37 protein-coding genes (1 of these 37 only partly in view) are annotated in these 41,022 nt (G+C 59.9%); 14 read left to right on the top strand and 23 right to left on the bottom strand.

Annotation, left to right across the window (positions count from 1 at the left end; translation table 11 throughout):
- Positions 1 to 385 precede the first annotated feature (385 nt).
- From R1W00_RS14955 to R1W00_RS14900, 12 genes are all read right to left on the bottom strand, one after another.
- Positions 386 to 1,369, bottom strand: coding sequence for an asparaginase (locus R1W00_RS14955; protein WP_317263569.1), 984 nt, complete (start codon positions 1,367 to 1,369; stop codon positions 386 to 388).
- 52 nt (positions 1,370 to 1,421) lie between these two features.
- A complete protein-coding gene (locus R1W00_RS14950; protein WP_317263568.1) occupies positions 1,422 to 2,615 on the bottom strand; it encodes a signal peptide prediction in 1,194 nt (397 codons plus the stop codon).
- Positions 2,615 to 3,652, bottom strand: a complete 1,038-nt coding sequence (locus R1W00_RS14945; protein ID WP_317263567.1) for a GTP-binding protein — start codon at positions 3,650 to 3,652, stop codon at positions 2,615 to 2,617. Before R1W00_RS14945 ends, R1W00_RS14950 begins: the two co-directional genes overlap by 1 nt.
- Positions 3,649 to 3,981 carry a hypothetical protein gene (locus R1W00_RS14940; RefSeq protein ID WP_317263566.1) on the bottom strand — a complete coding sequence of 111 codons (333 nt, stop codon included), beginning with the start codon at positions 3,979 to 3,981 and terminating at the stop codon, positions 3,649 to 3,651. The genes R1W00_RS14945 and R1W00_RS14940 overlap by 4 nt, the downstream gene beginning before the upstream one ends.
- 71 nt (positions 3,982 to 4,052) lie before the next feature.
- Entirely contained in the window at positions 4,053 to 4,931 is an 879-nt protein-coding gene (locus R1W00_RS14935; RefSeq protein WP_317263565.1) for a polysaccharide deacetylase, read from the bottom strand.
- Positions 4,932 to 4,954: 23 nt separating this feature from the next.
- Positions 4,955 to 6,022 (bottom strand): ABC transporter ATP-binding protein, encoded by a 1,068-nt coding sequence (locus tag R1W00_RS14930; protein WP_317263564.1) that lies wholly within the window; start codon positions 6,020 to 6,022, stop codon positions 4,955 to 4,957.
- A 77-nt stretch (positions 6,023 to 6,099) separates the two neighbouring features.
- Positions 6,100 to 7,323 (bottom strand): PotD/PotF family extracellular solute-binding protein, encoded by a 1,224-nt coding sequence (locus tag R1W00_RS14925; RefSeq protein ID WP_317263563.1) that lies wholly within the window; start codon positions 7,321 to 7,323, stop codon positions 6,100 to 6,102.
- An 80-nt stretch (positions 7,324 to 7,403) separates the two neighbouring features.
- The gene (locus R1W00_RS14920; protein ID WP_317263562.1) at positions 7,404 to 8,156 is read right to left on the bottom strand and encodes an SDR family NAD(P)-dependent oxidoreductase; all 753 of its coding nucleotides are present in this window, start codon (positions 8,154 to 8,156) and stop codon (positions 7,404 to 7,406) included.
- Positions 8,157 to 8,181: 25 nt separating this feature from the next.
- Entirely contained in the window at positions 8,182 to 8,910 is a 729-nt protein-coding gene (locus R1W00_RS14915) for a glucose 1-dehydrogenase (RefSeq protein ID WP_317263561.1), read from the bottom strand.
- Positions 8,910 to 9,752, bottom strand: coding sequence for an ABC transporter permease (locus R1W00_RS14910; protein WP_317263560.1), 843 nt, complete (start codon positions 9,750 to 9,752; stop codon positions 8,910 to 8,912). The genes R1W00_RS14915 and R1W00_RS14910 overlap by 1 nt, the downstream gene beginning before the upstream one ends.
- Positions 9,753 to 9,755: 3 nt before the next feature.
- Complete coding sequence (locus R1W00_RS14905) at positions 9,756 to 10,667, bottom strand: ABC transporter permease (RefSeq protein ID WP_317263559.1); 912 nt, start codon at positions 10,665 to 10,667, stop codon at positions 9,756 to 9,758.
- Positions 10,667 to 11,689, bottom strand: coding sequence for an ABC transporter ATP-binding protein (locus tag R1W00_RS14900; protein WP_317263558.1), 1,023 nt, complete (start codon positions 11,687 to 11,689; stop codon positions 10,667 to 10,669). Before R1W00_RS14900 ends, R1W00_RS14905 begins: the two co-directional genes overlap by 1 nt.
- Before the next feature lie 293 nt (positions 11,690 to 11,982).
- Here R1W00_RS14900 and R1W00_RS14895 point away from each other — a divergent pair, with 293 nt between their 5' ends.
- Positions 11,983 to 12,999 carry a GntR family transcriptional regulator gene (locus tag R1W00_RS14895; RefSeq protein WP_317263557.1) on the top strand — a complete coding sequence of 339 codons (1,017 nt, stop codon included), beginning with the start codon at positions 11,983 to 11,985 and terminating at the stop codon, positions 12,997 to 12,999.
- 970 nt (positions 13,000 to 13,969) lie between these two features.
- Here R1W00_RS14895 and R1W00_RS14890 read toward each other — a convergent pair.
- The 4 genes from R1W00_RS14890 to R1W00_RS14875 all read right to left on the bottom strand — a co-directional run bounded on the left by R1W00_RS14890 (position 13,970) and on the right by R1W00_RS14875 (position 18,304).
- On the bottom strand, positions 13,970 to 14,941 hold the full coding sequence (locus R1W00_RS14890; protein WP_317263556.1) for a D-ribose ABC transporter substrate-binding protein: 972 nt from the start codon (positions 14,939 to 14,941) through the stop codon (positions 13,970 to 13,972).
- A gap of 100 nt (positions 14,942 to 15,041) precedes the next feature.
- Positions 15,042 to 16,079, bottom strand: coding sequence for an ABC transporter permease (locus tag R1W00_RS14885; protein WP_317263555.1), 1,038 nt, complete (start codon positions 16,077 to 16,079; stop codon positions 15,042 to 15,044).
- A gap of 18 nt (positions 16,080 to 16,097) precedes the next feature.
- Positions 16,098 to 17,651 carry a sugar ABC transporter ATP-binding protein gene (locus tag R1W00_RS14880; protein WP_317263554.1) on the bottom strand — a complete coding sequence of 518 codons (1,554 nt, stop codon included), beginning with the start codon at positions 17,649 to 17,651 and terminating at the stop codon, positions 16,098 to 16,100.
- Positions 17,648 to 18,304, bottom strand: a complete 657-nt coding sequence (locus R1W00_RS14875) for a DUF2291 domain-containing protein (RefSeq protein WP_317263553.1) — start codon at positions 18,302 to 18,304, stop codon at positions 17,648 to 17,650. Before R1W00_RS14875 ends, R1W00_RS14880 begins: the two co-directional genes overlap by 4 nt.
- Before the next feature lie 463 nt (positions 18,305 to 18,767).
- On the opposite strand from R1W00_RS14875, the gene R1W00_RS14870 reads away from it, so the two are divergent.
- The 4 genes from R1W00_RS14870 to R1W00_RS14855 all read left to right on the top strand — a co-directional run bounded on the left by R1W00_RS14870 (position 18,768) and on the right by R1W00_RS14855 (position 23,977).
- On the top strand, positions 18,768 to 20,378 hold the full coding sequence (locus R1W00_RS14870) for an FGGY-family carbohydrate kinase (RefSeq protein ID WP_317263552.1): 1,611 nt from the start codon (positions 18,768 to 18,770) through the stop codon (positions 20,376 to 20,378).
- Positions 20,375 to 21,886: a glycerol-3-phosphate dehydrogenase gene (locus R1W00_RS14865; protein ID WP_317263551.1), complete on the top strand. Its 1,512-nt coding sequence runs from the start codon at positions 20,375 to 20,377 to the stop codon at positions 21,884 to 21,886. Before R1W00_RS14870 ends, R1W00_RS14865 begins: the two co-directional genes overlap by 4 nt.
- 1 nt (position 21,887) lies before the next feature.
- Positions 21,888 to 22,820, top strand: coding sequence for a sugar phosphate isomerase/epimerase family protein (locus R1W00_RS14860; RefSeq protein ID WP_317263550.1), 933 nt, complete (start codon positions 21,888 to 21,890; stop codon positions 22,818 to 22,820).
- Positions 22,821 to 23,020: 200 nt separating this feature from the next.
- Entirely contained in the window at positions 23,021 to 23,977 is a 957-nt protein-coding gene (locus R1W00_RS14855; RefSeq protein WP_317263549.1) for a sugar-binding transcriptional regulator, read from the top strand.
- A 2-nt stretch (positions 23,978 to 23,979) separates the two neighbouring features.
- On the opposite strand, the gene fba is transcribed toward R1W00_RS14855, so the two are convergent.
- From fba to tkt, 3 genes are read right to left on the bottom strand one after another with little or no spacing between them, the layout of a single operon-like run.
- A complete protein-coding gene (fba, locus tag R1W00_RS14850; RefSeq protein WP_317263548.1) occupies positions 23,980 to 25,014 on the bottom strand; it encodes a class II fructose-bisphosphate aldolase in 1,035 nt (344 codons plus the stop codon).
- A gap of 9 nt (positions 25,015 to 25,023) precedes the next feature.
- On the bottom strand, positions 25,024 to 26,031 hold the full coding sequence (locus R1W00_RS14845; protein WP_317263547.1) for a class 1 fructose-bisphosphatase: 1,008 nt from the start codon (positions 26,029 to 26,031) through the stop codon (positions 25,024 to 25,026).
- A 3-nt stretch (positions 26,032 to 26,034) separates the two neighbouring features.
- Positions 26,035 to 28,062, bottom strand: a complete 2,028-nt coding sequence (gene tkt / locus R1W00_RS14840; RefSeq protein ID WP_317263546.1) for a transketolase — start codon at positions 28,060 to 28,062, stop codon at positions 26,035 to 26,037.
- 124 nt (positions 28,063 to 28,186) lie between these two features.
- Between tkt and R1W00_RS14835 the strand changes: the two genes are divergently transcribed.
- The 3 genes from R1W00_RS14835 to R1W00_RS14825 are packed head-to-tail and all read left to right on the top strand — an operon-like array spanning position 28,187 to position 30,201.
- The gene (locus R1W00_RS14835) at positions 28,187 to 28,966 is read left to right on the top strand and encodes a DeoR/GlpR family DNA-binding transcription regulator (protein WP_317263545.1); all 780 of its coding nucleotides are present in this window, start codon (positions 28,187 to 28,189) and stop codon (positions 28,964 to 28,966) included.
- On the top strand, positions 28,963 to 29,727 hold the full coding sequence (locus tag R1W00_RS14830) for a triose-phosphate isomerase (RefSeq protein ID WP_317263544.1): 765 nt from the start codon (positions 28,963 to 28,965) through the stop codon (positions 29,725 to 29,727). The genes R1W00_RS14835 and R1W00_RS14830 overlap by 4 nt, the downstream gene beginning before the upstream one ends.
- Before the next feature lie 18 nt (positions 29,728 to 29,745).
- The gene (locus R1W00_RS14825) at positions 29,746 to 30,201 is read left to right on the top strand and encodes an RpiB/LacA/LacB family sugar-phosphate isomerase (RefSeq protein ID WP_317263543.1); all 456 of its coding nucleotides are present in this window, start codon (positions 29,746 to 29,748) and stop codon (positions 30,199 to 30,201) included.
- 551 nt (positions 30,202 to 30,752) lie between these two features.
- Here R1W00_RS14825 and dhaL read toward each other — a convergent pair.
- Together dhaL and R1W00_RS14815 are read right to left on the bottom strand one after the other, a co-directional pair.
- On the bottom strand, positions 30,753 to 32,492 hold the full coding sequence (gene dhaL / locus R1W00_RS14820; RefSeq protein ID WP_317263542.1) for a dihydroxyacetone kinase subunit DhaL: 1,740 nt from the start codon (positions 32,490 to 32,492) through the stop codon (positions 30,753 to 30,755).
- Position 32,493: 1 nt separating this feature from the next.
- Positions 32,494 to 33,312 carry a sugar phosphate isomerase/epimerase family protein gene (locus R1W00_RS14815; RefSeq protein ID WP_317263541.1) on the bottom strand — a complete coding sequence of 273 codons (819 nt, stop codon included), beginning with the start codon at positions 33,310 to 33,312 and terminating at the stop codon, positions 32,494 to 32,496.
- Between the two features lie 216 nt (positions 33,313 to 33,528).
- On the opposite strand from R1W00_RS14815, the gene R1W00_RS14810 reads away from it, so the two are divergent.
- The 6 genes from R1W00_RS14810 to R1W00_RS14785 all read left to right on the top strand — a co-directional run bounded on the left by R1W00_RS14810 (position 33,529) and on the right by R1W00_RS14785 (position 39,122).
- Positions 33,529 to 34,380: a transketolase gene (locus R1W00_RS14810; RefSeq protein WP_317263540.1), complete on the top strand. Its 852-nt coding sequence runs from the start codon at positions 33,529 to 33,531 to the stop codon at positions 34,378 to 34,380.
- Positions 34,377 to 35,405: a transketolase family protein gene (locus R1W00_RS14805; protein ID WP_317263539.1), complete on the top strand. Its 1,029-nt coding sequence runs from the start codon at positions 34,377 to 34,379 to the stop codon at positions 35,403 to 35,405. The genes R1W00_RS14810 and R1W00_RS14805 overlap by 4 nt, the downstream gene beginning before the upstream one ends.
- Before the next feature lie 28 nt (positions 35,406 to 35,433).
- Positions 35,434 to 36,189, top strand: a complete 756-nt coding sequence (locus R1W00_RS14800) for a glucose 1-dehydrogenase (protein ID WP_317263538.1) — start codon at positions 35,434 to 35,436, stop codon at positions 36,187 to 36,189.
- 132 nt (positions 36,190 to 36,321) lie between these two features.
- Complete coding sequence (locus R1W00_RS14795; RefSeq protein WP_317263537.1) at positions 36,322 to 37,293, top strand: TRAP transporter substrate-binding protein; 972 nt, start codon at positions 36,322 to 36,324, stop codon at positions 37,291 to 37,293.
- Positions 37,293 to 37,850, top strand: coding sequence for a TRAP transporter small permease (locus R1W00_RS14790; protein WP_317263536.1), 558 nt, complete (start codon positions 37,293 to 37,295; stop codon positions 37,848 to 37,850). Before R1W00_RS14795 ends, R1W00_RS14790 begins: the two co-directional genes overlap by 1 nt.
- A 15-nt stretch (positions 37,851 to 37,865) precedes the next feature.
- The gene (locus R1W00_RS14785; RefSeq protein WP_317263535.1) at positions 37,866 to 39,122 is read left to right on the top strand and encodes a TRAP transporter large permease; all 1,257 of its coding nucleotides are present in this window, start codon (positions 37,866 to 37,868) and stop codon (positions 39,120 to 39,122) included.
- A gap of 27 nt (positions 39,123 to 39,149) precedes the next feature.
- Here the strand turns inward: R1W00_RS14785 and R1W00_RS14780 are convergent, their stop codons facing one another.
- The gene (locus R1W00_RS14780) at positions 39,150 to 40,148 is read right to left on the bottom strand and encodes a LysR family transcriptional regulator (protein WP_317263534.1); all 999 of its coding nucleotides are present in this window, start codon (positions 40,146 to 40,148) and stop codon (positions 39,150 to 39,152) included.
- Between the two features lie 328 nt (positions 40,149 to 40,476).
- Positions 40,477 to 41,022: the final stretch of an L-serine ammonia-lyase gene (locus R1W00_RS14775; RefSeq protein WP_317263533.1), read on the bottom strand. The gene runs 861 nt beyond the window's last position; the window shows 546 of its 1,407 coding nt (coding positions 862-1,407); the start codon falls outside the window, past its right edge — the gene reads right to left on this strand; its stop codon occupies positions 40,477 to 40,479.

Below are 41,022 nucleotides of genomic sequence, written 5' to 3'. Positions count from 1 at the left end.
TGGAGCAGCCAGGTAGCTCGTCAGGCTCATAACCTGAAGGTCAGAGGTTCAAATCCTCTCCCCGCAACCAATAAAACAAGGCCTCCAAGCGTTAATCCGCTCGAGGCCTTTTTGTTTGTGTCCGGCAAGTGTCCGATAACACCGCGGTCTTCATGCTCTCCGACCCATGCCCGACCGAGCCCGGTACACCTTTTTTGTGGCTCCGCACTTCCAGATTGGACCACCGGACCATTTGCGAAATCTAGGCGTCTCTTTGGTGCCTTCCTCTGGGACGGCGCTCCTTTCGGCCCTTACTAAGCATTCGTCTCGAGCATCGCCGGAGCATGGTTATTAAACGCGAGTGCTGGGATCGTTTTGGCATCGTGCCTGAAGACCTCCCAAACGATTATGTATATGCCACAAATGCCTGAGTTAGCGCGTCTCCTGCCAGCCCTTTGCCCAGAAGTGCGGACAGCAAAAGACGGGCTTTGACTGCTGAAAGATCTCCCGCAAGTACCGCGCCGTTATTCACGAGAGTGACGCCACCGCTGTCATTGCCATAGATCGCATGCGTGCGCCCTTCGTGACACCGTGAGGCCACCACAACGGGACAGCCTGTGTCGATCAAACGCTTGGATGCATCAGCGAACCCTTTGGGGGCATTGCCGCGTCCAAAAGCGGAGAGCACGATCCCTCTCGCGCCCGCTTTGTGGGCCAGTTCCATCACGCGCGGACCTGTGCCAAGTCCAAGCGCGATCAGCTCGACATCGGGGTTCAGAGAAGGCGTTTTAAGCGGCAAGCGCGGGTGTGCAGGACGGGTGTAGACAAAGACCTGCCCGTGATCGACCTCGCCCAACTTGCCCAACCCGACAGAGCGGAAGGTATCGACGCGCGACGTATGTGCCTTTGTGACGTAGCGCGCGCCGTGGATATCGCCCTCAAAGGCGATCACAGCCCCCACACCTGTCAGCGCACCACTGGCCGCAGCACAAATGGCGTCATAAATGTTACGCGGACCATCGGTGTCGGGCTGACCCGCGTGGCGTTGCGCGCCCGTAAAGACCACGGGCCGGTCGCTTTGCACCAAAAGCCACGCGAGGAAGGCGCTCTCTTCCATTGTGTCGGTACCGTGGGTGACAACCACGCCGTCCACATCGCCGCCTGCCAGCACCTCGTCGATCCGGGTGCAGAGCCTGTGGATCGTCGCCAGATCGAGCGCATAGCTGCCTGCCGCTTCGAAATTTTCGACAGTCACTGTGATGCCTTCGAGCGGTTGATGCAGGCTTGCGAGCAAGGTTTCCCCGCTTAGTCCCGCATTGACGGCTCCTGCTGATTTATCTGCTGCGGACGCGATTGTCCCGCCCGTGGCGATCAAAACAACATGTTTCATCGGTGTCTTTCTGTATTTTCAATGTGTGTGAGAGGCCTCGCAGAAGCGGCCCCTAGCTGGCGCGGCTGTGCGCGCGGCCCTTTGCGGCCGCAAGATCGACCAACTCATTCCATCGGCGCACGACGTAATTGTGCTCGTCCATGGTCGAATTCCAGATCGCGATGTGATGCGCACGGTCTTTGCGTGACCCACCCGAGCGTGTTTCGCCCGCGCGGATTGCAGGCCGTCCTGCGACATCACTTAGCTCCTGCGCAGCAGGAAGCCCTTCATACCAGTAATCCCATTCCGCCTGAGACAAGTGCGCTTTGACGCGGTCGGGGACGGACATGTAATAGCCCTGACGGGCGACAACGGCCCCAGCGTATCCGTCGAGATACCAGTTCAGCCATTCATAGGCTTTGTCGAGTTTCTCGCCCTGCAAAAGGCGCGACAGGCACATGCCGCCGTGCCACGCGCGATAGCCCTCGACAGGACGAGCTTGGCAAACGTCAACACCGCGGCGTTTCATATCGACAAGCGTCGGGGACCAGATCGAGGCCAGTTTCAGTTCGCCGCGCAAAAAACGCTCGACCGGTTCATCCGCACGCAGCCAGAAAGCACTCAGATGCCCCGCGTGGATAAGGCTCTTCCCGTGTTCGATCAGCCGGTCGATTTCGGCAACGGACATATTGCCCATATTCTCGAATTCCATCTGACCCGACGCGGATAGCGCCATGGCCAGATCAAACAGGCCGATCGCGGGTTCATCGACCAAAGACACGCGGCCCGCCCATTGCGGATCAAGCAGCGCCGCCCAGCTGCGCACATCACGGTCGACGTCCAGACCCTCGGCCGCGACCGCAAAACTGTCGAAGTTGTAAAAGGTCGGCAGCATCGAAATCTGACCGCTCGGGCTGTCGGATAGCGTCCTGTCATGCTGTACGAACAGGCGCGAGGCAGGCACATCGCCCAAGGCCTGACGCCCTCCCGCACCAGCGGTTCGCGACAGCTCGTCGAGATCGTCCCAATAGGTGATCCGACGGGTGTCGATGGCTTGCACCGCGCGCCAATACCAAACGATGTCGAGGTTGTGGAAACACTGGTCGTAGATGTCATAGCGTGACGGATCGAGCGCCGCCGTGCGCTGTGCACTGTTGAAATCCGTCTCGATGAATTCAAGCGGGAAGCCGAGATCTGCCTCGGCCTGATCCTTGAGAAAGCGCCAAGGCTGAATTTCCGTCGTGAGAATGCGAAGCGGCTCGGTCATCAGGCGGCAGCCCTGACTGCAGAACAGCCTGTGAACGCGGCAAAGCTGCGGCGGATCTGGTCAGGGGAAATCCCTTCGAGAATGAAAACGATACGGGATCGGCGCGGTCCGTTCGGCCAATGGGTCATGTGAGTGGGCGCATGCACGAGGTGCTGAACGCCGTGGATCGCAATGGGTTTGTCTTCGCCCTCTAGCGCCAAAATACCCTTCACCCTAAAAATCCTGTCACCATGCTTATGCAGCAAGAGTGTAAGCCAGGTTCCGAACATAGTCCAATCTATCTCGTCCTCGATGACGAGCGAAAAGCTCGTCACGCCGAGGTCCTCGTCGTGATGACCATGAGTCCCGTGGGAATGCGCGTGGTGATGGTGGTGGCCTTCATGGTCACAGTCGGGTCCACAGTGATGCGCGTCATCGGTCACCAAGGCGGCGGCAAAAGCAGCGGGTTCAAATCCGCTGAGGATGGTCTCGACGGGCTCTTGCGTTGTTAAGATCGTCGCGGCAGGGTTGATCCGCGCCAGACGGGCGCGCAATGCTTGATCCTCACCAGCGTCGGCCAGATCGGTTTTGGTTAGAACGATGCGATCCGCCGCTGCGATCTGGCGCACGGCCTCGGCACGGTGCTCGACCTGAAGCTGTGCATTGACCGCGTCCACAGTCGTCAGCACGCCGCCATTGGTGAAATGCGAGCGCAGGACAGGGTGGGCCGTCAGGGTCTGAAGGACAGGGTAGGGATCGGCGAGTCCCGTCGTCTCGATCACGACGCGATCAAACGCGATCTCGCCCCGCGAGCGCAGGCTGTCGAGGTTCGACAGGGCGTCCGCCACCTCGCCGCGCACAGTACAGCAGATACACCCCGACTTGAGCAGCACAACATTATCGTCGATCCGGTCGAGCAACTGATGGTCCAGGCCGACCTCGCCGAACTCGTTGATCAGCACAGCCGCGCCCGCCATCGACGGGTCTTTGAGCAGCCGTTGCAGCAGCGTGGTTTTACCGGAACCGAGAAATCCTGTGAGCAATACAACAGGGATCATGCGTCACCTCGTGCGGCCATCCAAGAAATCAAATCATCGTCGAGCGGGTCAAAGTCACGCCCGGCAAGCGCCTCTGCCTCGGGCCACAGGTGCGACAGGGCCTCGAATACGCTTGAGGCACCCGTCGGAGAGGCCACGACGTAAGAGCGCCCCTGCCACACATCCAGTTTGACGCGACGATAGGAGAGGATGTCATTCGCGGCCTTCATACGGCGCGCGGCTTCGGCACGGCGCGCAGGCATATCGTGGTTTCGCGTGAAAACACCGGGACGCGCGATGGCGCTGGTCCAATGGTCGTCACATCCAAGAATTCCGCACAGCGAACACATAACCTTCTCCTTTGAATTCAAAAACCGGCGGGCGAACAACGGACACCGCCCGCCGGAGCCACGGCTAGGGATCAGCCGCGGGGGAAGCGTTTGTCGTAATCGTTGGCCATTTCGTCCATGGTCACGAATTTCACGCCTTCATGCGAGGCCATGTGTTTGAACAGGCGTTCAAGCATCAGCAGCACTTGCGGGCGACCCGACACATCAGGGTGAATGGTAATCGGGAAGACCGCGTAGTCCATGTTCTCATAGACCCAGTCGAACTGGTCTTTCCACATCTGCTCGATGTCGCGCGGGTTCACAAAACCGTGGGAGTTGGGGGCCTTCTTGATGAACATCATCGGCGGCAGGTCATCGAGATACCAGTTGGCGGGGATCTCGATCAGATCGGTTTCCTCACCACGCTCCAGCGGCTTCATCCAGTCCTCGGGCTTGGCCGAATAGTCGATCTTGGTCCAGCTATCGCCAACGCGCACGCGGTAGGGCTCAAAGTCCTTATGCATCAGCGAGTGGTCATACTTGATGCCCTTCTTGAGCAGCAGTTCGTTGGACACGGGCGAGAATTCCCACCACGGCGCCACATAGCCCGTCGGACGTTGACCCGACAGTTCGGTGATCAGGTCGATACACTTGTCCAGAACAGCTTCTTCCTGCTCGGGCGTCATGGCGATCGGGTTCTCGTGGCTATAGCCGTGGATACCGATCTCGTGGCCACGTTTGGCGACCTCTTTCATCTGCTCGGGGAAGGTTTCGGCAGAGTGACCGGGAATGAACCACGTGGTCTTGATGCCCAGTTTGTCAAACAGGTCGAGCAGACGGATCGAGCCGACCTCACCTGCGAACATACCGCGGGAGATGTCATCGGGGCTATCTTCGCCGCCGTAAGAGCCGAGCCAGCCGGCAACGGCGTCCACATCAATCCCGAAGCCGACGAGGATTTCTTTTGTCATTGGATAAGTCTCCTGTTGGATGATTAAGCGTGAATGAGAGTGACGGAAGAGGGGTCAATTCCGAGGGTGACGGGCGCCCCAGGTGTCAGGGCGCGCACTTCGGGGCGGTCTGCACTGACCTCGACGGCGACATCGCGCTCGCCGGGCAGGCGAACGGTCAGGTGTCCGACCGCACCGACCAGATGGCGTTCGGCCAGAACACCTTCGATGCGGATCTCGTCAGGCGTATTGAGAGGCGCAATGCGGAAGGCCTCGGCAGGAACAACTGCGAGGGTCTCGTCGCCCTGTCCCACGCCTTGGATCGTGCCATAGGGGGTCTCGATCAGGCCAAAACCCGCGTTGCCCGCACCTTTGGCTGTGCCTTCGAACACCGTGTTCGAGCCGATAAAGTCGGCAACAAACGGCGTTTGCGGGCGGCGATACAACTCGCGCGGGGGGGAGATTTGCTCAACCACACCGTTCGACATCACGACGACACGGTCGGATAGGCCAAGGGCCTCTGATTGCGCGTGGGTCACGAAAATAAAGGTGATCCCCAACTCCCGCTGCAAAAGCTTCAATTCGTTTTGAATGATGCGGCGCAGGTTGGCATCAAGCGCGCCCAGAGGCTCATCGAGGAGGAGAATTTCAGGTTCCACCACAAGCCCGCGCGCCAGAGCGATCCGCTGACGCTGACCACCCGAGAGATTGTCCGCCTTGCGGTCCGCGAATTGCTCAAGATCGAACATATCCAGAATGCGGTCGACTTTGCGGTTGCGCTCGGCCTTCGGCGTGCCTTTGACGTCCAGACCAAAGGCCACGTTCTCGCGCACGGTCATATGCGGGAACAGCGCGTAGTTTTGGAAAATCATCGAGGTCGGACGCTTTTCGGGCGGGACGTGGGTCACGTTGCGCCCCATCATCATGACCTCACCGTTGGTGATATCCTCAAAGCCGGCAATCATCCGCAGCGTGGTGGATTTCCCGCAGCCCGATGGGCCGAGGAAGGCCACGAATTCGCCCTTCTCCACCTTCAGATCGAAGTCGGAAACAGCAACGGTGCCATCGGAATAGGTTTTGCCGACAGAAATCAGCTCGAGATCGTAGATCATGCGATCAGCTTTCGTATTTGAAGTAGAGAACATGGGCGGCCCTGAAGTGGAGGAAAGGGGCCGCCCAATCGCGCTTATCAGGCGTTCAGGAATTCATCCCAACGCATGATCAGGTGGTCATACTCATCGGGCCACTGGTGCCAGTAAGCGACATTGGAGGCGCGCTCTTCGAGCGATCCACCATCGCGCAGATCACCGGGGTTGATGCCGCGCTCGGGCTCACCTTTCCACGGTGCGCCTTCGTACCAGAAGGCATAGGCATCGGGGTCCATCACGTCTTTGATGTTGGTCGAGGGGGAGTAGTATCCCTGCTCGGTGACAGCGATGCCCGGCTCACCCGACAGCCAGAAGTTGGCATAGGCGATGACGGCTTCGCGGTTCGGCGTACCCTTGAGCATCGACGGCCCGATGGCCCAGCCCCGCGTGCCTTCTTTCGGCGTTGCGTATTTGGCGGGCTTGCCTTGCGCTTTGACGGCCATAACGGCGGGCTGCCATGCGTCGCAGACAACCATTTCACCCGATGCCATCAGGTTGACCAGCTCACCGAAGTCACCCCAAAGCGCGCGGAACTGGCCGTCTTTCTTTTTGGAAATCAGGAATTTCGCGGCTTCGTCGATCTCAGCCAGCGTCGGGTTGCCGGGGTTCTTGGCCTCCAGCAGGCCGAGCGAGTTCATGGCGATCACGGCCTGACCAATAGCGATCAGCGGGTCGACGTTGAGGCCGGATTTGCCTTTCCACTTCTCGTCAAAGAGAGCGGTCCAGGTGTTGGCTTCTTCGTCCGAGAGCACGTCCGGGTTATAGCCGATGGAGTCAAAGTTGTAGACGGCCGGCACCATGTAGAGCTGGGTCTGGGCGTCGTCGGCCCAGATCTGGCCGGAAATCTGTGCTTTCGGGTCCCACTTCGGATCGACTTTGGTGAAGGTATCGCGGATACCCGCCCAGTTGCTCAGTTCAGCTGCCGGAATCGTTTCAACGTTGTCGGTGGCGATCAGGGCCGGAAGACGCTCGGCAATGATTTCCCAGACATCGTAATCAGAGGAGCCGGACAGGATTTTGGTCTGCGCGTCCGGATAGGTGGACGGCGTCCCGGAGGTGGAGGTGACGCCGGAGGCGGCTTTGAACATCTCGAGAATGCGGTCCTGTACGGTCACGGACAGACCGGTGGTGCGCAGTTCCTGCTCCGAGAGATTAGCGGCATAGGCCATACGCGACCACGGATGCATACCCGCGCCAAAGGCAGCAGCAGCGCCGGCGGCAGCCCCGTATTTCAAAAAGCTACGACGATTGGTTTTCAAAGTCATGGAATGGTTCCCTGTTTTTGCTGACTTGATGAAAGTTGATGGTGAGAGTTGGGGGCGTTCGCCGCCCCTCGTTGGCGCCCTCAGTAGCGACCGGGGGTCAGCCCCCCGTCCACGGTGATGACTTGACCCGTCAGGTAAGAGGCATCAGAGGAGGCGAGAAACTTGATGACGTTCGCAATCTCGGCAGGCTCGCCCAGACGCTTCATCGGAATGTAGGGTGAGGCGATATCGGCCGCGTCGGGGCCAAGGCTGTGACCCGGATTGAGCAATTGCGCGGTGCGGATGTAGCCGGGGGCAACGCCGTTGACGCGAATGCCTTTGTCGGCAAATTCGACAGCCAGACCGCGAATAAGGCCGATTACACCCGACTTGGCTGTGGAGTAATGGACGTGTTCGTCCCAGCCGTAGTTCGTGCCCATAATCGACGAGAGGCAGATGATCGACGCGCCCTCTTTCATCGCAGGCAGCGCGGGGCGGATCACCCGCAACATGCCATAAAGGTCGACGTCCAATGTTTTGTGCCACGTCTCGTCGGTCATTTCCGACATCGGCACACGCAGGGCGATCCCCGCATTGGCGACGATTACGTCTATGCCGCCAAAGCGGTCATTCAAGTCGGCCACCAGCGCGTCGGCAGCCTCGGTCGAGGTTACGTCGAGCGCGTGGAATTCGGCGGAGCCGCCCGCGGCATTGATTTCGGTGACGACGTCTTGGCCCTTGTCTTCGAGCACATCGGTGACGATCACATGGTCGCCCTGTGCCGCGAATTCCAAGGCCGACGCGCGGCCGATACCGATACCTGCGCCGGTGATAAGAACGATACGCTTATCCATCTGATTTAGTCCCATTTTCTGTTGCTTAGAGCATCACGTCGCCGGAGTTCGGCCCGAGCGTTTGACCCACAAATAGGCCCGCATCGTCGGACACGAGGAAGGAGACAACGCCCCCGACTTCTGCGGGATCGCCGAACCGACCGAGCGGCAACTCCGCCCGTTTCGCGGTTTTCCATTCTTCCGAGAGCGCCTCGACAAGCGGCGTGTTGATCGGTCCAGGTGCCACTGCATTGACGCGCACACCCTTGGCAGAGACCTCGCGGGCCAACGACTTGGTCATGCCGATGATCGCGGCCTTGGCGCCTGCATAGTGGACAAGTTCCACACCGCCGATCTGGCCAAGCTGAGAGGCGATATTGACCACATGCCCTTGCCCTTTTTCGAGCATCGCTGGCAGGCACGCGCGGGTGCACAGGTAATTGCCGCGCACGTGGACCGCGAAAATCTTGTCGAACATCGCAGGCTCGATATCGGTAAAGAGCGCCTGATGGCCAAAGCCCGCATTGTTGACGAGGATCTCGGGCGCGCCGAAATCTTGGGTGATCAATTTGACCATCTCGTTGACGGCAGCCTCATCACTGACATCTGCGGCATAAGCACCAGCAGTGCCACCAGCCGCGTGGATGTCCGCGACCGTTGCTTTGGCCGCCTCTAGCGAGAGATCGTTCACCGCAACCGTATGTCCGTCGGCGGCGAGACGCTGGGCAATGGCGGCGCCGATGCCGCTTCCGGCTCCTGTGACAAGCGCGATCATTATGCGTCCTCCTGACCGGTGTAGCGGGAGGCCTTGGCGGTGAAACGCTTCATCAACAGGCCGTAGATGACGAGCAGCGTGAAGCTGAACAGGGTGGTCAGAACACCGAAGGCAAAGATGTTGGGGTAGATTTCGACCGAGAATGTTCCGTAGATCGCCAACGGCAGGGTCAAATCACGGCCAGCGGTAAACAGCGTGCGCGCGAATTCGTCATAGCTGAGCGTGAAGGAGAACAGCATCGCAGACAGCACACCGGGGAAGATGATCGGGAACGTCACGCGGCGGAATGTCTGCGCTGGGCTGACACCGAGGGAGAGCGAGGCTTCCTCTACCGTGCGATCAAAGCGGTTGAAGATTGCGAGCATGACGAGGAAGGCGAAGGGATAGGTATACACCACGTGCAGCACAAAGGACGTCCCCCACCACGCCCGCGCAATGCCGAGGGTGTTGGACAATAGCGCCATGCCAAGACCGACGAGCACACCGGGCACCATCATCCCGAGAATGATCAGGTAGAAGGCAGGCCCAGACCCCTTGAAACGCGTGCGGAAGGCTTCGGCGCTCATCACACCCAGAGTGGTGGAGACCACAGTGGTCATGAAGGCCAAGACGATGGAACGGACAAGGCTATCCCCGACAGGAAGCTGAGACACGCGGGAGGTCTCGGCCAGTCCGAGCAGGTGCTCATACCAGTAGATCGACCAGTCGCGGATCGGGAATTGGGGGCCTCCGTCTATGCTCTGGAACGACAGGATCGCGAGCACGATCATCGGACCATAGAGAAACAGGAGAAAGATCGCGGTGTAGGCGGCAAGAGTCGGGCGCAGGATACGGGATTCCATGGCTCACATTTCCTTTCGCAGATCGACGAGACGCAGGGCAAGTGCGATCACGGCGGTGATGATGATGGTAAGAACAACGCCTGCCACGGCGGCGAAGGCCCATTTGAGGGATCCGACCTGGCTTACGATGATGTTGCCCAGAAGGTTCGTTTTACGGCCCGACAGGGAGGCGGCTGTGGCAAACTCGCCAAGCACCATGACCGAGACGAAGATCGATCCGACCATGACCCCCGGCAGCGAGAGTGGCAGGATGATACGGCGGAAAATCGTGCCGAAGGACGCCCCGAGATCGCGTGCAGCCTCAAGGACAGAGATGTCGATACGCCCCAGCATGAACGTGATCGGCCCGACCATGAAAACGCAATAGATCTGGGTCATCCCAACGAGGACCGAGAACTCGGAGAACAGCAAGAAGGTCAACGGTTCGGAGATGATCCCCAGCTTCATCAGGATCATGTTGACCGCACCCTCGGTGCCGAGCATCGGACGCCACGCGATCACGCGGATCAGGAACGAGGTCCAGAACGGGATCACACAAGCAACGAGGAGGGCTGTTTGAAGCGTCTTGTTCCGCACAAATAGCCCGATGAACAGGGCCACCGGATAGCCGACGACGATCGTCGCAACGAGAACGATCAGCCAGATCCGCAAGGTCGTCCAGATCGCCCCGAGGTAGGTCGAGGAACTCAGGAACCGTTCCCAGCTTGCCGTGGTTAGCGTCGAGTTCACAGAGAATGTGGTTTGTGTCCAGAAGGACACATAGATGACCATGGCCATCGGCAGGACCATGAACAGCCCCATCCACACCAGACCAGGCGTCAAAAGGGTGATTGCACGGCGGCGATCCTTTTTCTCACGAAGTTCGGCGGGAGAGAGGGACGGGGCGGACGGTGTTTCCGTCGATAGGGCAGTCATCAGGCGGCTCCGTGGAATTGGCGCAGGGCGTCGGCTGCGAAATGGAGGTCATAGGTTTGGCCTTCGACCAGTTCGGGAAGGCGTGGCTGGCTCAGGTGGTCGACCACCTGCAGGAGGGTCCCGTCAGAGGCGCGAAAGAAGGACAAAGCGGTAGGGCCGTTGAATTCACCCGTGAGGTAGGTCGCGCTCAGTGAGGGGCGGTCCGCGGGCACGGTCCCCGTGGGGCTGACGTCAATCTGGTCAAAGCGCACGGCAATCAGCCCGCGCGCGGCATCGCGATCAAAAAGCTCGGCGTCCAGAATGTTCCACGCATTGAGGTGGCGTGCGGACTCGGCATTGACGGGATGGCTGAACAGATTGTCGGGCGTGTCAGACTGCATAATCCGCCCATTCGCGAGGACAGAGACCTTGTCGCCCATAGTAAGGGCCTCTGTCTCCGAGCCTGTGACATGCAAAAAGCTGACGCCGAGCCGTTCGCGGATCGCCTTGAGCTCATCGCACATCCGCGAGCGCAGGTTGGCGTCAAGCGCGCCGAGCGGCTCATCCAGCAAAACGATTTTCGGTTCACAGACCAGCGTTCTTGCGAGGGCGACGCGCTGGCGCTGGCCGCCAGAGATTGCACTAACACCGCGGTGCCCAAAGCCACTCAGGCCAACCAGTTCCAACGCTGCTTCGGTGCGATCCTTGATTTCGGTCTCATTGGTCACAGGCGCGTGCGCACGGTGCCGTAGGCCAAAGGCGACGTTCTCTGACACTGTCAGATGAGGAAACAGAGCAAAGTTCTGAAACACAAACCCGATGTCGCGCAGGTGTGACGGTTGTCCGTCGATCCTCTCACCATTGAAACTGATTGTGCCTTGGTCAGGCTCTTCAAAGCCTGCGATGAGACGCAACAAGGTTGTCTTGCCCGACCCTGAGGCGCCGAGCAGGGACATGTAGGTGTTTTCCGGAACAACGAAATCGACGCCATCCAAGGCGGTCGATCCGCCATATCGGCGACTTACCTGATTGAGTGTGAGCACTGAGCATCCCTCGCGTCATTTTCGATTTTCTTGATACAAACATCATTTTATCCGGCTCGGCAAAGCAAAAAATGACTTTTGCATCACAAAAGTCATTTTTAACAACCGATGCGCGAGCTAAAAGTCCTCAAGCTGCCAAAAATATGGAGAGGGCGTGATGAAACTTGCCTGAAAAGTGGGCGATGTGAGTCGGGCCTGCGGATTTATTGATTTTCTGTATTCAAAAACAAATTGCTTCCAACCGCCCAAGCAGCGACTTATTGTCGACAGAAGTTTTTCGAGATGAGGCCAGAATGACCGTTTCAGAAGCCGCGCCCCGCAGCAGCGACGACAGTGACAAGCGTGCGCCTCTGTTCGAATTGGCCGCAGAGCTTATTCGCGACAACATCGCCAAGGGTTTTCTCTATCCGGGTCTCGTCTTGCAGGAGAGCGCCCTGTCCGAACGGCTCGACATGTCGCGTGCAACCGTCAAGCGTGCCCTAGAAAATATTGAGGAAGAAGGCGGGGTTAAGCGGTTTTCGGGTCGGGGATTTGTGGTTGCTGAACCGACGTCAACAGAGCAAATCCTTCCCAAACGCGAAGACCTTCGCCAGATCGAACTGGACCTGACCACCCTCGATGGCAGCGCAGGAAAGCCAAGCTGGCTACGGGTCTATGATGACGTCGCCTATTACGTTGCGCGCTGTCCCGTGTTCGGTGGCTACCGTATTTTCGAGGCGCAGATGGCCGAGGAATATGGCGTCTCGCGCACAATCGTCCGCGATGTGCTGGGCCGCCTACAGGAACGGGGCCTCATCCAAAAAAGCCGCACGTCGCGTTGGATCGTCGAGCCGCTGACGTCGAAAAAGATCAAAGACAAGTACGAGTTGCGCGGCATCTTAGAGGTCGCCGCCCTATCTTCGGCGAACCTTCCGACCGAAGAGCTGCGCGAACTGGCCGATGAGATTCGTGCCCTGTCGATGCAAAGCGCCCCGACCCCTGCGCAGTGGTCTTCTCTGGACAAGCGGTTCTTCGAAATGGTCGTCCTGACCACGCCGAACGAAGATCTTGCGAATTACGCGAAAAACAACAGGCTGGCGCTAGAGGCCTGTCAGGCCGCGTTCTTTTCCCTTGGTCTGCCCGCCGACACCCAGTCCATCCTCGAATTGGGTCAGGTCATTGAACTGGCGCTCGCAGGGTCTATCACCGCGGCCGAAAGCATGCTGACAATGCATCTGCAAAAGGCCCGCGACAGAACGATCGCACAGCTCAAGATCACCTCTATCCTACCCCCGCCGCAAGATTTCCCGTCCTATCTGCAGTTCACCTGATGCGGCCTTTGGGTCCTCTGATCAATCTTGACACCCACATGTCTCGCGACTGGAGGCCGAGCGCCCGAGAGCACTTTGGAAATAGCCGCTGAGCGAATGGCCGCTCGCCGCCCCTGAGGCTCAGAGTTTCGCATGATCGCCGCGTTGGTTGGGGGCGGTGGCTGTAGTTTTGAGGGGAACCGGTTCTGAGTGCTGCCGGTCCAATCGCATAACATCGGACAGACCTCCCGAAAGACATCCATGCACTGATCTTCGAACCCATAAGCCATCCCGAGCGTGTTGGCGGCCCAGGTCCGAATGGCGCGGTACTGGTAGTAGAGAGGGCGACCTTGGCTCGGACGTAAGTACATAGGCGGATATGGCTTGAGACCTTGATCTCAAGCCCACCGACTGTTCCAACTGCGAGCGCTTCCGTTTCATCCTGAAGAGTGGCAGCAACCATATCGGAAGATACGACAAACTTAGCCATTTCCTCTTTGAGGCCATCAGGCATTGCCGGGCCAATCTCCCGTTATTCCCGCAGGCCCTCCAAAAGCAGGTTGAGACTGCCAGGTTTTAGGCTGCAGGCGTCAGATACCTCTCGCGAGAGTGGTGCTGGAAACACTTACTCTGACTTGCGGGCGATCAACATGTTTGCTGGAGAACTCTCAAACCTCAACGAACTGAAGTTCGGGGAGAATGTATTTAGACCACATGTTGCGTTGATCTGATCGGCCTCTCTCTGAAAGCGTTGGTGAATGGGTGTGCCCGTATTCAGGGCAGAGGTCGGACACAGGGCATACCGTGACTCTATAGGCCAATGTGTGTCGGGTCTGACTGCGACTAGAAGCACCACGCCAAGTGCAAGTCGCGGTACGCCCCCATGGGATGCGTGTCGCGCTTGCAAGCTGCAGCCATGTATTTCCCAAGCCGTCGAGCCAAACAAAAAGAGGCGCCCGATTGGACGCCTCTCTCCGGGAAGGTGTCTTGATTACTCGGACAGAACGAAGGGCGCCGTGTAGTTGGCTGCGTTTTCTGCCGTGATCAGCAAGCAGTCGAAAAGCTGCTTTTCGTCTGCGACCATCGGCGTTCCGTTTTTGATGTAATAGTCGGCTTGGCGCACGGCTGCTTCGGAGAACACCGCCACGGGCTGCAATACGGTGTAGGCCAGTTCGCCTGCTTTGACCGCATCCACCGCATCGGGGGAGCCGTCGAAACCGCCGACGACCACGCCGTCCAGCTTGCCTGCTTCCTTGAGGGCTGCAATTGCGCCTAGAGCCATTTCATCATTGCCTGCGATCACTGCGTCGATGTCGTCGTTGGCTTGGATGATGGACTGCATCTTGGTGTAGCCTTGGGTACGGTCCCAGTTGGCCACTTCTTCGGCCAGCTTGGTCATCTCGGGGTATTGCGAGATCACGGTTTCATAGCCGTTGGAGCGGGTGGCCGCGTTGTTGTCGGAGGGGTTGCCGAAGAATTCGACGTAGTTGGCCGCATCGGAGTCTGCATAGCGGTCCGAGGCGCTCACGTAATCAAGCCACTGGATCGCGCCCATAGCCGCGCCTTGAGCGTTGTTGGATACCAGCTGCGCGATGGCCAATCCGGGTTCGTTGATTTCCGCGTTGACGAGGAAGACGGGGATGCCCGCGTCAATCGCCTTGCGCACTGCACCGATGGAGCCGTCTGCGTTCGCGGGGTCCAGGATGATCGCGGCCGCCTTGTTGGTGATCGCGGTGTCGATCAGGGTGCTTTCGGCGTTGGTGTCACCTTTGTGCGCCGCAACGTTTGCGTCATAGCCCAGTTCCTCGGCGGTCGCTTTTGCCACTTCACCTTCCGTGAACCAATAGGGGTTAGCAGGATCGTTGATGATGATCGAGATCAGACCATCGGCCCAAGCGGTGCTCGCCATGAGCGGAAGGGTTGCAACGCCGGCAAGGAACGCGCGTTTGGTGAATTTCAACATGTGGTAGTCTCCCTTTTGGATTGGTTGCCCGTTTACGGGCGGTTTTTCACCTCCGGGGCCTCCTCTGCCCCGAATGGAAAGTGAATGTCGTGGATGGGGGTCAGCTACGGCGGGTGCCGCCGTATTGGATCGAGTTCAGCAGCACGGCGAGAACGATGACCGCACCGGTAAAGACGGTCTGCCAGTAGGCCGAGACGCCGATGATCACGAGGCCGTCGGACAGAAAGCCGATGACGAATGCGCCAAGGACCGTGCCGAGAACCGTGCCGCGACCACCCGTCAATGCCGCGCCGCCGATGACGACGGCCGCAATGGCGGTCAGCTCATAGGTGGTGCCTGCTGTCGGACCAGCGGAGGTGAGCTGCGAGCTGAGCACGAGACCTGCGACCGAGGCACAGACACCCGACAGCATATAGACGATGACCTGCACGCGTTTCACCGGAACGCCCGACAATTGCGCGGCGCGCTCGTTGCCACCAGAGGCATAGAGCCAGCGGCCGAAGGCAGAGCGGGTGAGCAGCAGCGCGGTGGCCACGGCGATCACGGCAAAGATGATGACCCCGATCGGCACAGAGGCGATGCGGTTGAAGCCGAGCCAGTCAAAGCCGGTGTTCCCGAGCGATGGATCGCCCGACAGGTTGTTGTAGGTCAGGCCGTTGGTCATCAACAGGCCAATGCCACGTGCGACATAGAGCGAGCCGAGGGTGGCAACAAAGGCGGGCACCTTGAATACGGCGACCAGAATGCCGTTCACCGCACCCACAGTCGCCCCCACGCAAAGCGTCAGCACAACCACGGCCCAGACGGGCGGGTAGACGATGACGTTGCCGACCTCGACGCCTTGCATCAACCATCCCGCGAACACGCCAGACAGGCCAAGCACCGAGCCGACCGACAGGTCAATCCCGCCGTTGAGGATGACCAGCAGCATCCCGATGGCCAAAAGGCCAAAGATTGCCACGTGGTTGGCCATAATCAGGAAGTTGCCGACCGAGGCATAGTTCGGCGACATGGACGAGAACGCGAGGATGATAGCGATCAGGGCAAAGAACGCCCGACCCTCGAGAAGGACTTTGATAAGACTGAAGGAGTTCGATTGCTTGGCTTTGACAGTGCCGTTTGTACTGGTGGCCGACATGGTCTCTGTTTCCCTGCGTTAATGGACCAGTGACTCGCCCGAGGCGGCCATGATCGCTTCTTTTGTTGTGTCGTGTGAGAACTCCGCAGAGATCTTTCCGCGCCGCATCACGATGATGCGGTGGGCAATCGACAGACATTCACTGACTTCGGATGTGGTGTAGACGACCGCCAGACCCTCGCGGGCGCGCTCGGCCAGAATGCGGAACACCTCGGCTTTGGCCCCGATGTCGATCCCGCGGGACGGCTCGTCGAGCATGATCACCGAGGGGTCCGTGACCAGCATCTTGCCGATGACGACCTTTTGCTGGTTGCCGCCCGACAGCGAGCCGATCATCGCCCCGGGGCCGTCGGTTTTGACGGTCACATCGCGGATCGAGTCCTCGACGATCACCGCCTCTTCCTTGCGCGAAGTGAACAGCCCGCGGGTAAAGTTCTGGATCGAGGCAAGCGATAGATTGCGTCCCACGGTCATCGTCTGGACCAGACCGTCGCGTTGACGGTCCTCAGGCACCAGTACCAGACCCGACTGGATCCGGTCGGAGATCGAGAGCTTGGACACATCCTGCCCGTGCAGCTCTACCGATCCTGCCATCGGCTTGATCCGTCCCGCAGCGCATTCGAGCAATTCGGTGCGTCCTGCCCCCATCAGCCCGTAGATACAAACGATCTCGCCTGCTTTCACATCGAGGTCCATCGCGTCTACGGCCAACTCGCCGTCTGTGTGCGAGGGCACCGATAGCCCTTTGACCGACAGGGCAGGCGCGCCAAACTCGTAGCCGTCGGGGGGGCTGCCGAGATCGAAATTCTCACCGACCATATTGCGCACGATCCATTCCAGATCGATTTCTGCGCGCGGCGCATAGGCGGTCATCGTGCCATCCCGCAGAACAACCGCATGATCGGTAATCGTCAGCGCCTCTTCGAGGTGGTGCGAAATATAGACGATGGACACGCCTTTCGCCTTGAGGTCGTGAATGACTTTGAACAGGACCTCAACCTCGGCGGCAGAGAGCGCAGAGGTCGGCTCATCCATGATCAGGATGCGGGCATCGACAGACAGAGCGCGAGCGATCTCGACGATCTGTTGCTGACCCAAACGCAGGTCTTCGACCTTGGCGAGCGGGTCGATGTCCTCTTCCAGATCCTCCATCAGCTTGCGGACCTGACGCTCTTCTTCGGCGTAGTCGACGCCAAAGCGCCCACGGATTTCGCGGCCCATAAAGATATTGTCGCGCACCGTCAGGTTCGGGGCCAGAGACAGCTCTTGGTGAATGATGCAGATGCCAAGTTCCTGCGCCTCGGTCGTGCTGCCCAGTTCGACGGGCTGACCGTCGAGAATGATCTCCCCCGTGGTCGGTTTTTGCACGCCCGACAGGATCTTCATCAGCGTGGATTTGCCCGCACCGTTTTCCCCGAACAGGGTCGTCACGTGACCGCGGTGGACGTCAAAGTTCACGCCCTTGAGCGCCCGCACAGGGCCGAAGGATTTGGTCACATGGCGCGCGGCCAGAACGACCTCGGCAATATCCGGGGTCTCGGTCGGCGTTTCTTCGTGGATGGGCGACTTCATTGCGTCACCTCGAATGCCACGGGTGTCACCAGCCAATTGCGCGGGTTGATCAGGGTAAAGGCCCCCGTCACCGTCACCGTTTTGCCCGTCAGGGCGTCGCGGTCGAGACCCGCAAGCACCTCGGCCGACATGGCGCGGTTGATGCCCGAGCCCGCGTCCTGATACTCGATCTGGTTTTTGAATGCGCCGAACGCGATATCGCCTGTCACATCGCGCAGGTCCGTGCCGTTGATCGCGGGGCCAGATTGCAGGCGCACGCGGACGTTGTCGGGCAGGCCGTCGATGCTGACGTTGAAGATACCCCCCTTCGCCTCACCAAGTACTCCAGTGAAAGTAACGGGCATGACGGCACCAATGCCCGCTTTGGTGCCGAATTCGGCAATGGCGGCGTCCTTGTCGGCGACTAGTGCCTCATATAGCGCGGGGGCTTCGGGCGCCTTTCCCACAACATAGTCGCGCACACGTGGAAAGGTTTCGGTCCCGAAACGGTCGGGATTGAATGCTTGCTGGCGAAGATCCTCTTGGGAGCCGATGCGCACGACCTTGGTGTCGAGCGCCATCGCACCGATCACGACTGCCGCACAAAGGGGTAGAATCCATTTTGCCTTGGACCGTGTCTGCTTGACTGCTTTCATCGAACTACCCGTCGTCATTGCGCTTTCCCATTCTCCGCCGTCCCGCCCATGAAGCATCTTCATGGCGCAAAGGACCGGTCGCTCCGCGCGGCAGTGAGCCGCGAGGAACAGTACTGATTTCGCCCCGCGCAAAGCGCTGGAGCGACAAATATGTTGGCAGACATTTCGCAGCACCGCGTAAGCGAGCGTGCAACGTCTCCTCCCCTCATCTGAAAACCCACGCTCCGATTCTCCTCCGAAAATCTGTGCGTTTTCAGTGCGCTGTCCGCAAATCGGGTGTCCCGACTGCCTCAGCGTCTGGAATGACCTTAGGTGAAAAAAATTGCCGTGTCTGTAAAAAAAATCAGACACTGTGATTTTTTTCTGCTAGAACCTTTGAAAGGGCAAGCGAGTGAGGAGACTCACGTGCTGCTTGCAAATACGCCCTTGAGGAGGGGTGCCGCCCGCCACGCGCAGGGCGAAGAATTGGAGGAGGAACGTCGTGGGAGTTTCGCGCGACATTATTGTGGGGATTGATGCGGGGACCTCCGTTATCAAAGCCGTCGCATTCGATTTTTCAGGCCGCCAACTCGCCAGTGCTGCCGTGCGCAATGCCTATACGTCTCATTCCGATGGCGGGGCGACCCAGCCCTTGGGGCGTACATGGGACGATTGCGCAACCGCTCTTCGGGCGCTCGGGGATAAGGTCGATGGGCTGGCCGCGCGTTGTGCCGCGCTGTCCGTGACGGCTCAGGGTGATGGGACGTGGCTGATCGATGGCAAGGGCGATCCGGTCACCGACGCCTGGCTTTGGCTGGACGCGCGTGCTGCGCCCACAGTGGCGCGGCTGTCAGGCACCCCTGACGATCGCGCGCGGTTTGAGCGGACGGGAACGGGGCTCAACACTTGCCAGCAGGGGGCGCAACTGGCGCATATGGATCGGCATCATCCCGAGATTCTGAATGGCGCCGCGACCGCCCTTCATTGCAAGGACTGGCTCTATTTCAAGCTGACCGGAGAACGGGCGACCGACCCGTCAGAAGCGTCCTTTACCTTCGGCGATTTCCGCACACGTCAGTACAGTGAAGCTGTCATTGATGCGCTTGGACTGGCACACCGCCGTTCCCTACTGCCCGACATTGTGGACGGGACCGAGGTCACCCATCCGCTGTCACACGAGGCCGCCGCTCAAACGGGTCTGCTTGCAGGCACGCCGGTCTCACTCGGCTATGTCGATATGGTGATGACGGCCCTCGGCGCAGGCGTCCATACGGGCGATGCGGGCGCGGCATGCTCCACCGTTGGCTCAACCGGTGTTCACATGCGGGCCGTGACCTCGGATCAGGTGGTGTTGAACGACGAAGGCACCGGGTATGTGATCTGCCTGCCCGCGGACAATATGGTGACGCAGGTCCAGACCAACATGGCCGCGACCCTGAACCTCGACTGGGTTTTGGCCATGGCCGCTGATCTGCTTGCAGAGTTCGGTACGACCGTTTCCCACGCCGAGCTTGTGGCGCGGATCGACGGTTGGATGGCCGCCTCTGAGGTCGGGCAACTGATCTATCACCCCTATATCTCGGACGCGGGTGAGCGCGGCCCCTTTGTGGATGCAACGGCCCGCGCGGGCTTCATCGGCATGACGTCACAACACCGCTTTGCCGACATCCTGCGCGCGGTGATCGAAGGCCTCGGGATGGCGGCCCGCGATTGCTATGCCGCTATGGGCGCGATGCCATCGGAGTTGCGTTTGACGGGCGGGGCCGCTCGGTCCTCTGCTCTGCGCTCGGTGCTCGCAGGTGCACTGGATACCCCCGTGCGCGTGTCCTTCCGTGAGGAGGCGGGAGCGGCGGGCGCCGCGATGATGGCCGCCGTCGCCATCGGCGCCTACCGGACCATGGAGGACTGTGTCGCCACATGGGTGACCCCGCTTTTGGGTGAGGCCGAGGTGCCCGACGCAGGCCTCGTGCGCAGCTATGGCTCGCTGTTTCAAACCTATCAGTCTTCGCGCCGCGCCCTTGTGCCTGTCTGGCACGAGTTGGCCGCCCACCGAAGTGGCCCAGATGCAAACAGCCGCGACAGCGGCTCCGCGTTCAAGGAAGTAAAGAAATGAATACACCCGAACACGTCGACCTTTTTGTTATCGGCGGCGGCATCAACGGGGCGGGCTTTGCGCGTGATGCGGCGGGGCGCGGACTGTCTGTTGCCCTGTGTGAAAAGGACGATCTGGCCGAAGGCACCTCGTCGCGCTCGGGAAAGCTGGTCCATGGCGGGCTGCGCTATCTCGAATATTACGAATTCCGTCTGGTGCGGGAGGCGCTGATCGAGCGCGAGGTGCTGATGAACGCCGCGCCGCATATCATCTGGCCGCTGCGCTTTGTGCTGCCGCACAGCCCGCAGGACCGCCCCGCGTGGCTCGTCCGTCTCGGCTTGTTCCTCTATGACCACCTCGGCGGGCGCAAGAAACTGCCTGGTACGCGCACGCTTAACCTGCGCCGCGATCCAGAGGGTGCGCCGATCATGGATCAATACAAACGCGGGTTCGAGTATTCGGACTGTTGGGTTGATGACGCCCGCCTTGTGGTGCTCAACGCCGTGGATGCCGCACAAAAGGGCGCACTCGTTCTAACCCGCTCACCCGCCGTCTCGGCGCGCCGCCAAGACGGACAGTGGCATGTAACGACCAAGAATACGCTGACGGACGAGACGCGGGAGTTTACCGCCAAGGTGCTTGTGAATGCCGCAGGCCCGTGGGTGACGGATGTGCTGACCCGTGTGGCGGGTGCCAATTCCGCCCGCAACGTGCGTTTGGTCAAAGGCTCGCACATTATCACCAAGAAATTCTGGGACGGTCCGCACAGCTATCTGGTGCAAAACGACGACAAACGCGTGATCTTCATCAACGCCTACGAGGGCGACAAGGCGCTGATCGGCACCACGGATATCTCCTATGACGGGCGCGCCGAGGATGTGACCTGCGACGACAGCGAGGTCGATTATTTACTCGGCGCCGTGAACCGCTACTTCAAGGAAAAGCTGCGCCGCGAGGACGTGCTGGAGACGTTTTCGGGCGTGCGGCCCCTCTTTGACGACGGTCAGGGAAACCCCTCGGCGGTAACCCGCGACTATGTGTTCGATCTAGATGAAACGGGTGGCGCGCCGCTGCTCAATATCTTCGGCGGCAAAATTACCACCTACCGCGAATTGGCCGAGCGTGGCATCCACCGCCTAGACAAATTCTTCCCGCAGATGGGTGGCGATTGGACGGAGCAAGCCCCGCTCCCCGGTGGGGATATGGCGAATGCCGACTATGATCAGTTCCGCGATACGCTCAAGGCGCAGCTTCCGTGGATGGGCCGCGAATTGCGGGAATATTACGGTCGGCGCTATGGCACTTTGACGTCACAGGTCGTGGGCGGGGCCAAGGATCTAAGCGGCCTCGGCCAGCATTTCGGCGGGTTCCTCTATGAGGCCGAGGTGCGTTATCTGGTGGAAAACGAGTGGGCGCAAACCGCAGAGGATGTGATCTGGCGGCGCACCAAAAACCGTCTTGTGATGACGGAGGCCGAAATCGCCGCCTTCACGGCGTGGTTCGAGGCAACTCTGGCGGAGGCGGCATAGGATGGCGCTCTCCCTCTCACTCAACACCAATCCGCTGGTCAACCGTTTTGCAGAGCCCGATGACCTGATCGACGCAATCGCTCGCGATATCCGTATCCGCGACATCCAGCTGACACACGAGTTCATCAACCCAAGCTGGCCTGCCCCGCTGATCCGCCGCCTCACCCGCGAGATGGACCGCGCGCTGGACCGTACGGGCGCGCGCGTGACCTCGGGGATGACGGGACCCTATGGGCGGCTGAACCACTTCGGTCATCCCGATGCGGATGTGCGGCGTTATTACGTGGACTGGTTCAAAACCTTTGCCGATATTGTCGGGGATCTCGGAGCAAAATCGGTCGGCACCCAGTTCGCGATCTTCACCTACAAGGATTTCGACGATGACGCCCGCCGCGAAGAGCTGATCCAGATCGCGATCGACTGCTGGGCCGAGGTCGCCGAGCACGCCAAGGCAGCAGGGCTGGACTATGTGTTCTGGGAGCCGATGAGCGTGGGCCGTGAATTCGGCGAGACGATTGCGGCCAGCATGGCGTTGCAAGACCGTCTCACCGCCGCAGATATGGCGATCCCGATGTGGATGATGGCCGACATCGACCACGGCGATGTGACCTCCACCAACCCCGACGACACAGATCCCTATGCTTGGGCGCGGGCCGTTCCGCCCGTCAGTCCGATCATCCACATCAAACAATCGATGATGGACAAATCCGGCCACCGCCCCTTCACCGCCGAGTTCAACGCCAAAGGCGCGATTCAACCCGCCCCCTTGCTCGCGGCCTTTGCCGAAGGTGGGGCCGTGGACAACGAAATCTGCCTCGAACTCAGCTTTAAGGAGCGCGAACCCAATGATCGTCAAGTGATCGCACAGATCGCAGAAAGCGTTGCGTTCTGGGCGCCGCATATCGACAGCGGCGCGGAGGATTTGAACATCTGACGCCCCGGACTGGCCCGCGACTATCAAATATGACTGGATACTTGTGAAAATAAAAACGCACGTCCCGACAGAGTTGACCACGTTAAACCCGTGCCAATTTCATTCTGAAGTTGAACGGAAACCTACACTCCAAAACTATTGTGTTCGGACGCTCAAAACTGATTAAGTATCGCAGCCGACTAGAAATAATGAGAACATGAATGGCCCGCGACCGCGCACATCAAGATGACGAACACTCTATGGCGATCCGCGCCGCGTGGCTCTATTACGTCGGCGGCTTGCGTCAAACCGAAGTGGCCAAACGTCTTGGCGTCCCGTCGGTCAAAGCCCACCGCCTGATCCAGAAAGTCGTCGCCGAAGGCGCGGTCAAGGTTAGCATCGAGGGCGATATCGTCGAGTGTATCGAGCTTGAGGACCAGCTCTCCGAACGGTTCGGGTTGGAGACCTGCAACGTCGCCCCTGATCTCGAAGAAGAAGGACTACCCCTGCGCACGCTCGCGCTTGCAGGGGCCGCCCGTATCCAGCAATGGCTTGAGTCCGACGATCAACTGACCATCGGCATCGGCCACGGGCGGACGCTTGCAGAGGCGGTGCGCACCATGCCGAGCATGACGACCAAGGGGCTGCGCTTTGTCTCGCTGCTTGGTGGGCTGACCCGAAATTTCGCCGCGAACCCCCATGACGTGATGCACTTGCTGGCCGAAAAGACGGGCGCACAGGCCTATGTCATGCCCGTGCCGTTCTTTGCCAATACCGCCGATGACCGCGAGGTGCTTTTGTCACAGCGCGGCGTGGCTGAGATCTTTGACATGGCCGAAGCCGCACCGCTCAAGATCGTCGGAATAGGCAGCGTTGAAACGGAAACCCAACTTGTGACCTCGGGCATGATCGAACCAGACGAAATTGCGCAGATCAGCAAAGCAGGGGCAAAGGGCGAAATGCTGGGCCACTTCTTTGACAAGGACGGAACCCCGATCGAGACGACCCTGACGGCACGCACGCTGGCCGTGTCACTTGATGCGGCCAGCGAAAGCCGCGTCATCGCGCTTGCTGGCGGTCCGTCCAAAGTCGATGCGATCAGCGCGGTTTTGTGCAGCGGGCGGCTCTCCGGTCTGATCACCGATGAGCGAACCGCCCGCGCTTTGCTTGCGTTGTAACGTCAGTATCCGGCCGCCATCGCGGCGAGGGATTTGACGCGGATCTTTTCCGCCTGTCCGGCGGTGCCGAAGGCCTCAAACTTGATCCGGCATTGATCCTGCATGCTTGCCATTGCGGGTTTGAGGTATTTGCGCGGATCGAATTCGGACGGGTCATTGATCAGCGTCTTGCGAATAGCAGAGGTGGCAGCCAGACGCAGGTCGGTGTCGATGTTCACCTTGCGCACCCCGTGGCGGATGCCGCGCTGAATTTCCTCAAGCGGCACACCCCACGTCGGTTTGATCTCGCCCCCGAACGCGTTGATCAGCGCGCACAGGTCCTGCGGCACGGAGGATGAGCCATGCATCACAAGGTGAGTATTTGGCAGGCGCTGGTGGATCGCTTCGATCACATCCATCGCAAGAACGTCACCGTCGGGCTGACGGGTGAATTTATAGGCGCCGTGGCTGGTGCCCATAGCTACGGCAAGCGCGTCCACACCCGTCTCGGCCACAAAGCGTTCAGCCTCTTCGGGGTCGGTCAGCAGTTGTTCTTGGGACAGTTTCTCGGTCGCGCCGTGGCCGTCCTCCTGATCGCCCATGCCTGTCTCTAGCGAGCCGAGCACACCGAGTTCGCCCTCGACCGAGACACCCGCCGCATGCGCCATCTCGACCACTTTGCGGGTGATCCCCGCGTTATAGGCGAAATCGGCGGGGGTGCTGCCATCCTCTTTGAGAGAGCCGTCCATCATCACAGAGGTAAACCCATGCTGTACGGCGGTCACGCAGGTAGCGAGGTTATTGCCGTGATCGAGGTGCATACACAGCGGGATATGCGGATAGATTTCGGCCAACGCGTCGATCAGTTTCGCCAGAACGATGTCGTTGGCATAGGCCCGCGCACCGCGGCTGGCTTGCAAGATCACGGGCGATCCGGTCTCGTCCGCGGCCGCCATAATGGCAAGACCCTGCTCCATGTTGGACATGTTGAACGCGGGTACGGCGTAGTCGTTTTCAGCAGCATGATCGAGTAACTGGCGAAGGGTAATTCTAGCCATAGGGGTCTCCTAGTCGTCTGAATTCAGGTAGGTTTCGAGCGTCTTCATCTCGTCACAACTGCCAAAGAACAGCGGCACGCGGGAATGGTTCTCGCTGGGGGTCAGCTGTAGGATCGGGGTCTTGCCGGTGCTGGCGCGTCCCCCCGCCTGCTCGATGAGGTAGGCAATCGGAAAGGCTTCGTATGCGAGCCGTAAAAAACCGTCCTGATAGCCGGGGCGCGGGTCGGCTGGGTACATGAACACCCCGCCGCGGCGCAGGATGCGGTGCAAATCACCCACCGCGGCGGCGATCCAACGCATGTTGAAATCACGCGCCCGCGGCCCGTCCTTGCCTGCCAACAGGTCGGCCACATAGGTTTGCAGCCCCTGCGACCAGCGCCGCGTGTTGGAGGCATTGAAGGCGATGGTGCTTGTCTGAGGCTTGAGCGTCACGCCTTCATCTTCGACGTAGAACTGCCCAGTTGCCGCATCATAGGTCGCGATCACGACACCACTGCCGAAACTGAAGCCAAAGTCTAGGCTATGGCCGAACGACACGTAGGCCGCCGCGATCATCTCTGTCCCTTGGCGCAGGAAACTGCCGCTTTTGGGAAAGACCCCGAAGAGTGCGCCGAGAGGCGCCCCGATACCAATGCTGCCCGATCCGTCGATCGGGTCCATCGCCACGTCATAGAGCGCAGCAGGGTCCAAGGTCAGGACGCCCTCTTCTTCCTCGGACAGCACATGCGCGACCGAGGCATTTTCAAAGGCGGCGAGGTAGTGCTCATGCGCGCCCCAATCGAGCGCCTTTTGCACATCGCCCGAGGTGTTCTCGCCGATTTTGGCCGTGGGGTCGCCCGTCAGATGGCCTTGCGCCAGACGCGCAGCAATCGGGATCGAGCCCACCGCAAACACGGTGATCAAATCGGCCAATTCTTGATCGACTTCGCCCCGCGCCACAGCCCCGTCAAGGTAGCCCGCAAGCGACGGCGCGGTCATCGCACCATCGCTTTTGAGGGGCATGGCAAACTGGCCCATAGTTCAGTCCTGCCCCCGAACGGCATCACGCGCTTTGGCCACGATGGCGTCCCGTGTGATCCCGAAGGTTTCATAAAGCTGCTCGGCCGGACCCGACGCGCCGAAACCATCCATGCCGATCACATCGGCTTCGCTATCGACATAGCGGGTCCAGCCGAATTTTCCGGCCGCCTCGACCGCGATGCGTGGCGCAGTGCCGAGAACATCGGCGCGATACGCGGCCGATTGCGTCTCGAACAATTCCCACGAAGGCATAGAGACAACGGCGACGCCAAGACCCTCTGCCGCCAGTGCCTCGGCGGCCTCGATACACAGGCTCACTTCGGTGCCCGTGGACAAGAGAGTCACATCGCGGGTCTCGCCAAAGCGACGGATCACATAGGCGCCCTTGGCCGACAGGTTCTCGCCGGTCTCTTCAAGGCGCAGTTGCTGCACGCCTTGGCGCGAGAGCGCCAGCAAGGAGGGCGTGTTAGAGGCGCGGATCGCAATGTCCCAGCATTCCAGCGTTTCGACCGTATCGGCGGGGCGGAAGGTGTAGAGGTTCGGAATAGCCCGAAGCGAGGCCAGATGCTCGACAGGCTGGTGTGTCGGGCCGTCCTCGCCAAGGCCAATGGAATCGTGGGTCATCACATAGATCGTGCCGACCCCCATGAGTGCCGACAGGCGGATCGCGTTGCGGGCATAATCGGAGAACACGAGGAAGGTGCCGCCATAGGGCTTTAGCCCCCCATGCGTGTTCATCCCGTTCATCGCGGCCGCCATGCCGAACTCACGCACGCCATAGCCGACATACCGCCCGCCACTCCGGGCCGAGAACTGGCTGTCCACGGCTGGCACGCGGGTCAGGTTCGACCCCGTCAGGTCTGCGGAACCACCGATCAACTCGGGCAGGGCAGGGGCCAGTGCCTCAAGCGCCATCTGGCTGGCCTTACGGGTGGCGACTTTCTGCGGCTCGGCAAAAAGTGCGGCGCGGGCAGCCTCAACAGCCTTTTCATAGCCCTCGGGGAGATCGCCGCTCATCCGGCGCTCGAACTCGGCTTTCTGGTCGGACACGGCCAAACGACCTTCCCAAGCGGCACGGACCTCTGCCCCGCGCGCCCCGATCTCATGCCACTGCAAAGCGAGGTCAGCCGGAATCTCAAACGGCGCATGCGTCCAGCCCAGAGCGGCCTTCGTTGCCGCGGCCTCTTCGGTACCGAGGGGAGAGCCGTGAGAGGACGATTTGCCTGCCTTGTTCGGCGAGCCAAAACCGATGGTGGTCTTCATGGCGATCAGCGTGGGCTTGTCGGTTTCTGCCTTGCCCTGTGCAATTGCCTCTGACACGGCGGAAATGTCGTGACCGTCACAGCTAATCACGTGCCAGCCACAGGCCTGAAGGCGCGCAGGGACATCTTCGGAGAAGGACACAGACGTCGGCCCGTCGATGGTGATCTGGTTATCATCATAGAGAACGATCAACTTGCCGAGGCCAAGGTGGCCCGCCAGCGAAATCGCCTCTTGCCCGATCCCTTCCTGCAGACATCCGTCGCCAAGGAACACATAGGTGTTGTGATCGACCAGATCGTTGCCGAATTCGGCGGCCAGTGCCCGTTCGGCCATGGCCATGCCGACCGCCGTGGCAATGCCCTGGCCCAGTGGCCCCGTGGTCGTCTCGATGCCCTTCGCATGGCCGAATTCGGGGTGACCCGCCGTCTTTGCGCCGAGTTGGCGGAAGTTGCGGATTTGATCAAGCGTCATGTCCTGATAGCCCGTCAGGTGAAGCAGCGCATAGAGCAGCATCGAGGCATGGCCATTGGACAGCACCACACGGTCGCGGTCGGCCCAATCGGGGTTGGAGGCGTCGAATTTCAGGTGGTCTCGAAACAGCGCGACTGCGGCATCAGCCATGCCCATGGGGGCCCCCGGGTGGCCCGAGTTGGCCGCCTCGACCGCATCAATCGACAGCGCACGTATACAGTTGGCCAGATCAAAGCCCTGCGGATCGCGGGCACGAGCCTGAGAAATCAGTGAAACACTCGAATCGATGGTCATTCTGTCCTCCTCCAGTTTGCGGTAGTGATAACGGGAGGCCTGAATTGTCACAACATAAAATCTCAATTTAACATTATTGACGAGATTTGTGTGATATGAAATGTTACGAACAAAGGAGCGCGATATGAAACGCGATGATAGGCAACAAGCGATTATGGACCTTCTGGTCGCAGAAGGAGAGGTCGAGCTCGATAGCTTGGCCGAGCGCTTTGCCGTATCAAAAATGACGATCCACCGTGATCTCGACGAACTTGAAGGCGAGGGGTTGCTGCGCAAAATCCGTGGTGGCGCGACGATCCAATCGGGCACCCGTTTTGAAAGCGATTTCCGGTTTCGCGAACGCCAAGGCGCTGCGGAAAAGACCGCAATGGCCAATGCCGCGCTTGCCTTGATCGAACCGGGAATGACGGTGATGATCAACGACGGCTCGCTTGCTGCGATCCTTGGGAAAGCCTGCACTGCAAAGCGCCCCCTGACCGTAATCACCAATAATTGTGCGGTTATCGACGCGCTAAAGACCGAAGCCGGCATCACACTTCTGGCACTCGGCGGGCTCTATTCGAGCAAGTTCAATGCCTACCTCGGCAAGGTCACCGAGGACGCCCTGTCGCGCCTGCACGCCGACATCGCCTTTATCTCCACACCCGCCGTTTCGGGCACGAAAGTCTATCACATGGATGACGACGTTCTGCGATCCAAGCGGGCGATGATGGATCAGGCGCAGGTCACCTGCCTGCTGGTGAACCATGCCCGTTTCGGCAAGGCGGCGCTGCACCACCTCGCCGATCTGTCCGAGTTTGACCACATCATCACCGATGCCACCCCCGCACCCGTGGCCAAAGCGGCCCTTGATGCGGCAGGCATCACACTCACGATCACAAAATCACACGAGACTCACACATGACACACCGCGACTTCTGGGTTGGGACCAGCTGGAAAATGAACAAGACACTGGGCGAGGCGCAGGATTTTGCAGCCAAGCTGAGTGAAACCACCAGCCCGTCGTCGCGGATTCAACGATTTGTCATTCCTTCCTTCACCGCCGTGCGAGAGGTTAAATCCTTGCTCGCCCAGTCCGACGTCCTCGTCGGCGCGCAGAACATGCATTGGGACGATCAAGGGGCTTGGACGGGCGAGGTCTCTCCGCTTCAACTCACCGACTGCGGTCTCGACATTGTCGAACTCGGCCATTCCGAGCGTCGTGAGCATTTCGGCGAAACCGACGAAACCGTCGGCCTGAAAACCGAAGCAGCCGTGCGCCACGGTCTCATCCCGCTGATCTGCATCGGCGAGACGCTCGACGAACGCAACGCGGGCCGCGCGGCCGAGGTGCTTGAGGCGCAAGTGCGCGGCGCGCTCGGCAAACTGTCCGAGACACAGAAAGCCGCTCCGATCCTGCTCGCCTATGAACCCGTTTGGGCCATCGGCGTGAACGGTATCCCTGCGACCTCTGACTACGCTGATGCGCGTCAGGCCGAGATCATTGCGGTCGCCGAGGATGTGCTGGGCCGCAAGGTGCCATGCCTCTACGGCGGTTCGGTTAATCCCGAGAACTGCGAAGAGCTGATCGGCTGCCCTCATATCGACGGACTGTTCATCGGGCGCTCGGCTTGGAACGTCGAGGGCTATCTCGACATCCTCAATCGCTGCGCAGCCGTCATCTAACCCTAGGAAGGACACACCATGAAAATTGCAGTTGCAGGCGATAGCGCCGGTAAAGACCTCGCCAAGGCTCTCTCGGACTACCTGTCCGGAACCTATGAAGTTGAAAACCTGTCCGAAACCCCGGAAGGCCCCGACGCCTTTTACGCCAACCTGTCCGACCGCGTCGGATCGGCCGTTGTGGCGGGCGATTTCGACCGTGCCATTTTGGTCTGCGGCACGGGCATCGGTGTATGCCTCGCGGCCAACAAAGTGCCAGGCATCCGCGCCGCCCAGTGTCATGACACATACTCGGCGGGCAAGGCGGCAACCTCTAATAACGCCCAGATCATCACAATGGGCGCACGTGTGATCGGCGCCGAACTGGCCAAAGACATCGCAGACGCTTTCCTGACCGCTAGCTTTGACCCCGCCGGTCGGTCCGCTGGAAACGTGCGGGCCATCAATGAGGTCGACGCGAAATACCACTCGGCCTAAGCGGTCGTCGTCAGGCATTTTTGCCCCACGTGCGGGGCCCAAATGCCTGACCTTTTGCAGGTCAGACCTGCGTGAGGTTCGATAAAGGCAAGCGAGATGCGCGGGCCCCCTGTTCGAGGCCGGGTACGGATCACGGGAAGGGCGGAACCCTTGGCCAAGGCCGCCCTCAAGAGTTGGGTTCGCATGGCTGGATTGGGAACTCAGAAAATCGTTTTGAGAACTTTTTCTATTCCCGCAAGCAAGTCTTCAATCTCATCCTTTGTGGGCTCCTTGCCTTTAGCATGGTCGCACAAATTCCGAATATCGGCGAAGTGCTGAATGAACCTCCACTGAGGAACCGAGACCGCTGATCTATGCCGGCGCGCGAGGCGCGGAAGGCTGCGTCGGGGAGCGGTGCGGCGGTAATTTCACGGTTGGCCCTTTAGAGACGACCTGCACGGATCGGGGTATGCCCTCGGCAACCACGGTCCAATAATCACACGCGAGAGCTACGCACGTAAAAAAGGGGGACCCAACGCCCCCCTTTGACCATTTTTGAGCGTGGCGCTGCGCTATGCCAATGCGGCGCGCATAGCTTTGAGCATGACCACGGCAGAGGCCGCGCCGGGATCCATGTGTCCGATAGAGCGTTCACCGAGTTTGGCCGAGCGGCCACGGCTGCTTTCAATCGTCGCGGTGTAGTCTCGTCCGCTGGCCGCGCCTGCGATCGCGGCATCGAGACACCCGGCGGTGTCCTTACCGGCTTGTAACGCCTCTTTGGCTTTGGCCACCGCGGGCACCCATGCGTCGATCATCGTTTTGTCGCCGACCTGCGCCCCGCCTCGGGACTGAATGCCAAGACAGATGCCCCCGACCCAAGCGACAAGCGCTGCCGCATCGAGGTTCCGGCGATCCGACACAGCCTCGCCTGCCTTGCGGAAGGCCGACGCATAAAGCGGTCCCGAAGACGCCCCGACCGCATCTAGGAACGACTTTGCCATAGTCTCGGAAATCGCAGTGATGGTTTCGGTTTTCGGGGTCTCGATGTTGCCGCGCACGGCGGTCCAGCCGATGTCCATGGTGATGCCGTGATCGCCATCGCCAATCACGCCGTCGAGTTCCGATAGCCAATCACGGTTCTCGCGGATTGCATCGGCGATGGAGAGCATCATGGCGCGGAAGATTTCGGGCGTCACATCGCCATCACTGGCGAGCGTGGACAGATCGACGTCTGCGGCACTGACGGCTTGCTCGTGGTGGCGCTTGGTTCGGGTGCCTTTCGGCTCAAGCTGGCCTGTTACGGTCAAGGCAGGGGTGCGGCAGGGCATGTCGAGCAGCGACTTCAAATCGTCGTCCAGCTTGAGAACAGTGACGGAGGCACCCGCCATCTCCAGCGACGTGCAATATTCACCGACCCAAGAATAGTGGATCGAGACACCGCGCTGGGCCAGAATTTGCGCCACACGGCGGTGGATGATGTAGAGTTCCAGCGGACCCGTTGCGCCCAGACCATTGACCAGCAACGCCACTTCGTCGCCCGTGCCCAGCGGCATGTCCTTGAGGATGGCATCGACCAGTTCGTCAGTCACCTCATCGGCGGTCTCTAATTTGCCTCGGCGCATACCCGGCTCACCGTGGACGCCCATCCCGATTTCCATCTCGTCATGACCGATCTCGAAATTCGGCTTCCCCGTTTGCGGCAACGAACAGGCGGTCAGGGCTACGCCCATGGAGCGACAGTTGTCGTTGGCTTTCTGGGCAGCGGCATAACAGGCGTCCAGATCACGGCCCTGCTCGGCGGCAGCGCCTGCGATCTTGAAGACAAAAAAGTCGCCCGCGATTCCCCGGCGCTCGCCGATACGGTCGGCAGGGGCAGAGGCCACATCGTCGGTCACAGCCACGGAGCGTGCGGGCACGCCGATGGATTCGCATTCTTCGGCGGCCATATCGAAGTTCAGCACGTCGCCTGTGTAGTTGCCGTAAAGGAACATCACACCCGCCCCACCATCGGCAGCACGGGCGGCATCCATGATCTGCTCGGGCGACGGAGAGGCAAAGACGTTGCCGACAGCCGCCGCATCCGCCAGACCGCGCCCGACGTATCCCGCAAAGGCGGGCTCGTGTCCGGACCCGCCGCCAATAACGATGCCCACCTTGCCGTCACGCGGCCCGTCTTTGGCCACCACAGCGCGGCCCGTTGCACCCTCAAGCGTCAGCATATCGGGGTGCGCAGATAGCATCCCCTCCAGCGCGTGGTTCACGATCTCTTCGGGCGCGTTGATCAGTTTCTTGGTACGAATATCTTCGGTCATCTTAGCGTCCTTTGAGGAAATCTTTGGCGGCGGCAGTGGTTTGTTCGATCCACGGCTGTTCTTTGGCGATGGCAGCCTCAAGCCCGTTCTCGTCCAGCATCAGCCAGTGCTCGAGAATGACACTCATATCGGCGGGGCAATGTTTGAGCTGATCCAGCGTCCACTCGATGGGCGCGCGACCTTGCCCCAACGGAACGCCGTGAATGCGGAAACCGACACCGTAGGGATCTGGCGTGATCTCGTAGTCCTTCAAATGCAGGTTGATCGTGTAGGGGGCGAGCATCGAAATGGTCTCTTCGGGCCATTCGTTTGCGCAGATTGAGTTGGCCACATCCAAACAGACACCAAGGTGATCGTCGTTCACCGTGTCCAGCAATTCGACCATGCGCGGCGAGGGATAGTTGAAGTGGTTCTCGATGGCGATCTTCATCCCTGCGGCGCGGGCCTTGTCCACGCGGGGACGCAACTGCTCGGCCAAATCGGCGACGGAAATGTGCCCATCCGCCTCGTCAAGCGCGACGCGCATGATTTTGGAATGCAGGCGTTGGCCGATTTCCAGATAACGGTCCACTTCTTCGGCGTCGAAACATTGCGTGCCGAGTTCAAGCGTCAGGCCCTTCTCCTGCGCCACTTCATAAAGGCGATGGTGGTCCGCTTCGCTGTAGCGGTCCAGCGGCATGTTGTCGGCATACTGCACGACCTTCAGCCCGAGTGCCTCCGCGCGATCCAACAGGTCGAATGCGTTCAATGGTTCGCTTGGCACCTGGTCCTTGATGCCGATGGACCAGCGATAAGCGTAACTGCCCAAGCCGATTTTCATGAATTCCTCCGTCTCCTCCAAGCCGACGCGTTTCGGCGCACGGCGCAATAGCCTCTTAGGGCTAGACAAAAAGCTGGAAGCTGAAAACGAAAACCACGCTGAAAGTTGTGAAGAAATACTTCACAGAAATTTAAGTTTGCTTGATTGTTTTGCCCGAGATTTTAGGGCCATCCTCTCCCTCAACCGCGGCATCTCGGTGCTGCGACGGGAGGAAATATGACAATCGATACAGCGAAACAGCTGACCAACGTGTCACTGGAGCGCCGCGCATGGGGTATCCGGCGCAAGGCGCTCCTGATGGGGCAAGTTCAAGGTCAAGGATATGTGGGGCAAGCCCTCGGCGTGGCCGATGTGCTGGCGGTTTCCTACTTCCATGCGCTGAGCATGCGGGCGGACGATCCCGAATGGGAGGGGCGCGATCGTTTCCTGCTGTCGATCGGACACTACGCCATCGCACTTTATGCGGCGCTGATCGAGGCGGGTGTTCTGCCTGAGGACGAGATCGACACCTACGGTATGGATGACAGCCGTATGCCGATGTCTGGCATGGCCTCCTATACCCCCGGGATGGAGATCACAGGCGGATCGCTCGGTCACGGTCTGGGCATTGCGGTCGGCATGGCTCTGGGCCTCAAGCGCAAGGGCGGCGACCAGTTTGTTTACAATCTGATGTCGGACGGTGAACTCGGCGAGGGATCGACATGGGAAGCGGTGATGTCCGCGACCCAGTGGAAACTCGACAACCTGATCTGCATCGTGGACTTCAACAACCAACAAGCCGACGGTCCCAGCCGTGAGGCCTTGGCGGTCGGTCCCGAGGCGCCGAAATGGGACGCCTTTGGGTGGTTCGCGCAGGAAGTGGACGGAAACGATATGGACGCGCTGGTCGCGGCGTTTGACGCGGCGCGCAACCACGAGGGCGATTGCCCGCGTGTCATCATCTGCAACACCACCATGTGCAAGGGCGTGCCCTTTCTTGAGAGCCGCGAGATCACCCACTTCGTACGCGTTGAAGCCGACGAATGGGATCAGGCGCTGGCCATTCTCGACGAAGGAGCACCGGCATGACTGCGAACGCCCGCGCCCGCAAATATGAGCCCCGCAAAGCCCCGACCGAAAAGGTCGCCACGAGTGCGATGATCGCCTCGTTGGCGGCAGAAGGTTATGACACCATTTCCGCGCCCTTCGGCCATGCCCTCAACGAGGTTGCCGCACAGGACGATCGTATCGTTGGCCTTTCTGCCGATCTGGCGAAATACACCGACCTGCACATCTTTGCACAGGCCAACCCCGACCGTTTTTATCAGATGGGTATGGCCGAACAGTTGCTGATCTCTGCCGCTGCTGGGATGGCGCATGAGGGCTATATCCCCTTTGCCACAACCTATGCTGTGTTCGCGTCTCGCCGCGCCTATGACTTTATTTGTATGGCGATTGCGGAAGAGAACCTGCCCGTCAAAATCGTGTGCGGTCTGCCCGGTCTGACCACCGGTTACGGCCCGAGCCATCAAGCGACCGAAGATCTAGCAATCTTTCGCGGACTGCCGAACATGACGATCATCGACCCCGCTGATGCCACAGATGTCGCCCAGATGGTGCCTGCGATGGTGGATCACGACGGCCCCGTCTACGCCCGCCTGTTGCGCGGCAACGTGCCGTCCGTCCTGACCCGCTACAAGCCCGACTACCGGTTCCAACTGGGCAAAGCGCAAATGATCCGCGAGGGCAAAGACGTTCTGGTCGTGACCTCCGGCATCATGACGATGCGGGCGCTCGACGCTGCGGAACTTCTGGCCAAGGACGGTATTGATGTGGCCGTGCTGCACTGCCCGACGATCAAGCCGCTCGATACTGCAACCATTCTCGATGAGGCCGCCAAAGGGCGGCTTCTGGTGACGGCCGAAAACCACACGGTGATCGGCGGTCTGGGCGAGGCCGTGGCAGCCACCCTGCTGCGGGCGGGGGTGACTCCCGCCTTTCGCCAAATCGGCCTCCCCGATCAATTCCTCGAGGCGGGCGCGCTGCCCACCTTGCACGACATGTACGGCCTGAGCACCGCAAAGGTCGCCGAACAAATCCGCGGCTGGCTCTAACGGCGCGGCACTAACGAAAGGAAGAAAAATGGGACTTCTCGACGGCAAATTTGCTATCGTCACGGGCGCGGCCTCTCCGCGCGGCTTGGGCAAGGCAACGGCCAAACTCTTTGCTGAACACGGCGCAACGGTTGCCATTCTCGACCTGAACGCCGAGCAAGCACAGGCCGCAGCAAACGACCTGCCCGGGTCGGGTCACATCGGTCTCGCCTGTAACGTGATCGATAAGGATGCCTGCCAGAAAGTGGCTGATGAGTTGATCGCCAAATGGGGTGCCGTTGACATTCTGGTCAACAACGCAGGCATCACCCAGCCGCTCAAGATCATGGACATCCAGCCCGAAAACTACGAGGCCGTCCTCGACGTGAACCTGCGCGGCACGCTCTACATGAGCCAAGCGCTGATCCCGCACTTTCGCGGTCGCAAAACCGGCTCGGTTGTGAACCTGTCCTCGGTCTCTGCACAGCGCGGCGGCGGTATCTTCGGCGGACCGCATTACTCGGCGGCCAAGGCAGGCATCCTTGGCCTGACTAAGGCAATGGCCCGCGAATGTGCGCCTGATGGCGTGCGTTTCAACGCGATCTGCCCCGGCTTCATCGCGACCGATATCACCGCAGGCAAACTGACCGACGAGATGCGCGCCATGGTGCTTGAAGGCATCCCGATGGGCCGCGCTGGCACTGCTGATGATGTAGCTGGCTGTGCCCTGTTCCTTGCCTCTGACCTGTCGTCCTACTGCACAGGTACCGAGGTCGATGTGAACGGCGGCTCGCTCATTCACTGACAAAATTACCTGACTGCCGCCACACGGGTGGCAGTCAGACAGAAATTCCGTCATGTCAAAACATGTCGGGTTACCGCCGGATCATCCGGCAGGACGGGGAGGAAACCGTCCGAACCTATTGGGAGGAAAACCATGAAAGCCACCATCAAATCCACCATTCTCGGCGCAACGATTCTGAGCGCCGCGGCGCCTGCCTTTGCCGACGAAATCGTATTTGCTCACGGCGCCAACCCCGGCAACCCGCGTTACGCGGCGGCTGAAATGTTTGCCGCTCTGGTTCCCGCGTGTACCGGCGGCGAAACCACCGTCAACGTTGCCGCCTCGGCGACCATGGGCAACGATGTCGAAATGCTGACCTCGACCGCCGCAGGCGTGATCCAGATGTCCGCCAACAGCCAAGGCCCGCTGGCACAGATCGTCCCCGAAGCCGGCATGCTTGGCCTGCCGTTCCTGTTTGAAGACCTGCCGACCGTGTGGTCCGTGGTTGACGGTGAAGTCGGCGAGATGCTCGATGCCAAGGCGCAGAACGCTGGCCTGAAAATCTTGACCTTCTGGGACAACGGTATCCGCCACGTAACTCACACGGGCAAAAACGTTCCGACCCCTGCCGATCTCGGCGGCATGCAAATCCGCACCCCGTCCGATGAAGTGACCATCGCGACCTTCGAAGCTCTGGGCGCTTCGCCTGCTCCGTTGGCATGGTCCGAACTGCCGACCGCGTTGCAATCTGGCGTGTTCGAAGGTCAGGAAAACCCGCTGACCAACATCTACTCGGCCAAACTGCACGAGATCACCTCCTATGTGACCATGACCGGCCACAAGTATGAATCGACCCCCGTTGTCGCTTCGCTGGCATGGTGGTCGTCGCTGGACGAAGGCACCCAATCCTGCATCGAGTCTTCTGCTAAAGAAGCTGGTTGGTATCAGCGTGGTCTCTCCCTGTCCCAAGGCAACGAGCTGCGTGCGACCATGGAAGCCGAAGGCGCAACCTTTGCCGAGGTCCAAGACCGTCAGGCATTCATCGACGCCACTGCATCGGTTTATGAGACCTACGAAGCACAGTTCGGCGATCTGATCTCCGCCCTGCGTGAGGCCGCTCAGTGATGCCCGCTGGGGATACTAAAAAAGGGGGCGGCGTTGGTCGCCCCCTGTTTTCGCTGTTCAAGCTTGTCGATCGGGTGATCGAAGTTTCCGGGCAAGCCATCATCGTCGGCACTCTGGCGGCGACATTCTTTGCTCTGCTGGTCAATGTCTTCCTGCGCTACATCATGGGCGATGGTCTGGCATGGGCCTATGAAATCCACTCGATCCTGTTTCCGTGGCTTGTTGCCGGTGGCATTGCCGTGGCCAGCGTCCGCGCGCATCACATCTCGGTTGATGTGCTGGTGTCCGTTCTTCCCGCGCCCGTTCGAGCCGCTGTTGCGATCTTGGTCAACGCTTTGATCTGCGCAATTGCCGTGACGGTGGTCTACACCAGCCAACCGATCGTGAACGCTTCTAAATTTCAGCGTCTCTCCGAAATTCCCGTGTCGCAATACTGGGGCTACATCAGCCTGTATTACGCCTTCACCTGTATGGCTTTGAACGCGGCGATGAATGTCGTGCGTCTGATCTTGAGCGGTCAAGACGCGGCAGACAATTCCCCCGTCAGCTACAGCTAAATAAAGGAGCCCGAGATGGTCAAACTCTTGATCTGGGTGTTTCCGGTCCTTCTGTTGATTTCCGTGCCTGTGGCTCAGGCTATGTTGGGCGCGACGGGTATTGCCCTGTGGGCCAATGGCAAGCCGATGGCCGTCATCGCACAGCGTCTCTATTCGCCGACCCAAAGTTTCCCGATGCTCGCGATCCCGTTCTTTATCCTTGCGGGTAACTTGATGATGTCGGGCAAGTTCGGCGAGTATCTTGTGAATATCGCCAAGCTTTTCGTGGGGCGGTTCAAGGGCGGTCTGGCACAGGTTTCGATCATCGGCTCAGTGATGTTTGGCGGCGTCTCCGGCTCGGCCGTGGCGGATGCTTCGGCTCTGGGCAATGCCCTGATCCCCGTTCAGAAAAAAGAAGGCTACCCAGCAGGCTTCGCCGCTGCGGTCAACGCCTCGTCGTCAACCGTGTCGGTGCTGATCCCCCCGTCGATTCCGCTGATCCTGTATGGTCTGGTGTCAAACACCTCGATCATTGACCTCTTTGTTGCAGGCATTATCCCCGGTGTCATGCTCGGTGTCGGGATGTTCGGCGCGGTCCATTTCATGTCCAAGCGCCTGAACCTGCCGACCGCAGAGCTACCTGGCGGCTTTCGTGCATATAAATCGCAACTGATCCACGCACTGCCCGCTTTGATCATGCCGATCTTCGTCATTGGGACACTGCGCTTTGGCATTGCCACCCCGACCGAGGTCTCTGTGATGGCCGTTGGCTATGCGCTTCTGATCTCGGGCGTCGTCTATCGCGACCTAACGTTCAAAGACATTTGGCGTTCGATGATCGACACGGGTGCAATGACGGGGGCGGTGATGATCATCATCATGGCGTCGAGCGCGATCCAGTGGATTCTGACGGCGGAACGCACGCCCCAAGCATTGGCCATGTGGGTCACGAGCGCCCTGAGCGAACCTTGGATGGTGATTTTGGCACTTAACGTGATCATGCTGATCGTCGGCACGTTCCTCGATCTGCCCGCCGCAGTTCTGCTGCTCGGCCCGCTGTTTGTGACCATCGCCAACGCCATCGGACTTGATCTGGTGCAACTGGGTCTGATGATGGTCGTAAACCTCGCCATCGGCCTCTACACGCCGCCTGTGGGCACGACATTGTTCATATCAGCGGCCATAGCCGAAGCGAGGATCGATTCAGTGGTGAAGGCGCTGTTGCCGTTCTACGCGGTAGGGATAGCCGTCTTGTTGCTCATATCCTACCTACCGTTCCTCACCATCTACTAATGCAACTGGCCCCCGAACGTTCGGGGGTCAATTTTCTTGGGCGGGGACGAATTCAACCCCTGGCACCTGACGGCCGACCACATCGCGGATTTGACAATCCAAACGGTTCAGGAGCTGTTGCACCCGGGTGTCATGCGCTTCACCTTCGGCACGGATCCATTCCGTAAACAGACGCACGATCCGGCGGCTCGTATGGCGCGGCGGGCAGACGATCCAATAGGCGGGAAAGCGGATCACCTCAAAGGCGTTGGACAGCGGCACCAACGCCCCGCTTTCCAGCTCGTTAATCGCAAGCGTTGTGCTTTCCAACACAACCCCACCGCCGTCGCGCGCCACCTGAAGGGCCATCGACGAGCGGTCAAAGCGCAACGGATAGACCATCTTTTCGCCCATGATCCCCGCCCGCGCGAGCCAGAAGTCCCAGCGGTAGTGGGTTTTCACAGAGTCGATCAGCCGCGCGTTGAGCAGTTGCCCAATGGGATTGTCGGACAGTTCTTGCAGTTTTGCCAGATAGTCAGGCGAACACATCGGAAGCACGTAGTCGCTCATCACGCATTCTTCATGCAGCCCCGGCCAGCCGCCTTCGCCGTAACGAAGGTCCAGATCGACAACCTCGGTTTCGAAGTCCGAGAAATCGGGGGCTGCGTCGATCCGAAGATCCCAATCGGGTTCAGCATCGAGGAAGGATTTCACCCGAGGCCCGAGCCAGCGCACCGCAAAGGACGGAGACACCCGCATAATAAAATGTCGGTTCTTACGCTGACGTTTAATGGCGGACTGAACATCACGCATCATCCGGAACGCCTGCGTTGTGGTTTGGAACAGACGCTCCCCATCCCCTGTCAAAACCAGACGACGCTTTTCGCGTCGAAACAGGCGCACCCCGAATTGTTGCTCCAACTGGCGAATTTGTTGGCTAACCGCCGAGGGTGACACCCCCAACTCCTGCGCAGCCTTCGACACACCGCCCAGACGGGCAACCGCTTCGAAGTGGTTCATTGCGTTCAGATTCAGGTCCATCACCATGGGATCAGCCTAAGTCACTTCCACCCGAACAGAAAGCTGCAAGTGGGCTCGCTGTAGAACCGTTTTCAGACGTACTGTGACGAGGTTGGTGGAATTGTTGACCCAGAGCATGTTCGGCGCACCTGCGCGGAACTGTGGGTTCACCTTGGCCAGCGGGCACGACGCCTTTTTGTCGGGAACCGTCGTCTTGTGCGGCTCTACTACATGTGCCTAGCACGGCCTTGCCGAGGATCATGAACCGCGTTCATATCACCCTGAATCCTGGTGGGTATCCCGACGGGGAAGGGGATCTTGGGTGTCCACTCTCGCCCGTCGTTCGCCGTAGCTGCTAGCACTCGGGCAGGTTTACCGCGATGCCACCTTGCGATGTTTCCTTGTAACGCACGTCCATATCGCGACCCGTTTCCATCATCACGCGGATACAGTTATCCAGCGGCATGAAATGCGTCCCATCTCCGCGCAGAGACAGGCTGGCCGCAGAGACCGCCTTGATCGCGCCGAGGGCGTTTCGCTCGATGCAGGGCACCTGAACGAGGCCTGCCGCCGGATCGCATGTCATCCCGAGGTGATGTTCCAGCGCGATTTCGGCCGCATTTTCAATCTGTTCGTTCGTGCCGCCCAAAACGGCGCAAAGACCTGCGGCGGCCATAGCGGCGGCCGAGCCGACCTCGCCCTGACAGCCGACCTCGGCGCCCGAAATAGACGCGTTGTGTTTGATCAGACCACCAATCGCGGCGGCAACCAACAACAGATCGCGCGCGCCCTCATCCGACGCACCGGCGCAATGGTCACGGTAATAGCGCATGACCGCCGGCACAACGCCCGCCGCCCCGTTGGTGGGCGATGTTACGACGCGGCCACCGCCGGCGTTTTC

This window comes from Rhodovulum sp. FJ3, from assembly GCF_032918305.1.
Taxonomy (GTDB): Bacteria; Pseudomonadota; Alphaproteobacteria; order Rhodobacterales; family Rhodobacteraceae; genus SAT37.
Note: the sequence above shows the minus strand (reverse complement) of the source record. Positions and strands in the feature narration are given on the sequence as shown.

Excerpts from the sequence above, each read along its gene's own strand:
- R1W00_RS14845 (WP_317263547.1), bottom strand. The coding sequence starts at position 26,031 with ATGGGCCAGTTTGCCATGCCCCTCAAAAGCGATGGTGCGATGACCGCG.
- R1W00_RS14805 (WP_317263539.1), top strand. The coding sequence starts at position 34,377 with ATGACTGCGAACGCCCGCGCCCGCAAATATGAGCCCCGCAAAGCCCCG.
- R1W00_RS14945 (WP_317263567.1), bottom strand. The coding sequence starts at position 3,652 with ATGATCCCTGTTGTATTGCTCACAGGATTTCTCGGTTCCGGTAAAACC.
- R1W00_RS14815 (WP_317263541.1), bottom strand. The coding sequence starts at position 33,312 with ATGAAAATCGGCTTGGGCAGTTACGCTTATCGCTGGTCCATCGGCATC.
- dhaL (WP_317263542.1), bottom strand. The coding sequence starts at position 32,492 with ATGACCGAAGATATTCGTACCAAGAAACTGATCAACGCGCCCGAAGAG.
- R1W00_RS14905 (WP_317263559.1), bottom strand. The coding sequence starts at position 10,667 with ATGACTGCCCTATCGACGGAAACACCGTCCGCCCCGTCCCTCTCTCCC.
- R1W00_RS14895 (WP_317263557.1), top strand. The coding sequence starts at position 11,983 with ATGACCGTTTCAGAAGCCGCGCCCCGCAGCAGCGACGACAGTGACAAG.
- R1W00_RS14930 (WP_317263564.1), bottom strand. The coding sequence starts at position 6,022 with ATGATCTACGATCTCGAGCTGATTTCTGTCGGCAAAACCTATTCCGAT.
- R1W00_RS14780 (WP_317263534.1), bottom strand. The coding sequence starts at position 40,148 with ATGGTGATGGACCTGAATCTGAACGCAATGAACCACTTCGAAGCGGTT.
- R1W00_RS14860 (WP_317263550.1), top strand. The coding sequence starts at position 21,888 with ATGGCGCTCTCCCTCTCACTCAACACCAATCCGCTGGTCAACCGTTTT.
- R1W00_RS14890 (WP_317263556.1), bottom strand. The coding sequence starts at position 14,941 with ATGTTGAAATTCACCAAACGCGCGTTCCTTGCCGGCGTTGCAACCCTT.
- R1W00_RS14950 (WP_317263568.1), bottom strand. The coding sequence starts at position 2,615 with ATGACCGAGCCGCTTCGCATTCTCACGACGGAAATTCAGCCTTGGCGC.
- R1W00_RS14785 (WP_317263535.1), top strand. The coding sequence starts at position 37,866 with ATGGTCAAACTCTTGATCTGGGTGTTTCCGGTCCTTCTGTTGATTTCC.
- R1W00_RS14875 (WP_317263553.1), bottom strand. The coding sequence starts at position 18,304 with ATGACGACGGGTAGTTCGATGAAAGCAGTCAAGCAGACACGGTCCAAG.
- R1W00_RS14855 (WP_317263549.1), top strand. The coding sequence starts at position 23,021 with ATGGCCCGCGACCGCGCACATCAAGATGACGAACACTCTATGGCGATC.
- R1W00_RS14910 (WP_317263560.1), bottom strand. The coding sequence starts at position 9,752 with ATGGAATCCCGTATCCTGCGCCCGACTCTTGCCGCCTACACCGCGATC.
- tkt (WP_317263546.1), bottom strand. The coding sequence starts at position 28,062 with ATGACCATCGATTCGAGTGTTTCACTGATTTCTCAGGCTCGTGCCCGC.
- R1W00_RS14940 (WP_317263566.1), bottom strand. The coding sequence starts at position 3,981 with ATGTGTTCGCTGTGCGGAATTCTTGGATGTGACGACCATTGGACCAGC.
- R1W00_RS14935 (WP_317263565.1), bottom strand. The coding sequence starts at position 4,931 with ATGACAAAAGAAATCCTCGTCGGCTTCGGGATTGATGTGGACGCCGTT.
- R1W00_RS14795 (WP_317263537.1), top strand. The coding sequence starts at position 36,322 with ATGAAAGCCACCATCAAATCCACCATTCTCGGCGCAACGATTCTGAGC.
- R1W00_RS14955 (WP_317263569.1), bottom strand. The coding sequence starts at position 1,369 with ATGAAACATGTTGTTTTGATCGCCACGGGCGGGACAATCGCGTCCGCA.
- R1W00_RS14810 (WP_317263540.1), top strand. The coding sequence starts at position 33,529 with ATGACAATCGATACAGCGAAACAGCTGACCAACGTGTCACTGGAGCGC.
- R1W00_RS14915 (WP_317263561.1), bottom strand. The coding sequence starts at position 8,910 with ATGATCGCGCTTGTCACAGGAGCCGGAAGCGGCATCGGCGCCGCCATT.
- R1W00_RS14880 (WP_317263554.1), bottom strand. The coding sequence starts at position 17,651 with ATGAAGTCGCCCATCCACGAAGAAACGCCGACCGAGACCCCGGATATT.
- R1W00_RS14825 (WP_317263543.1), top strand. The coding sequence starts at position 29,746 with ATGAAAATTGCAGTTGCAGGCGATAGCGCCGGTAAAGACCTCGCCAAG.
- R1W00_RS14830 (WP_317263544.1), top strand. The coding sequence starts at position 28,963 with ATGACACACCGCGACTTCTGGGTTGGGACCAGCTGGAAAATGAACAAG.
- R1W00_RS14835 (WP_317263545.1), top strand. The coding sequence starts at position 28,187 with ATGAAACGCGATGATAGGCAACAAGCGATTATGGACCTTCTGGTCGCA.
- R1W00_RS14790 (WP_317263536.1), top strand. The coding sequence starts at position 37,293 with ATGCCCGCTGGGGATACTAAAAAAGGGGGCGGCGTTGGTCGCCCCCTG.
- R1W00_RS14925 (WP_317263563.1), bottom strand. The coding sequence starts at position 7,323 with ATGACTTTGAAAACCAATCGTCGTAGCTTTTTGAAATACGGGGCTGCC.
- fba (WP_317263548.1), bottom strand. The coding sequence starts at position 25,014 with ATGGCTAGAATTACCCTTCGCCAGTTACTCGATCATGCTGCTGAAAAC.
- R1W00_RS14800 (WP_317263538.1), top strand. The coding sequence starts at position 35,434 with ATGGGACTTCTCGACGGCAAATTTGCTATCGTCACGGGCGCGGCCTCT.
- R1W00_RS14885 (WP_317263555.1), bottom strand. The coding sequence starts at position 16,079 with ATGTCGGCCACCAGTACAAACGGCACTGTCAAAGCCAAGCAATCGAAC.
- R1W00_RS14865 (WP_317263551.1), top strand. The coding sequence starts at position 20,375 with ATGAATACACCCGAACACGTCGACCTTTTTGTTATCGGCGGCGGCATC.
- R1W00_RS14920 (WP_317263562.1), bottom strand. The coding sequence starts at position 8,156 with ATGGATAAGCGTATCGTTCTTATCACCGGCGCAGGTATCGGTATCGGC.